This window comes from Muricoccus harenae, from assembly GCF_009848505.1.
GTDB classification, from domain to species: Bacteria; Pseudomonadota; Alphaproteobacteria; order Acetobacterales; family Acetobacteraceae; genus Roseomonas; species Roseomonas harenae.
In genome coordinates this window covers 1-57,671 of sequence record NZ_WWDL01000031.1, presented here as the reverse complement: position 1 = coordinate 57,671, position 57,671 = coordinate 1, and the positions used below count along the sequence as shown (strand labels likewise).

The following is a 57,671-nucleotide window of genomic DNA, read 5'->3' as shown; positions in this document are numbered from 1 at the left end:
TGGCGCCGAAGCTGCCCAGCAGGATCGGCCCTCGTAGCGCCGCGGGCAGGATGCCCTCGCCAATCGCCAGCTCCATCAGCACGAAGGAGAACTCGCCGATCTGGGCCAGGGCAGCCGCCACGATGACCGCGGTGGCGGGCGCGACGCGCAGCGCGACCAGCACGCCGAAGGTTAGCCCGCCGGTACCGATCAGCACGACGGCCAGCGCCAGGACGGAGGTGACGGGCGCATCCAGTACCGTGAGCGGGTTCAGCAGCATGCCGACCGAGACGAAGAAGATCGCCGCGAAGATCCGTTGCAGCGGCAGGGTCTCGGCCGCGGCCTGATGGCCCAGGTCACTTTCCCCAAGCACGATCCCCGCGAAGAAGGCGCCGAGGGCGAAGGAGACGCCGAAGAGGCTGGAGGCCCCGAAGGCGACGCCCAGCGCCACCACCACGACAGCCAGGGTGAACAGCTCCCGCGAGCCGGAGCGGGCGACCTGCCGGAGCGCCCAGGGCAGCACCCGCCGCCCCACCACGAGCATCAGGGCCGCGAAGGCGCCGAGCTTGGCGATGGCCAGCAACACGGCACTGCCAACCTCCTCTCCGTGCCCGCCTGAGGCCGCCGGCAGGAGCACGAGGCCGAGCACCACGACGAGATCCTGCAGCACGAGCCAGCCCAGCGCGATCCGTGCCGCCTCACTGGAAAGCTGCCCGCGTTCCTCCAGCGCCCGTGTGGCAACGGCGGTGGAGGCGATGGCCAGCGCCAGGCCGAAGACGAGGGCGGAGCCGAAGGACAAGCCGGGCAGCGCCAGGCCTAGGGCCGCGCCGAGAAGCGTGCCGAAGGCCACCTGCGCCGTCGCCCCCGGCACCGCGACCCGCCAGACCGCCAGCAAGTCCTTCGGCCGGAAATGCAGGCCAACGCCGAACAGGAGGAGACCGACGCCGACCTCAGCCATGGTGCGGGTGAAGGCACCGTCGATGGTGATGCCGGGTGTGTTGGGGCCGATGGCGATGCCGGCGACCACATATCCGACCAGCGGCGGCATCCGCAGCACCCGCGCGATCAGTCCAAATGCGAATGCGAAGGCAAGTCCGAGGACGAGGCTAGCGAGGAAGGGCGGCGCATGATCCATCAGCGGATATTTGTTGCAGCCGCAGCCCTTGGGGGCCAGGGCGGAACGGTGTGCATCCGGAGGTAAATTTGCGGCGCGGCCCTCAGCTGAGGATCACGAGCACCACGCTCAGCACGATCAGCAGCGCGCCGATGACGTCCCGGGTCTTGAGCGGTTCCTTCAGGTACCAGCGGCCGAAGGCCAGGGTGAAGAGGATCTCCACCTGCCCGACGGACCGCACCAGCGCCACGGGTGCCAGGGCGAATCCCGTGAACCAGCAGGCCGAGCCCAGGGCCGAGAGCAGCCCGACCGGGGCCGCATTGCGCCAGTTGCGGAACACGGCGCCCAGCGAGGCGGGCTCCCGCAGCAGCAGCCAGCCGCCCTGCATCACCGTCTGCATGGCATTGGTGACGACGAGGGTGCAGAGAGCCCCCAGAACCGGGTCCGGTGCCGCCAGTTCCTGGTTCGCCGCCCGGATGGCGATGCTGGTCAGCCCGAAGCAGGAACCCGCCGCGATGCCGCAGAGCGCCGCCGGCTGCGAGGTGGCTCGCAGCACCTGCTGCAGGCTGCTGACCTGCCCCGCGAGCGAGAGCCACAGCACCGCGCAGACCCCCATGGCCACGCCCAGCCAGGCGAGGGGCGGAATGTGCTCGCCGAGCAGGACGATGGCGAAGATCGCGCCCTGCAGCGCCTCGGTCTTGGAATAGGCGGTGCCGACGGCGAAGCCGCGAGGGGCGAAGGAGGCGATGAGGAGCACCGTGCCGAATATCTGCAGCACACCGCCGATCGCGCAGAGGATGAGGGCGCGGCTGCCGAAGGCGGGCAGGATGCCATCCGTCAACCACCACCAGCTTCCGAGCAGCATGAGCCCGGGCGGCACGCCGTAGAGATAGCGCACCACGGCGGCGGCATTGAGGGAGAGGGTTCCACGCAGCTTCTGCTGGAGAGCGGTGCGCCAGGTCTGGAACAGGGCGGCGGAGAGGGTTGCGGCGAGCCAGAGGGGCATGGAGGTGTCAGCGGGTCCGGACGGGCGATGAGGGGAGCGCGCGGCCGGGGCGGCGCATGGTGGTGGCGAAACCCCAGGGCTGGCCGGGGGCGGCAGGGTCGGTCCGGCTCCGGCCCGCGTCAATCCGGGGGCAACGCCCCGCAACCTACCCGAAGGGGGTCCGTTCCTGGGGAGCCGCCCGCGGCGCCAGGGCGTGGCGCGACATGCCGGCCAGGACAGCGCCGGTCACTTCCTCCAATCGGCTGCGAGGTTTCATGGCGAAGAAGGTCGGCGATTTCTTCTGGGAACGGCTGCACCAATGGGGCGTGCGCCGCGTCTTCGGCTATCCGGGGGACGGGGTGAACGGGCTGCTTGCCGGCCTTCAGCGCTTCGGCACGGACAAGATCGAGTTCGTCCAGGTGCGGCATGAGGAAATGGCCGCCTTCATGGCCTGCGCCCATGCCAAGTTCACTGGGGAGGTGGGGGTCTGCATCGCCACCAGCGGGCCGGGGGCGACCCATCTGATCACCGGCATGTATGACGCGGCGGCCGACCACATGCCGATGCTGGCCATCGCCGGGCAGTCTGGCCGGATGGCTGTGGGCGGGCATTACCAGCAGGAGGTGGATCTGGTTTCCGCCTTCAAGGATGTCGCGGGCGCCTTCGTGCAACAGGCCATGGTGCCGGCCCAGATGCGGCACCTTGTGGATCGTGCGATGCGAACCGCCATGGGGGAGCGGCGCGTCACGGCGCTGGTGGTGACGAACGACCTTCCGGACGAGCCCTATGAGGATCCGCCGCACGCCCACGGCACCATCCATTCCGGCATCGGCTGGACGCCGCCGCGGGTGATTCCGCGGGACGAGGATCTGCGCCGCGCGGCGGAGGTGCTGAATGCGGGGAAGAAGGTCGCGATCCTCGTCGGCGCCGGCGCGGCGGGGGCGGCGGATGAAGTGACGGCGGTGGCCGACAAGCTTGGCGCGGGCGCCGCCAAGGCGCTGCTCGGCAAGGCCGTGCTGCCGGACGATCTTCCCTGGGTGACGGGCTGCATTGGATTGCTGGGCACGCGGCCGAGTTGGGACCTGATGCAGGAATGCGACACGCTGCTGATGGTCGGCTCAAGCTTCCCCTGGTCGGAGTTCCTGCCGAAGGAAGGCCAGGCGCGTGGCGTGCAGATCGACCTGCGGCCCGCCATGCTCAGCCTTCGCTATCCGATGGAGGTGCCGCTCTGCGGCGATTCCGGCGAAACGCTGCGCGCGTTGCTTCCGCTACTGGAGCAGAAGGAGGACCCCTCCTGGCGTGACGGCATCGCGGCATGGAACAAGGACTGGCACGAATTGCTGGAAAGCCGCGCGAAGGCTTCGGCCAATCCGGTGAACCCGCAGCTTCCCTTCCAGGAATTGTCGAAGCGTCTGCCAGAGCGGGTGATCCTGACCAGCGATTCCGGCTCCTGCGTAAACTGGTATGCGCGCAACCTGCAGATGCGGCGCGGAATGATGGCGTCGCTCTCCGGCGGGCTCGCCAGCATGGGGGCGGCCGTGCCCTATGCGATCGCGGCGAAGATGGCGCATCCGGATCGGCCGGTGATCGCAATGGTGGGTGATGGCGCCATGCAGATGAACAACATGGCGGAGCTGATTACCGTCGGGAAGCACTGGAAGGATTGGGCGAATCCCGTCTGGATCTGCATCGTGCTCAATAACCAGGATCTCAACGAGGTGACCTGGGAGCAGCGCGTGATGGAGGGGATGCCGAAGTTCGAGGAGACGCAGCGGATTCCGGATTTCCCCTACCACCGGTTTGCGGAGCTTGCGGGACTGCGCGGAATCTTCGTGGATGATCCGGCAAGGATCGGCGAGGCGCTGGATCAGGCGCTGGCTTCGAACCGCCCCGTGGTGCTGGAGGTGCGGACCGATCCGAATGTCGCGCCGCTGCCGCCCCACACCACCGTGGAGCAGGCGCGGAATTTCGCCGCTGCCCTTGCCCGCGATCCGGAAAAGGGCAGCGTCATTCTCGATACCGCGAAGCAGGTGATGAGCGCGGTGCTGCCGGGGCGGAAGGCGGACTAGGCTTCGCCCTGGAGCGGTTCAGCTCACATCGAGCTGCAATCCCTCCCGCCGGATGACTTCGCCCCATTTCCGGATCTCAGCCTGAACGAAGGCCTCGAAGGTCGCCACATCCGAGGCGGCGGGCACGCCTCCCATCGTGGTGAAGCGCGCCTGGCTTGCCGGATCATCGACCAGCGCGCGGATCTCGGCATTGTAGGCCTGCACGATCGGCGCAGGCGTCTTGGCCGGCAGGAACATGCCGAACCAGGTGGAAACGTCGTATTCGGACAGGTTCGGCATTGTCTCCCGCAGCGGCGGCAGGTCGGGAAGCTGCGAGTTCCTGTCCGCGCTGGTGACGCCAAGGGCCCGGACGCGACCGCTGCGAATCTGTTCGATAGCGGTGGTGAGATTATCGAACATGAAGTGGATGTTGCCCGCCACCAGCTCCATCATCGCCGGACCGGCGCCGCGGAAGGGCACGTGGATCGCCTCTATCCCTGCCATCTGGCAGAACCAGACGGCGGAGAGATGCGGGCTCTGCCCCACACCTGGTGAGCCGTAGGAGAACTTGCCGGGATTAGCCTTCAGATGCGCCACAAGCTCCGCCACGTTCTTTGCCGGAACCGAGGGATGCACCACGAGCACATTCGGCCCGCGGATCATGTTGCTGACGGGCTGCAGGTTTTCCGGCTTGTAGGGCAGGTTGCGGAAGAGCGAATAGGCGATCGCCTGCGGCCCGATATTGCCGGAGAGGAGGGTGTGCCCATCGGGTGCCGCGCGTACCGCCTCCTGCGTGCCGATGATGCCGCCGGCGCCGGAGCGGTTCTCCACCACCACCTGGGTTCCCCAGCGCGCTTGCAAATGGGCGGCCAACAGGCGTCCCATGATGTCGGTGGTACCACCCGGCGCCGCGGGAACGATAATCCGCACCGGCGCCGAGGGACGCCACCCGCGGTCCTGCGCCACGGCGGCGCGCGTGAGGAGCGGCAATGGCAGCGCGGACAGCAACGCGCGGCGGGCCAGGGGCATGGACGCATCCTCCTTGTCTTGCTTGGTTGGCCGCAGCGTGACACTGGCATCCATTAGGTGGAAAGCCATTTCCACCTCTGAAACTGAATATTCGAGAAGAGGATGTTTCATGCGACGCACTTCCTTGGCCGCCACGCTCGCCCTGTCGCTGCTTGCGTCCTCGATCCTCCCTGGGAGCGCCGTCGCCCAGGTGCCCGCGATTTACCCCGGACCGGGGACCTTGCTGCGCCTATCCGAAACGGCAGACGTGACCCGCGCACCGGATGAGGTGCGTGCCGTGCTGCGTTTCGAGGCGCGTGAAGCCACTGCCGCCGGCGTGCAGGGAAGCGTGAATCGCGCCATGACCGCAGCGTTGGAGGCGGCGCGCGGCGTTTCCGGCATCACGGCCTCCACCGGCGGCTACCGCACCTATCGGCAGGAGGATCCGGCGCGCTGGGTTGCCAGCCAGACCCTGAACCTGCGGGGCGCGGAGCCGGCGAAGCTGCTGGAACTGGTCGGCACGCTTCAATCGCGTGGCCTGGTGGTGGACGGCATCAACTATATCCTGACCCGCCCGGCCACCCGTGCCGCCCGGCAGGAGGCGGCCTCCCTGGCGCTCGACGCGCTGCGCCAGCGGGCCGAGGCGGTGGCGGCGCAGATGGAGATGAAGGTGGAGCGGATCGCCGAGGTCCAGCTCGAGACCAGCGAGATCGCGGTGCCCCGCCCGATGATGATGCAGGCCGCATCCGCCCGCGCCGCGACCCCACCGGTGGCGCAGGCCGAGGACCTGGTGGTGCCGGCGACGGTGCAGGCCGTGGTGGTGCTGGCGCCGCGCTGAAGCCTTCCCGTGCCGGTTTTCCGGCAGGGCTTCGGCCGCACCCACCCGTTGACGGGGGTGCCGCCAGGCGGAACCCTCCGGGCAAACCGGAGGAAATGCCCATGCTGCGAATCGCAGTGGCGGCGCTGGCCCTGCTGGCCGCACCGCAGGCCATCGCCCAGACCCAGCCCCCCATCCGCCTGATCGTCGGCTTCCCGCCCGGCGGTGGGATCGACCTGCTCTCCCGGGTGATGGGGGAGGGGCTGGCCGCCCGCCTCGGGCGCACCGTGGTGGTGGAGAACCGCACGGGCGCGGGCGGCAACATCGCAACGGATGCGGTGGCCAAGGCGGCGCCGGACGGCAACACGCTAGGCGCCGTGCCGGCGGGGCCGTTGGTGATCAACCGCTATATCTATCGCAGCATGCCCTTCGACCCGCTGGCGGATTTCACCCCGATCAGCCGCTTCGCCGCCATTCCCGTGGTGTTCCTGGCCTCGCCGCGCTCGGGCATCACGGATATCGCCTCGCTGCGCTCCGCGCTGGAGAAGGGGCCGCTGCCCTGCGGCACGCCGGGCGCCGGCACCACGCAGCACCTGGCCGTGTCGCTGCTGATGCGGGAGCTCGGGCGTGAATGCACGATCGTGCATTACCGCGGCACCGGCCCGGCCCTGCCGGACCTGCTGGCCGGCACCATCGCCCTCTATACCGATACCGTCGTCACCGGCCTGCCACCGACGCGGGACGGGCGGGCGCGGGCCGTGGCCATTGCTTCCCCCGCCCGCTCCGCCCTGGCGCCCGAGGTGCCGGTGGTGGCCGAGAGCGTGCCGGGCTTCGTGGCCGAGACCTGGCTGGCGCTGGTTGGCCCGCGTGGCCTGCCCGAGGCTCAGGCGGCGCGGCTGGAGGAGGCGATGATCGCCCTAGCGCGCGACCCCGCCGTGGCGGCGCGGCTGCGGGAGCTGGGGGCCGAGGCGGTCGGCTCTAGCCGGGCCGAGCTGGCGGCGACGATCCGCGCGCAGGACGCCGCCTGGGGCCCGGTGGCACGGGCGGCTGGGGTGACCGCTGACTGAGATGGTGGGGCCGGGGAGCCTTGGGCTCTCCGGCGCAGGTTATCGGGCCCCTGGTTGACCGCGCACTCGCCGCGCCACAGCCTGCGGCCCTTCAAGGGAGGGCGAGATGGCCGATTACGGGATGATCAAGGCGGAGACGCGCGGCAAGGTGGGGCTGATCACGCTCGACCGGCCCTCGGCCCTCAACGCGCTCTGCGATCAGCTCATGACCGAGGTGGGTCAGGCCCTGCGGGGCTTCGATTCCGATCCTGCGGTAGGTGCCATCGTGCTGACGGGCAGCGAGAAGGCCTTCGCCGCCGGCGCAGACATCAAGGAGATGAAGGACCGCACCTATCCGGCGGTGCATTTCGAGGACTTCATCGGCAACAAATGGGAGACGGTGCTCACCATCAAGAAGCCGGTGATCGCCGCGGTTGCCGGCTTTGCGCTGGGCGGTGGCTGCGAGCTGGCGATGATGTGCGACATCATTATCGCCGCCGAGAACGCGAAGTTCGGTCAGCCTGAGATCAAGCTGGGCATTATTCCCGGCGCCGGCGGCTCGCAGCGGCTGATCCGGGCGGTCGGCAAGTCCAAGGCGATGGACATGATCCTGACCGGCCGGATGATGGATGCCGCCGAGGCCGAGCGGGCCAACCTCGTCACCCGCGTGGTGCCGGTGGAGAGCCTGGTGGAGGAGGCGGTGAAGATGGGCGAGGTGATCGCCGCCTATTCCCAGCCCTCGGTCGCCATGGCGAAGGAGGCGGTGAATGCCGCCTATGAACTGCCGCAGCGCGAGGGCATTCGGCTGGAGCGGCGGCTGTTCCACAGCCTCTTCGCGACGGCGGACCAGAAGGAAGGAATGGCGGCCTTCGCCGAGAAGCGGAAACCGGCCTTCCGCAACGCCTGAGGAAGGGGCGACTCCTTTCCTTGACTCCTGGGGGGGCTGTGGATAGAACGCCCCCCTTCCTGCGGCCGCCCACGGCGGATCGCATCCCGCGAACATTTCGACTGGTATCCTCAAGGCCCATGGCGAACACCGCTTCCGCGCGTAAGCGCATCCGGCAGAACGAGAAGCGCGTCGAGCGCAACCGCGCCCGCCGCTCGCGCGTCCGCACCTTCCTGCGCGCCGTCGAAGACGCGATCACGGGTGGTGACAAGGGGAAGGCCCAGGAGGCGTTCCGCCTTGCCCAGCCCGAGCTGCAGCGCGCCGCCGACAAGGGCGTAACGCACGACAACACCGTGGCGCGCAAGCTGTCGCGGCTGTCGTCGCGGATCAAGGCGCTCGGCGCAGCCGCCTGATCAGTCAGGAGCGCCTTTGGGCGCTCTTCGACAAGTCATCTCCAAGTAAAGTCGTGATGCAAACGCGTCACGGTGCTTGTGCGCCGTGGCGCGTTTCTGTGTGCTTGTGGTGTGTCTACCGGGAACGTGTTTGGCGTTTACGGTAGCTGGCACCGCAAGTTACGCTTTGTGTTGCAGGGACCGTCCGGGGGTGACGCCGGGCGGAACAGGGGCTCAGGGGTGGATCGCATGCCGGAACAGCACGCCAACGCCGCGTCCGCAGCTCCGACGGCGGGTCTCGCCGAGGACGCGCGGCTGGACGCGGCCTGGGTGCGCATTCGTGGCCGTCTTCGCGAGGAAGTGGGCGAGGCCGAATACCGGACCTGGTTGCGCCAGCTGACATTGGCGGGCGTGGAAGGCGAGGAGGCGGTAGTGCATGTTCCCACTCGCTTCCTGCGTGACTGGCTGCGCGGCCAGTATGGCGACCGCCTGCGGGCGCTTTGGCAGGCCGAGGGACTTGGTATTCGCCGGGTGGATATCCGCGTGGCGCCCTCCGGTGGGGCGCGCGAGGCGGCGGCGGAGGCGGAGGTGGCCAGCGCGCCGGACGGCGCCGGGCTGGCAGAGTCGCTCGCCGTGGCGCGTCCAGTCAGCGAAATGCGCGCCGAGGCGCCCAAGCCCGATCCGCGCGGCGAATGGGCTGCGCCGCTGGATCCGCGCTTCACCTTCGACAGCTTCATCGTCGGCAAGCCCAACGAATTCGCCCATGCCTGCGCACGGCGCGTGGCGGAGAAGCCGAATTCCCCGGGCTTCAACCCGCTCTTCCTCTATGGCGGCGTCGGGTTGGGCAAGACGCATCTGATGCATTCGATCGCCTGGGCGATCCGGGAGCCGCAGCTGGGCGGGGCAGGGCGCTCGGTCGCCTATATGAGCGCCGAGAAGTTCATGTACCGCTTCATTGCGGCGCTGCGTTCGCAATCCACGATGGAGTTCAAGGAGAGCCTCCGTTCCGTCGACGTGCTGATGATCGACGACCTGCAGTTCCTGATCGGCAAGGACAACACGCAGGAGGAGTTCTTCCACACCTTCAATGCGCTGGTGGACCAGGGCAAGCAGATCGTCGTCTCCTCCGACAAACCGCCGAGCGACCTGGCAGGGCTGGAGGATCGGCTGCGGACGCGGCTGGGCTGCGGCATGGTGGCTGATATCCACGCCACCACCTACGAACTGCGCATCTCGATCCTGGAGTCCAAGGCTTCGGCCGCCGGCGTGGACGTGCCCGCGCGGGTGCTGGAATTCCTGGCCCATAAGATCACCTCCAATGTGCGCGAGCTGGAGGGGGCGCTGAACCGGCTGATCGCCCATGCGAACCTGTTCGGGCGGCCGGTGACGCTGGAATCCTGCCAGGAGGTGCTGCACGACATCCTGCGCGCCCATGACCGCCGGGTAACGATCGAGGAGATCCAGAAGCGGGTCGCCGAGCATTACAATATCCGCCTGACGGATATGTCTTCGGCTCGCCGGGCGCGGAATGTGGCCCGGCCGCGACAGGTGGCGATGTATCTTTCCAAACAGCTCACCTCCCGCTCCCTGCCCGAGATCGGACGGCGCTTCGGCAACCGCGACCACACCACGGTGATGCATGCCGTCTCTCGTGTGGCGGAGCTGATGCAGGGGGATGCCGGCTTCGCCGAGGACGTGGAACTGCTCCGCCGCATGCTGGAGACCTGAGGGCCTGATCCGGCCCAGGCTTCACGCCGCGTTTTCATAATGATACGAGGTTCTTCCGGGGGGTTTTCGCCCCCCACAGCGTTGCGGGGATGGCGGCGATGAAGTTCACGGTGGACCGGGCGGTGCTCCTGAAGGCCCTCGCCCATGTCCAAAGCGTGGTGGAGCGGCGGAATACGATCCCCATCCTGGCCAATGTGCTTCTGGATGCCGGCCAGGCCGGGCTGCGCCTGACTGCGACCGACATGGAAATCGCGATCATCGAGGAGGTCTCCGGCGTCGAGGTGGCGCGCGAGGGTCGCTGCACCGCACCGGCCGCGACCCTGTTCGAGATCGTGCGCAAGCTGCCCGAGGGCGCGAAGGTCGAGCTGGACCACAAGGGCGGCGATGCCCCGCTGGCGCTGCGCGCCGGGCGCTACAGCACCAGCCTGATGGTGTTGCCCGTGGAGGACTTCCCCTCCATGACCGAGGGCAAGCTGCCGCATAAGTTCTCCGTTGGCGCCGGGATGCTGCGGGACCTGGTGGACCGCACTCGCTTCGCGATCTCCACCGAGGAGACGCGCTACTACCTCAACGGCATTTATCTCCACGCGACCGAGGTGGATGGCGTGAAGGTGCTGCGCGCCGTGGCGACCGACGGCCACCGGCTGGCCCGCGTGGAGGAGGCCCTGCCCGATGGGGCGGCCGGCATGCCGGGTGTGATTGTTCCCCGCAAGACCGTCACCGAGCTGCGCAAGCTGGCCGAGGAGACGATGGACGAGATCGAGATGCGGCTTTCGGACACGAAGTTGCAGGTGAAGCTCGGCACCGTCACCCTCACCAGCAAGCTGATCGACGGCACCTTCCCGGACTATGAGCGGGTGATCCCTAAGGGGAACGACCGCATCCTCTCGGTGGACAAGACCGCCTTCGCCGCCGCCGTGGACCGTGTGGCGGCCATCAGCAGCGAGCGCTCGCGTCCGGTGAAGCTCTCGCTGGAGAAGAACCGCCTGCTCCTCACCGCCGCCTCGCCCGAGCAGGGGCAGGCGCAGGAGGAGCTGGACGGCGATACGGTGGTCTATGACGCCGCGCCGCTCGAGATCGGCTTCCAGGCGCGCTACCTGAAGGACATCACCGATCAGGTGGACGGGCAGTTGGAGTTCCGCTTCTCGGACGGCTCCGCGCCGACCATCGTGCAGGACGCCTCTAAGCCCGAGGCGCTCTACGTCCTGATGCCGATGCGGGTCTGACCCGGCGCCGCTTGATGGGGCGCCCCGCGGCGCCATCTGGGTTGGGATGCCGTTGGCCGGGGAAGGTGATCCTGCCCCCATGTGACGGCTCCCCCGCTGGCGGCGTGGCTGGCGAGATCCTTTTTGCTGGCCCTGTCCTTCCGTGACTCCCTCTCTCCGCCTGACGCGCCTGCAGTTGCAGGATTTCCGCAACCATGCGCGAGCCACACTGCGGTTCTCGGCCGGCATTGTCGTGATTGCGGGCGAGAACGGCTCGGGTAAGACAAACCTGCTGGAGGCGATCAGCCTCCTGGGGCCAGGTCGGGGGCTGCGGGGGGCGAAGATTGCCGAGCTTGGCCGCCATGTCGGCGAGGATGCACTGCCCTGGGCCGTCTCCGGGCGCTTCGAGGGGCCCGAGGGCAGCTTCGACCTGGGCACCGGGACCGCCCATGACGGTCCCCCTGACAAGCGCGCCTTCCGGCTGGACGGCGCCCCCGTGAGGTCCCAGGCGGAGTTGGGGCGGATGGTGGCGGCGGTCTGGCTGACGCCGCAGATGGACCGGCTGTTCCAGGAGGCCGCCTCTGGCCGCCGCCGCTTCCTGGACCGTCTGGTCTGGGGGCTGGACCCGAACCACGCGCGGGAGGTCTCGGCCTACGAGAACGCCATGTCCCAGCGCAACCGGCTTCTGGCCGAGGGGCGCGAGGGCGGGCGCGCCGAGCCGCGCTGGCTGGATGGGCTGGAGGATGCCATGGCCCGCCATGGCGTGGCGCTGACGGCCGCCAGGCGGTCCCTGATCGCCCGGCTGAACAGTGCCCTGGCGAAGGGGTTGGCAGGCGCCTTCCCGGCCGCCCTCTGTGCTCTGGAATGCGAGACGGCGGCCGCGCTGGAGAGCCGTTCCGCCCTGCAGGTGGAGGATGGGTTGCGGGAGGCCCTGAAGGCCCGCCGGGGGCGCGATGCGGCGGCCGGGATGACGCTGGGCGGGCCGCATCGCTGCGACCTGCGGCTCTCCCACCTGCCCAAGGGCGTGCCGGCCGAGCTGTGCTCCACAGGGGAGCAGAAGGCGCTGCTCATCTCGACCGTGTTGGCGCATTCGGCGCTGATCGCAGCGGCCCGCGGCTTCGCCCCGTTGCTGCTGCTGGACGAGATTGCCGCCCATCTGGACGTGGTGCGGCGGGAGGCCCTCTTTGCCGCCCTGGCGGCCCTGCCGGCGCAGAGCTTCCTGACGGGGACGGAGCCGGGCGTCTTCGCCTCCCTGCGGGGTGTGGCGGAGGGGTTCTCCATCGGGGCTGAGGGCGTCGTGGGAGATTCGGACTTCCCGGCGCCGGTGGCAGGATAAACTGGGGCTGCCGGCAGGCGAAATCCTTGATTTCCGGGCCGCAACCGTCCGCTCACCCATGGCTTCGCGCGCGCGGAATCCTTATATTGGCAGGGATAGATTCTGATGGCCGGGCGCCCCCTTCGGGTGGCCTCGCCCTGGCCCGAGAGGTTCCCTGCCCGAATGACCGAGTCCACACGCGCCGCCCATAAGGCTGAAGTCGCCGCTGCCGGCGCCGACGGTGCCTATGACAGCGCTTCCATCACCGTGTTGCGTGGCCTGGAGGCCGTCCGCAAGCGTCCCGGCATGTATATCGGCGACACGGATGACGGCTCGGGCCTGCATCACATGGCCTTCGAGATCATCGACAATGCCGTGGACGAGGCGCAGGCCGGCTATGCCACCACCTGCACCGCGGTGCTGAACGGCGATGGCAGCGTGACCGTGACGGACGACGGTCGCGGCATCCCCACTGACATCCATGCCGAGGAAGGCGTTTCCGCCGCCGAGGTGGTGCTGACGCGGCTGCATGCGGGCGGCAAGTTCAACCAGAACTCCTACAAGGTCTCCGGCGGCCTGCATGGCGTGGGCGCGGCGGTGGTGAACGCCCTGTCCGAATGGATGGAAGTTCGCATCTGGCGGGACGGCAAGGAGCACTTCATCCGCTTCGAGTATGGTGAGACGGTGCAGCCGCTGAAGGTGGTGGGCCCGAGCGACCATCCGACAGGCACGCAGGTCACCTTCAAGCCCTCATCCGAGACCTTCACCAAGGTGGAGTTCGAATTCGCCATCCTGGAGAAGCGCCTGCGCGAGCTGGCCTTCCTTAATTCCGGGCTGAAGATCCACCTGCGGGACGAGCGCCACACGCCCGTGCAGCAGGTGGACTTCCACTTCGAGGGCGGCCTCGTCGCCTTCGTCGAGTGGATGGATGCGGCCGAGGACCCGCTGTTCAAGCCGCCCGTCTCCTTCGCGAGCAAGGAGAGCGAGGGCATCCGCGTCGAGATGGCGATGTGGTGGAACCGTTCGCCGCGCGAGCGCACGCTCTGCTTCACCAACAACATCCCGCAGCGCGACGGCGGCACCCACCAGGCCGGCTTCCGCCAGGCGCTAACGCGCGTGGTGACGAAATACGCCGCCGATCTGGCGAAGAAGGAGAAAGTGGAACTTTCTGGCGAGGACATGCGGGAGGGGCTTTCCTGCATCCTCTCGGTGAAGGTGCCGGATCCGAAGTTCTCCTCCCAGACCAAGGACAAGCTGGTTTCGTCCGAGGTGCAGCCGGTGGTGCAGATGGCGGTGGCTGATGCACTGTCCCACTGGTTCGAGACGCATCCAAAGGAGGCGAGGCTCGTCCTCGATCAGGTCGTGCTGTCCGCCGTCGCGCGGCGAGCGGCGCAGATCGCGCGGGAGAAGGTGGGGCGGAAGAACGCGCTCGACATCTCCACGTTGCCGGGCAAGCTGGCAGATTGCCAGGAGAAGGACCCGGCGAAGTCCGAACTCTTCCTCGTCGAGGGTGACTCCGCAGGTGGCTCCGCCAAGCAGGGGCGCAACCGCGCGAACCAGGCGATCCTGCCGCTGAAGGGCAAGATCCTGAATGTCGAGCGCGCGCGGATGGACAAGATGCTCTCCTCCGCCGAAGTGGGCACGCTGATCACGGCGCTGGGTGCCGGCATCGGCGCGCGCGATCCGGACCGGCCGAACATGCCGTTCTTCGATCCGGACAAGCTGCGCTACCACCGCATCGTCATCATGACGGACGCGGATGTGGACGGTTCCCACATCCGCACGCTGCTGCTGACCTTCTTCTTCCGGCAGATGCCGGAGCTGATCGAGCGCGGCTATCTCTACATCGCGCAGCCGCCGCTCTACCGCGCCAAGCGCGGGAATGAGGAGCGGTACCTGAAGGATGACCGCGCGCTGGAGGAGTATCTCCTCGAGAAGGCGCTGCATGGCGCGCGCCTAACCTATACCGATGGGCGCGAGATCAGCGGCGAGGAGTTGCGGACGGCAGTGGATGATCTGCGCAACGCGTCCCGCCGTATCCGGCACCTGACGAACAACGTGCCGGCGGAAATCGTTGAGCAGGCTGCCGTCGCCGGTGCTCTGGGTGCCGAGTTGCATTCGGAGGCCGCGCCGCGGCTCGCCGCGCGGCTGAACGAACTGGCGGCGCCGACGGAGCGGAGCTGGAAGGCGACACTTGACGATGAGGGGCTGCGCGTCTTCCGCCAAGTGCGGGGCGTGACCGAGAGCCACCATCTTGACCCCGTCGCGCTCCGCTCGGCCGATGCGCGCTGGCTGGAGGAGCGGCGCGATCGCCTTTCGGCTGATTTCGATGGACCGGTGACGCTGCATTTCGACAGCCAGCGGCAGGAGGCCCGCGGGCCAATGGCGGCGCTGGACCGCATCCTGGCGCAGGGCCGCAAGGGCCTGAGCGTGCAGCGCTTCAAGGGTCTGGGCGAGATGAACCCCGATCAGCTCTGGAAGACGACGCTGGACCCGGAGGCGCGCACACTGCTGCGCGTCGAGGTCGAGGATGCCGACGATGCGGGCCGCGTCTTCTCCACGCTGATGGGGGATGTGGTGGAGCCACGCCGCGACTTTATCGTGGGGAACGCGCTGAAGGTGGCGAATCTCGACGTGTGAGGATTTGTTGTAAGGTGCCAGTGAACTTGTCCCTGGTGCTCGCTGACGCGGATTGCTGATTTCGCAACCTTTTCGCGGCGGTCGGTCCCATAGCGGGCCGACCGCCGCACTGACGTCGTCCGAGGCCTGGGCGGTGACAACGTTGATGACACGGCGTTCCGCAACTCCCGGCGAGACCGCTCCGGGGCTATGAACCGGGCCTATGAAGGCCCGCTGGGCCATTGCGAAATTGGCAGTCTCTGTCCGGAACGAGGTGGCTGGGCCAAGCTGGCGGTATGCAGCCCGACCTCGCCACCTACCCTGGCTACCGCTTTCCGGCCGAGATCATCGGCCAGGCCGTATGGCTTTATCATGTCTTCAGCCTCAGCCTGCGGGACGTTGAGCTGATCCTGGCCGAGGCGCGGGATCGCGGTTACCCACGAGAGCATCCGGCAGGGGGCCTGAGGTTCGGGGCCAACTTCGCTCGGAAGCTGCGCCGGCGCCGGCCGAGGACAGGCGGCACCTGGCACCTCGACGAGGTCTTCCTGCATGTGGCGCGGGGTGGATCAGCACGGGGTTGTGCTCGACATCCTGGTGCAGGGCCGGCGGAACGCGACCGCGGCCGAGCGCTTCTTCAAGCGCCTGCTGGGCGGCCTGAACTACAAGCCGAAGCGCATCGTCACCGATGGGCTTCGCAGGCACGGCGCGGCGAAGCGCGAGATCCTGCCTGATGTGCGGCACCGGAACAGCCGCTACCTCAACAATCGTGCCGAGAACTCGCATCGGCTAACCCGACGCCGGGAGCGGCTGATGCAGCGCTTCAAGTCACCCAGGCAGGCACAGCGGTTCCTATCGGCGCACAGCATGATCTACGGTCACTTCCCACCGCGTCCGCACCTCATGACCGCCCCCCAGTATCGGCATGCCCGCGCCGAGGCTTTCGAGGTCTGGCAGCAGGAGACCTGCGCCCGAACGGCGGCGTGACGATGCATGCGGTCACACGATGCGGCCCAGCGCGGCTATTGAGCAAACGAGTTGAGAATGCCGCATGTGGAATTAGACGCAGACGTGATGTTGCGGCCAGAGAACCAGCTGCCATGCGTTCTGCTGCTCCGCAGCGTTCCCCCACGCGACGCCGTCACCGGTTCGCCGTAATCCTCCAGACTGTGTTCGAGAGGTCGTCGGCTACGATCAGGGCCCCGCGCGGGTCCACTGTCACCCCAACCGGCCGGCCGCGCGCATTGTTCTCGCCGTCCAGGAAGCCGGAGACGAAGTCGATCGGATCTCCGGCGGGCCGGCCGTCACGGAACGGCACGAAGACGACCCTGTAACCAACTGGGGGGCTCCGGTTCCAGCTGCCATGCTCACCGACGAAGGCCCCGTCCGCGAAGGCCGCGCCCATAGCGGGGGTCGAGAAGGCGACGCCGAGTGCTGCCACATGCGCTCCAAGGGCGTAGTCGGGGCGGATGGCCGCGGCCACGCGTTCCGGATTTTGCGGCTGCGCGCGGGTGTCGACATTCTGGCCCCAGTAGCTGTAAGGCCAGCCGTAGAAGCCGCCCTCCCGCACCGATGTCAGGTAATCCGGAACGAGGTTGGGACCGATCTCGTCGCGCTCGTTCACCACCGCCCAGAGTTGGCCCGTTCCCGGCTGGATCGTGAGAGCCGTTGGATTGCGAAGACCGGTCGCGTAAGGCTTGTGCGCGCCCGTTTGCGGGTCGATCTGCCACACCATGGCCCGATCGACCTCGGCCTCCATACCGCGCTCGGTGATGTTGCTGTTAGAGCCGATGCCGACATAGAGAAACCGGCCATCAGGGCTGGCGGCCATCGCCTTCGTCCAGTGGTGATTGATCGCCGAGGGCAGGTTCGTCACCAGCGCCGGCGGCCCGCTCGCCTCGGTCTGCCCGTCGCGATAATCGAAGCGCACCAGCGCATCCTGGTTGGCGACGTAGAGGACGCCGTTGGCCAGGGCGAGGCCGTAGGGCCCGTTCAGGTTCTCCGCGAAGACCCGCCGGACCTCGTAGGTGCCATCGCCGTCTGCATCGCGCAGCAGCGTGAGCCGGTTGCCGCCCGGCACCGACGTCCTGCCCCAGCTCTTGATGACGTTCGCGATGAAGGCCTTGGGGTTAAGCCGGGGTGCGCCCTGGCCGCCCGTTCCCTCTGTGACCAGGATGTCGCCATTGGGCAGGACGAGGGTCTGGCGCGGAATCCTGAGATCCGTGGCGATCGCCTGGATCATGTAGCCCTGCGGCACCGTCGGGCGCTCATTGCCCCAGGCTGCCGGGCGGGGGATCCTCATGTCGGGCAGCAGGCCGCGATGCGGTTCCGGGAGGTTCGGGTTAGCACCGTGCTGTTGCGGGGTGGGCTCGCTGTCGCAGGCGGACAGGGCGAACACCGCGGCACCCGCCAGCAAAATCGCGCGCATCATTCCACCTCCCCGGACTGAAAACCGGAATAGCCCATCCACGCCGCGACGAGCGCGAGGACCGTCGCGATCGCCGATAGGACGAGCGCCTCCGGCATGATTGCGAAGGCGTCCTTCGAGTGAACGAGTGCGTTGACGAAGCCGACCACCCAGGCTCCGAGCAGCACGAGGAAGTAGATCGCCGCGCGCCTCCTCCGTGCCGGTCCGCTCCGGAATAGGCCGATCAGGGCCCAGAGCAGGGCAAAGCCGCCGACGAACAATCCGCCGGCGATGAGCCAGGACGAGAAATTGGCCCACTGCATCTGGAAGCTCGACCAGTAAGCGTAGTCGCTGAGCAGTGCGCCGAGGAAGAGCGGGAACGGGAAAGCCAGCAGAATCGCGTGCAAGGGGTGAAGCGGCCTGGCTGACCCTGGCGCGGAGATGGCAGCCACAGTGGATCCTCTCGCTTCTGGGTCCGACCTCGCTGATGCGCGAGGCATGACCTGCGTCCGTCGGAAACTCTGATAGCGCAACGGGACCGCGGGCAGCGAGTTGCGGCGCCACGGGTCTGCATCCTGAGCCAGGCTTCCGCCGCCCTTGGCCGACAGGAGCACTTCCGCTTCCGAACCACTGCGGCGCTGAAGCGGGGATTCGGTTCAGCCCAGCGATGTTCGCTGGGCCGCCAAGCTTCATCTTCAATGGTGCTCTTCTGTGCGTCCTCGGTGATCTGGGCGGCCATAAGGTAGCTCGCTACGACCGCAGAGATGCAGAGGGTGCATGTTATTGCGCTGCCACTACGACGAGAGACTATGTGTTGGTCGCCTCGTCACGCACTCCGATGAGCATCGACCATCACCGCCCGCCAGATCTGGGCAGGCAGGCCGCCTCCTGAAACGCCGTGCATCGACCTACTATCACTGTTTCCAAGCCAGACGCCTGCGACATACCGCTCGGTAAAGCCGATGAACCATGCATCACGGTTGGCCGTGGTGGTGCCCGTCTTGCCGGCAGCCCAGAATCCTGGATCAGCAGCCTTTCCGGTGCCCCTTTGCACCACGCCGGCGAGCATCTGCCGCATGGCCTCGGCATGCTCAGGTTCAATGACCTGCCTGATCTCTGATCGTGCCGGGAGTACGCGGGTCAGGAGCTCGGCACCCGCGGGGTCCTGAACCCGTTGCACCGAGTAGGGGACAACCATCCTTCCACGATTCGCAACACTGGCGAAGGCTGCCGTCAAGTCCACGAGCCTCGCCTCGTAGCTCCCGAGTGCGAGGTCGCCGGCCTCGCCCTCAGTACCCTCTGCGATGTTCAAAGCCTTGATCAGCTCTTTTGTCTCGCGGGTGTTCTGCAGCGCCAAGCGGACCGCCGCGGTGTTGGACGATTTCTCCAGCGCCGCGGCCAGCGTGATCTCGCCAAGATAGCGATCGTCGAAGTTCCTGATGGCCCGTCCACCGAGCATGAGGGCGGCGTCGCTTACCCTCGTTGCCGGTGTGCCCCCCTCCCTCAGTGCGGCAAGGTATACAAAGAGCTTTGCGATCGACCCCGGCTGGCGCCTGGCCTGAGTAACGTGATCCCACTCCCGCCGCCGGTAGTCGCGGCCGCCAACGAGCGCCAGCACGGCGCCGTCGTGGCGCATGACGACGACCGCTCCCTCCTCGATCTGCTTCGCCGCCGCGTGCTGGCGCAGGGCCGCCTCCAGGTGCCGTTCCGCCGCTGCTTGGATCCTTAGGTCCAAGGTGGTCGTGATGATTCGCGTGCCGCTCCGCTGGGCTGGCGCTGAGTTGGCGCTGGCCTCATTCTCCGCCCAGCGCGCGAACCACCCGATCCCGACGCTGCGGGGGTAGAAACCGCCCCACGCCGATCTGGACGGAACTACGGTGACCTTCTGCTCCTTCGCGCGGTCTGCCGCGCTCCGGCTGAGAGTGCCCGCCTCGACCATCTGCTCAATGACGCGGATACCCCGATCACGCGACCGCTGAAGGTTACGGTGCGGGTTGAACCGGTTGGGCGCCGGGAGCAACCCCACCATCATGGCGGATTCGAGAATGGTGAGGCTGCGGGCGTACTTGTTGAAGTAGACGCGGGCAGCGGCCTCAATCCCGTATGCGCTGCCGCCGAAGAACACCCTGTTGAGGTAGACGTAGAGAATTTCCTCTTTGCTCAGGTTGAGTTCCAGGATCGGTGCCAGCACGGGCTCCTCAAGCAGCTTCCGAATGATCGGGCTGTGCTCCCGGAGGTAAATCTCCTTGATGGTCTGCTGGGTCAGCGTGCTGCCACCCTGAGTGCGACCCGTGATGGTGGACCAGACCGCGCGCGCCATCGCTCTCGGATCGAGACCCCAGTGCTCGTAGAACCGCCGGTCCTCGCTTGCCACGAGCGCGTTGACGAGGTGAGCCGGAAGCTGGGCGAACGGCACGGGCGGCCCGTAATAGGCCCCGCGCGCGCCCACGAACTCGCCCCCTGGGCTAAGGATGCGCACGCCATCGTGGCGGTTCTCGGTAATCAGCCCGTTGACGTCGGCGAGTTCCAGCGCTTCTGCGGGCCGGGGAGCCACGCTGGCCAGACTCAGGAGTGCGAGGAACCGTCTCCGGTCGATGGTCCCTTGGTCTGGCATCGGCACTCCTGTACTGGCCTCCTGAAGACGGAGCGGCGAAAGCTATAGAACTGCGGTCATCTAGCTGGTTGTACAAGACTGAAGTGCTCTAGCAGAGCATCCCCGGCGGGATGAACAAAGGCTCCGGGAGGTCTGCTGTCCACCCATCTCGGTCGACAGCTGGAGGTCTATCGAAGGACGACACTGGTGCACCGCCAACCGGGTTTAGGGGCGATGGTCCGGAGCCTGCCTTGGCTTCGCTCTCGCGGTCCTGTCGGAGTCGATATTAATCTGGCGCTGGAGCAGTTGCCGGAGGACGCGCCGGTGACGGTCCGCCCTGCGTCTGGAGAGGAAGCGCCGATGTTGGATCATTTTCCTGTGGTAACTGGCTTCTATCACGAGGACACGTGCAGTATCGCCTATGTGGTCACGGACCCTGCCACGAAGCGCTGCGCGATCCTGGACCCGGTGCTCGATTTCGACCGTGCCTGCCGCGGCACCCATACCAGCTTTGCGGACCGGATGATCGGCTTCGTGCGGGGGCAGGGGCTGAGGGTGGAATGGGTTCTCGACACGCATCCACATGCCGACCACTTTTCCGCCGCGCCTTATCTCAAGGAGATCTTCGGCGCACCGACGGCCATCGGCGAGCATATCGTGACCGTCCAGAACATCTGGAAGACGATCTACAACCTCCCCGACTTCCCGGCCGACGGTTCGCAATGGGACCGGCGCTTCCGGGATGGCGAGCGGTTCCGCATCGGAGAATTGGAGGGGAAGATCATCTTCTCGCCCGGCCACACCGCGGCATCCATCACCTATTGTGTCGGCGATGCCGCCTTCATTCACGACACGCTGTTCGTTCCCGATGGCGGCACGGCCCGCGCCGACTTCCCGGGCGGCGATGCGCGCAGCCTCTACCGCAGCATCCGCCGCATCCTGGATCTTCCGCCGGAGACGCGCCTCTTCAGCGGCCATGACTACCAGCCAGGCGGCCGTCCGCCGAAATGGGAGTCCACTGTCGCCGAGCAGCGTGCGCACAACACGCATCTTCGGGGCGATGTGAGTGAGGAAGCTTATGTGCGGATGCGCGAGGAGCGCGACCGCAGCCTGCCCCTTCCGGGCCTGCTTCTGGATGCGCTTCAGGTCAACATCCGCGGCGGCCGGCTGCCCGAGCCGGAGGCGAACGGCGTCTCTTACCTGAAAATTCCGCTGAACCACTTCCGTAGGGTCGGCTAGCGAGCGGCAAGCGCCCAAGGCCTGAGCCTTCCGCGCGGCGATGTTGTTCGCTGGAGTGGGTCCCTGGGGCTGGACATGACGACGAGGCTGAATTGAGCGGGGAGCCCGGCTTCCGAAGGATGGATGTCCCTGGCGAGACGCTGCTCCCGCAGCATGGAGGTCAAGCGCCGGGCGGGTATGCCAGCTGATGGGGATCGCGCGCTCTACCTGTTACGGCAGCCTCCCGACCGAACTCGACGACCCCGCGCCCGTGGACGCTGCCGGAGCAGGACGGCGCCCGCTAACCGGGCGGGAGCATCGTGGCTAAGCGCGCGGCCGGCTCCTTCAACGCATCCGCAATCGGTCCGCCCAGCTTCTCCACCGTCGCGACGGAGACCGCGCCGCTGCTGTTGAGCGCCAGGACGGTGCGTCGCCTGGGAGCAACAACCGGGACGCCGATCGCTGACGTCCGGGTGGTGATGGCGGAGGTTCGGCACATGATCTTGGCGCTCAAAGCTGTGCCGCGAGGCTTCGATGTGCCGCTCGGACTCTGGCCACGCTGCCCCCAGCGAGTTACGCAACGTGCCGAAAGTACGGCGCCGCTCATCCGGGCCGATACCCGCCAGATAGGCCCAGCCGAGGGCGGAACTGCCCATGGACAGTGCTGAGCCAACATGAAGCGCGAGGCGCAGGATGGTGGGTGCCTTCGTCCTTTGCACAAGCGCCGTGGCGGCGCCCGATGGTGCGGCGAGGGAAACGGCGACGCCGAACTGCTGGGCGATCTCCTTCATCGGGCGATAGGCGGACTCCGCAATACTCGCGCTGACCACGGAGGAATGGCCGAGCGTGAGCACGCCGGGACCGGCGCGCAGGGCGGAGATGCCCTGGGCTCTGCCTCAGGAGGAAGCCGGAGCATCCGAGCGCCCTTCGTGATGCAGAACGCGATCCTGGATCATTGAGATCCGGAGAGGCCGGATACGGTCATGCGCGTAAGCCATGACGGTCATGGACCGCTGTCGTCGCGGGAGGCGCACAGAGGTCAAGCAACGGATCAAGGCGAGGCAGCGTCTCCAGCTCCTCCACAAATGCCATGAGGCGGACCGCCCGGTCGGCGCCTACGACCGGCTCGGCCAGGGAGAGGAACTTGGCCTGAACGGCGTCGTCGTCCATCGGCCGATCGCGGTCCCCTAGGGGTATCTCCTCCGCGGCCTCCAGCCGTTCGCCGTTCCGCAACACCACCTCCACCGCACCAGGACGGCCGGCAGGGAAGCGCCGCTCGAACGCCACGTCGCCAACCGGCTCCACCAGAGCGGTGAGCCGCATCACATCGGGATCACGGAAGCGCGCCGCCTCGAACTGGTGCTCCGTCAGCGCCCCGTCGCACAGTGCCATGGCAACACAGGAGGGCAGGCTGTGATCGGCGGTCTCGCGGTCCCTGGGCCGGAACTTTTCGGGATCCGCCGTCCTGGCCAGGGTTTCCGGCCGGACCCGGGCCCGGATCTCCGTCACCTCGTCCAGCCGGCCGCGGAGCGCGCCGTGGAGCCGGATCGCGGCGGCCACCGGCGCCTGTAGCGCGTATTGCACGGGGAACTGTTTCAGGCTCACCCCTTCCAGTCGCCAGGTGTCGAGGTCCAGCGCGAGCGCACCCGGATCCTCCTCGCGCCCTGCCGTCTTGCCGAAGAGCCACTCATAGGCAGCCAGTGGGCCAGTGAAGCCGGCGCCGGCCAGCCGCGCGGACGTGATCGCCTCCGCCGCATTGGCGGGGTAGCCGATCGCCTTCGCCATGCTCAGCTTGCCGTGGGACAGGACGCCAAGGGTCAGGTGCCGCATCCCGCCCAGTGCACTTCCATGCGCCATCGCGCCGGCCGCCTGCCCCCAGGCCTTGCCGGCAACGAAGGGCACAACGAAGCCCGCGGCGCTGACGTGATGGAAGCCGCGATCCTGGAAGGAGAAGGCGTCGCAAAGCCGGATCTGAACCTCATAGCCGGCGACGATCGCCTCGATCAGCGCGCGGCCGCCGCCGCCCGCCTCCTCCACGCATGCAAGAGCGACGGGGATGTTCTCCGAGGGGTGGCATATATCCCGGGACCAGTACACGTCCATGAAGTCGAGGTAGCGCACCAGGGCGCCGTTCACGCCGGCCGCCCCCTCCGCGGTTGTGCGCCGTCCGCTGCCGATGCAGCGTGCGCCGCGCGTGCCGGGCGGGGGCAGGATCGTCTCCAGCATCCGCACCGGCTCCGCCCCGACTGCCCCGAGCGCGCAGCCCAACGTGTCGAGGACGAGGCGCTTGACGGCACGCACCGTGCTTTCCGGCAGCCGGTCGAGGGAGATCGCCGCGACGAAGTCGGCGATCTGGACGGAGAGATGCGCCGGCGTCATCAGAAGGTGATCCCTGTGCTCTCGATGATGTTCCGGACCACGGCGCGCTCCCGCGCGAGCCGCTCGCCGAAGGCGGCGCGGCTCTCCGTGCCCGGCTCGCCGCCCATGCGGCGGAAGGCGTCCTGCACCTCCCGGTCTTCCACGGCGGCACGGAAGGCGCGTTCCAGGGCCTCGAGGATCGGCTCCGGCGTGCTGCTGCGGGCGAAGGCCGCGTTCCAGCTCGTCAGGTCGAAGCCGGGGAAGCCGGCCGCGGCAATGGTCGGGATGCCTGGCAGCAGGGGGCTCGGGCGCTCGCTTGTCTGCCCCAGGGCGCGGGCCCGACCGGACTGCACGATGGCATCGAGCGAGTTGGGCGTGATAATCGCCGCCTCCAGGTTTCCGGCCGCGAGGTCGCGCGCGGCGTCCGCGCCACCGCGGTAGGCAACGTGCTCCATCGAAATTCCAGCGCGGCTGCCGAGCATGGCGCCGGCCAGATGCCCGATGCTGCCGACGCCTGGCGTGCCGAAGCCGATAGGCTTGCCGGTCCGCCCGTGCACGACGAGGCCCGCGACGTCCTGTGCCGGAAAGGACGCTGTGACGCCGAGGACGTAGGGCTGCGACACCGCCATTCCGAGCGGGGTGAAGTCCCTCTCGTAGTCGAAGGGCAGGTTCCTCACCGCGAAGGGAACAATGAGGAAGGAGGGGGCGTCGAACAGCAGGGTGTGACCGTCTGCCGGGGCGCCAGCGACGATCCCGGCGCCGATGGAGCCGCCCGCGCCGGTCCGGTTCTCCACCACCACCGACTGACCGAGCGCCGCTCCCATGCGAGGCGCAATCAGACGGGCGACGGTGTCCGACTGGCCGCCGGGCCCGTAGGGCAAGACGATGCGGATCGGGCGGTTGGGGAAGGGCGCAGTGCCCTGGGCGCGCGCGATTGATGGCGCGGCAAGCGCCGTGAGCAGCAGGTTGCGGCGTGTCGTCACCTCGGTCGTTCCCTCTCCTGGTTCTTGTTGACGCTCAGTTCTTGTTGAAGCTCAGGGCAGGTCGAGGATCGGCTTGCCCACCACCCGGCGTTCTTCCAGTGCTGCGTGTGCCGCCTCCACGTCATCCATCGTGTGGCGGCTGGCGATCTCGATGATCAGCGTCCCGTCCAGCAGCGCCCCGAAGATATCGGCCGTCCGGCGACGGATGGTGGGGCCGTCCGGCAGGTGGTCCGCCAATCGCGGGCGTGTCAGAAAGAGCGACCCGGCTTCCCCCAGCTCGATGGGATCAAGATCGCGAACCGCACCGCCAACGGCGCCGAAGTTGACCACCAGCCCTTGCCGACGCGCAGCGCGGAGGCTCTCCCGCAGGGTGGGCCGACCGACCGCATCGAACACCACATCCACGCCGCGGCCACTCGTCATTCCACGCACGGCCTCGGCGAAACCCTCGTAGGGAACGGCGGCCGCGGCGCCGCGGGTGCGCGCGACGGCCGCCTTCGCCTCGGTGGAGGTGGTGGCGTAGACCGTGACCCCCAGCCGCGCGCCCATCTGCACGAGGATCTGTCCGATCCCGCCCGAGGCCGCGTGGACCAGCCAAGTCACGCCCGGCCCGGCGCGGCCGAGGTCATGAGCGAGATCGTGGGCTGTCAGCCCGTGGAACATCGCCGCCGCAGCGCGGTCCAGGGGCAGCGCGTCCGGCACCGGGGCGAGCCGCCAGGCCGGGACGGCGGCATACTCCGCGTAGCTGCCCCAGTGGAGACAGTATGCCACGCGGTCCCCCACCCGCAGATCACGCACGTCACGGCCGAGCGCCACCACCTCCCCCGCGCCCTCGATGCCGAGGGTGGTGGGCAGGCGGACGGGGTAGGTGCGGGAGCCCTCGTACTTCCCCTGCCGGGTGTGGATGTCCATGAAATTGATGCCGGAATGGCGAAGGCGCACCAGCGCCTCGTCCGGCGCCGGCTCCGGCACGGGAATGTCCTCGCGCAGCAGGATCTCCGGGCCGCCGTAGCGCGCAATGCGGATCGCCCTCATGCGGCGGCACGGCCGGGAACCAGGACGCGCCCTTCGAACAGCCGCCGCGCCGTGCGGTAGAAGGAGCCGGCCCGGGCAACCCATTCCCCGCCCTCCCGCACGACCTCCGCACCGACGGTCAGTACGCCGGAGGGCATCCCCAACCGCAGCACGCCGCTGCCAGCCGCGGGAGAGAGCGCCTCCGCGACCACCGTGCCCGCGATCCGCGCCGCGACGGCGGTGCAGAGGGAGATTGTCAGCGGCAGGGCCCGGTGCGGCTGCCCATTGGAGATGACGCGAGCGACAAGGTCCACCTCGGCGGCGTGGACTGTCTCGCCGGAGAGGCTGGGCCCGTCGGCGGGCGGGGCCACCACGGCGATGAAGGGCACGCTCGTCACCTTGCGGGCCGCCTCCTCGTCCGGGGCGATCCCCATGCGGACCGAGGCGGCGCGGCGGATGGCGTCAAGCCGCGCCAGCACCTCCGGGCGCGATTCCAGCGCTTCGGGCAGCTCCGTCCCGTTCAGCCCCACATCGCGCGCCCGGACGAACACGGCAGCGTTGGCGGCGTCGACCAGCGACACCTCGATGGTGCCGAGCCCCGGTACCTCCAGCCGGTCCAGCGCCGCGCCGCTGGGCAGCAGCCGGCCGGTCGTAGCGCCGCCGGGTGCCAGGAAGTCCAGGCGGATCGGCGCGCCGGTGCCGCCGACACCAGGAATCAACAGGTCCCCGTCGTATCGCGTCCGCCCGTCCTCCACGGGAAAGGTGCCGTGGATGATCTTCTGCGTGTTCGTGTTGAAGATGCGGACGGTGGCGGTCTCGCCCGAAGCCGTCACCAGCCCCTCGTCCAGCGCGAAGGGTCCAACGGCGGAGCTCATGTTGCCGCAGTTCTGCCGGTAGTCCACGCGTGCCTCGCGGATCATCACCTGCGCGAAGGTATAGTCCACGTCCGCGTCGTCCCGCGCGGAGGGGGCGAGCACGCAGACCTTGGATAGCGAGGAGACGCCGCCCCCCATGCCGTCCAGCTGCCGTCCGTAGGGGTCCGGTGCGCCCATGGCGGCGGTGAAGATCGGCGGCCAGGCCTCCCGGTCCGCGGGCAGGTCGCGGGCGTGGAACATGATCGCCTTGCTGGTGCCGCCCCGCATGAAAACGGCCGGTATCGGGTGCTGGACCAACCTCGTTCCTCCCTTAAGATGCTCGGCTCGCCCCTCAGCCAGGCCGGGCGTATCATCTTGGAGCAGGTTCGGGCCCCGTTCAAAGGCCTGTCACCCGGTCGTCCCCAGCCTCCGCGCTCGGGTCCAGCAACGTGCGGAGAACCAAGTGAGCGAAACGCGACGCAGGCTGCGCCACCCCGTGCGGGTCGCCTTCGTCATCGGCGACTACCCGGAGGAGGAGTTCCGCCGGAGGGAGCAGGCAGCTCTGGCCTACGCCTCCCCGGAGGTCGAGATCGGCATCATTCGCACGCCCGCGTCCCCTTTCGTCCACGGCCTCACGCCGGCCGAGGTTCAACTCGCCGCGCCTGCCTTCATCGCCGCCTTCCGGCAGGCGGAATTGGATGGCTATGACGCCGTCGTGCCGCTCGGCACACTCGACCTTGGCGTGGATGGCGGACGATCCGTGGTGGACATCCCCGTCATCGCTCCGACGGAAGCCATGCTCCACGTCGCCAGCTTCCTCGGTGATCGGTTCGGAGCGCTCGTCTATCACGACGACCTCATCCCGCTCCTCCAGGCCATCGTCCGTCGCTACGGGATGGAGAGGAAGGTCGTGGGTTGGCACGCCTCGGGCTTTGACCTGCCGGACCTCAGTGCCAACCTTACCGCGATGACGGAGAACTTCGTCGAGGGGGCGCGGCGCCTGGTCCGGGATTCAGGCTGCGATGTGATCCTTGCCATGGGTGTTACGCAATGTCCCGTGCTCCTGGACCCGGCGTGGGTGGAGCGGGAGGTCGGCGTACCCGTCGTGGAGGGGATCGGCGCACCCCTGAGGCTGGCGGCTATGCTCGCGGGGCTCCATCTGCGGCACAGCCGCGTGCGCTGGCGGCGTTCCCGCGCCTTCGAGCGCTCCACGTCATAAGGGGGCGCCTCGAGGGGGCCCCCGGCACATCTTGGTGGGATAGGGTGCCGGTGTGACGAACCCGACCGCATCCGGGTCCGGGAAAACGGCAGGAAGCACGGCCATGATAGGCAGGACGAGGCGCGGCCTGTTGGCGCTGGGCATCGCGGGCGCCGCGACGCGCGCCGTCGCCCAGGAGGTCCGCTACCCCGAGCGCTCCGTGACCATCGTGGTGCCGGCCGCACCCGGCGGGGGCGGCGACTTCACGGCCCGCCTCCTCGGCGACGCGCTGACCCGCTCGCTCGGCCAGCCCTTCGTGGTCGAGAACCGGGTGGGCGGCGGCGGAAACGTCGCGGCCATAGCGGTCGCCCGTGCCGTGCCGGATGGGTACACGCTGCTGCTCGCCTATTCCGGCACCCATGTTGGCAACCCCGCGCTCTTCCCGAATCTGTCATGGGATCCGGTGCGCAGCTTCACGCCCGTCGCCCTGGTGCTGCGGGCGCCGCACGTCATCGTCGTAAGGAAGGACCTGCCCGTCCGGACCCTGGCGGACCTGGCCGATTACGCGCGCCGCAACCCCGGCCGGCTGAACTACGCCTCCTCCGGCGCGGGCACGATCCAGCACATCGGCGGTGAGCAGTTCGCCCGGATGGTCGGCGCGCCCATGGTCCACGTGCCCTATCGTGGGGCGGGCCCGGCGATGAATGACCTCGTGGCCGGCAACATGGACCTGATGATCACCACGCCACCTGCCGTGGTCGGGCTCGTGCGGGACGGAGCCATCCGCGCGCTGGCGATCGCGAGCCGCAGCCGTCACCCGATGCTGCCGGACGTGCCAACGACCGCGGAGGCAGGCTTCCCCGCCTTTGAGCTGGAAGCCTGGTTTGGCATCTACGCGCCGGCCGGCACGCCGCAGCCTGTGGTGGATAAGCTCTCGGCCGAAATCCGGCGCATGACCGAGATGCCAGAGTTCCGCCGCCGTTGCGAAGAGAGCGGGACCTATGCGGCCTACATGAACCCCATGGAGCTGGCCGCCTTCACCGTCTCCGAGCTGACCTACTGGTCCGACCTGATCCATCGCCTCGGCGTCCGGCCGGAATAGGGGTGATGAAGGTGCCCGCTGCGAGGGGGCTTCCTGGCTGAACCTACCGCCTACCCATGGCGGTCGTCCCTGAGCTGCAAAGCAGTGCCTGCTGCTGTGAACCTACCGGCAGAGGGGCCTGATGGTTCGCATTGACTGACCGATGATTCCTTCGACGTTCAGCAGCTTCCAACCTTGTGCCGAAGAGATTGAGGAGGGCTGCCAGGGATCAGTTCGGCCTCGAGGGCGTCACGACCCAGTTTGGAAGTGGTGATGCCGATGGCTGAAGGGGCAAGAGCCTGTCGCAACCAAGTGCCGGCGGTCAGACGGCCCCAAGCAGTTGCTTTTGCTCATCCCATGCATCTGGAGGTCCGGGCAGCGTGGAACTCGAGCCCATGGCGCACCGGCGCCAGAGAGGTATTCTGGTGGCCGCCGAGGATCTCGCGTCGCTGAAGGCCCTCGCGGCCGGTCGGCGGCCGGATCACGAAGAAGAATCTTGGAACTGGGAGGGCATTGTTCATGCAAAGACGGGCAATCGGACGAGCGGCCTTGGCTTTGGGTTTCGGGGCGATGGTGGGCCGTCCGGCGCGGGCCGAGGAATGGCCGTCGCGCACCGTGACGATGGTGGTGCCTTATGCACCGGGCGGTTCCAATGATGTCGTGGCCCGACTGCTCGCGCCCGGGCTTCAGAAGGCGTTCGGGAAGTCCTTTGTCGTGGAGAATCGGACGGGCGGCGGGGGCAGCGTCGGCATGAGCCAGGTTGCGCGTGCTCGCCCCGATGGCCAAACCTTGCTGGTCTCCTCCGCATCGAATCACGTATTCAACCACCTCGTCGTGCCCGACCAAGGCTACGATCCGCGCGAGGCCTTGTCGGCCATCGCCATGATGGTGGACGTGCCGAATGCACTTGCGGTGCATCCCTCCCTCGGCGTGGCGGACCTGCAAGCACTTCTGGCGAAGATTCGTGCCACCTCCGGCGGGCTGAGCTTTGCCTCAACCGGGGTGGGCAGCAGCAATCACCTGGCGGGAGAACTGCTGCGGTTGCGCGCGGGGGTGGAGCTGAACCATGTTCCATATCGCGGCGGCGGGCCGGCGCTGGCGGATCTCATCGCCGGGACGGTGCCGATCGCCTTCCTCAACCTGCCCACCGTGCTGCCGGCAGCCGAAGCCGGGCAGGTGCGGATCCTCGGAATCGGCGGCAAGTCACGCCTGTCCAGCCGTCCCAACATTCCGACGATCGGCGAGCAGGGTGTGGCGAATTATGAAGTACAATCCTGGACTGGCCTCTTCACGCCTCGCGGGACACCCCAGCCGGTGATCCAGCGTCTATCAGCGGAAGTGAGGACGCTGCTCGACCAGGCATCGATGCGAGAGCGACTGGTGGATCTGGGTTCAGAAAATATTTGGGCTGGGCCGGAGGCGACAGACAACTTTGTCCGCGCGGAGTTCGAGCGTTGGGGGCCCATCGTCCGCCAAGCGGGCGTGACGAACAACTGAGCTAAAGGGGAGGCAAGGCGACGTTGCGCACTGCCTTCCCCTCAACAATTCACCACATGCTCTCGGCACCCTGCCGAGGTTCACCGCCAGCCGTAGCGGCGCCCTCCGCCATAGCCATATGACCGACCGCCGCCGCGATCGCGCCAGCTCGGGGCCTCACGGCTGTAGGAGTGATAGCCATCTCCCCTGTTGTAGCCATTGTACCGGCCGTGATGGCCGACGCAGCCGGCCATCGAAACACTGGCGACCACAAGGGTAAGCGCGCGGACAGTCCAGGAGGTACGGTTCATGGGAACCTCTTCAGGATGGCGGCGATTTGCCGATTGAGCTTTCCCCCAGCAGGAATGGACGCTGTTGCGCTGTCGGAAGTGCGGCCGGATCAAGCCATCACTATGGCGGCTTGCGAGCGTCCGGCATTCTCGCGCTGGCTCCGCTGGAGCGATAAGGCCTGCTGCATCCGGGTAAGTACTTGGCCCAGCCGCATCGTGAGCTTGTCGCGGCTGAGCCCTTTACGAGCCAGGCCCGGGTTCGCGGATGCGCGTCCGGCCGGGGATCACACATGTGGTCGCTGGCGCTGATCTGGCGGCGCTCCGAGCATTCGCCAGCAGAGGTGACCTAAGCTGCTGCGGTTGCCCGGATTGGCCCGCGCGTGGCCCAGTTGGCCGCGACTGCGCCCAGCCCGACCAGTATCATCACCGGCCAGAAGGCGGCGTAGTTGCCTGTCGCGTCCACCAGGACCGCCGCGGCGCCGGCGCCCAGGAAGCCGCCGATCTGGTGGCTGAAGAAGCAGACGCCGTACAGCGCGCCCAGATCCGCCACGCCAAAGCGGCGGGCGATCGCGGCGGCCGTCAGCGGCACCGAACCCAGCCAGATCGATCCAAGGACCGCCGCGAAGAGCAGCGTGCCCCATTCTGTCACCGGCAGGATGGCAAACAATGCGATCGCCAGGCTGCGGAGCAGATACACGCCACCGAGCGCCACTTCCGGCCGGATGACATTGCCCAGTTTGCCGCAGAGCCAGGAACCCGGAATGTTGAACAGCCCGACCAGCATCAGCGAGGTCGCGCCGAGCCAGGGGGGCATGCCGCACAGGGCAAGATGCGACGGCAGATGGGTGGTGAGGAAGGCGAGCTGGAATCCACAGGCGAAGAAGCCCAGCGCCAGTAGCGCGAAGTCCCGCTCCCGCAAGGCGTTCTGGGCCAGGCTGGGCAACTCTGAAAGGGCACGGCGCGGCGCCGAGGGGTTGCGGGGCGACCATTCCATGACACGTGCCGCCGGAAGGATCAGCAGCGCCGCGATCGCCATTCCACCGAGCGCCGCGGCGGCGCCGAACCAGCCGATGCCGATCTGCGCGTAGGGCACCAGCAGGGCCTGCCCGACCGATCCGCCCGCGGCGGCGATGCCCAGCATGCTGCCCCGGCGCTCGGGAGGCGCCGCGCGACCCACGGCGGCGATGACGCTGCCGGTCCCGGTGCAGGCCACGCCCAGCCCTGTCATGATCCCGATGCCCACCAGGGCGGTGATGGCCGATGGGTGGATCGCCACGAGGCCGAGGCCGGCGACATAGAGCAGCCCCCCCGCGGCGGCGACGCGCCCGGCACCGTAGCGGTCGCCGAGCGCGCCGGTCACCGGCTGGGCGATGCCCCAGGCCAGGTTGTGCAGCGCAATCGACAGGCCGAGGGTGACGGTGGAGATGCCCTCCTCAGCGCCAAGGGGCAGGAGGAACAGGCCGAAGGTCTGGCGAATGCCCATGGCCATGGAGGCCGTGACGGCCGCAGCAATGACCACGGCCCAGACGCTGGGGTTCCTCATTGCACGGGCCTTCTCTTCCTTGGTCCGTCTTGTCTACCGCGGCACTCGCACTTGTCACATCCCTGGCTCCGGCATGGCACGCGGTGCATCCGAACCAGGGCATGCCGCAATCCCGTGCTGGAGTGCGCATGCGGGACGGTGCCGAGAAGCCATTCATTGCTAACGAAAAGGACTTTCGCCTCCATGCAGGCAGCAGCGTGGCAGGACTTGGAGGAGGCACTGGAATTCGCCGATGCGGGCTTGGCCGGCACGCGCCACCTGGCGGTTCACCCTGTTACGAAGGCTGGCTTGGCCGAGCGATCATACTGGATCCCTGCGTTCTCGAGCGACTGGAGCAACTCGTCCTCCGGCAGGCGCAGGTAGCGCAGGATCAGCTGTAGATAGAGGCCCATGAAGGCTGGCCCGTGCCCGTCCGTCCCGTCCTCGGCCGTGCTGGTGAGGGCATGGGCGATTTCATGGAGCAGCAGATAGGAGGGCAGGGCGTTGGGCATGCGGATGACCAAGCGGGAGGCATCCGCGCGGAGGGTTCTGGCCTGCCTCGGCAGCCGCTCGACCTTGGGTGGCCAACATAGGCCCAGATCCGTCCAGATCGCGTCGACCATGGCCTGGGCGGCGGAGAAGGGGATCAGGTCGCGGCCGTGCGGCGCGACCGCCTGCTCCTCCCAGGCGTAGACGCGCGCGCGCTGGCGGTCGCGGCCCTTCATGGCTCCAGCAGGTCCCGCACGGTGCTGCCCACGGGCCGGTTGAGGTTCACCCGCCCGCCTGCCGCATAGCCCTCGTGGTAGGCGCTGTCCTGGCGGACCTCCGCTCCGCGCGAACTCACCAGGCGAACCTTGCTGGCGCGGAACGCCTCCTCGACCACGCTGTGCTTGACCACGGTCAGCGCGGTGCCGGTCGGGCGCAGGGCTGCGATAGCGGCTTCGCGGGCCGCGTGCATGGCCTCGATCCGCTCGGCGAGCCGCCCGGCCATTCCGTGGGCGAAGCGCGCTGCGGCACCTCTCAACTCGGTGCCGCGCAGGGCGGGATTCCTCGTCCGGAATACCTGGCCCTCCTGATGCATGGCGCGCTCGATCACGGCGAAGAGGTAGGTGGCGAGCGCCGTGTCCGGCTCGAAGCCGAAGAAGACGTAGCGGCATCCCTCGTCGTCACGCGCAAGCCAGACCTTGCAGTCGCAGAAACGGGCGATCGCCGGAACGCAGCCGTCGACGGGCCGGCGCCGGCGGCTGGGGAGGGGAATCTCCCGCTGCACGCAGGGCTCGGCGCGGAGGTCCACCTCCTCCATGCTCAGGGCGTAGCGCTCGAGAAGGCGGCCGACCATCTCGGCCGCGGCAAGTGCCTCAGCCTCGGTGCAGCCGTTCGAGACGGTGCGGTCGGCGAGTGCCCGGATGCGCGCCTTGACGCGCTCGAGTTCGGCGGCCTGGCTCAGAAGGCCTCCTCCAGCGCATCAAGGTCCACCGGCTGGATGGAGAACCAGATGGGCTCCTGGCTGCGTGCCGCGTTGCGCAGGAGGGGCTTGGCCGCCGAGAGAAGCTCGTCGAGCGAGCGGAAGGGGTTCACCGCCTCCTCGCCGTCGCTGGTGCGCATCATGAGGGCGTAACCGCTCCGGCCGGCACGCGGAGCGGGGGAGGCAATGGAGGGCCTCGACCGGACTGGCACAGCGACAGGGCCGGGCTCCCGGCGCGGCGGGACGACGATGGCCGGGCTGGGGAGGGGCGGTGCTGCCGGGACGGTCTGGGCCGAAGGAGCTGGCGGCGCGGCGTGCTCGGCCGGTTCCGAGAGGGAAGCCGGAACCTGGAGCGGGGTAGCATCCACAGTCACCGCGGCCACGGGAAGTTCCGGCGTGCCGGAGGCGTCCGCGGCCTCGATGGGGAGGACGGCAGGCGCGGGCGTGCTGCCCTCCTGGTCGTCATGGCGGCGCAGCTTGGCCAGGATGGCGTAGATATTGGCCGGCGTGCAGCCATAGCTCGCGGCCACCTCGGCAACCTTCTCGCCACCAACATCCACCCGCTGACGAATCGTCGCATGGTGCTCGCGTGGGATCCTCGCCATTCTGCCTCCCTCCAACTCCGATACTGAACAGAACAAAGAATGAACCTAGATGCCATGCCGCGAGGCGACGAGCTAGGTTCAAATTTGAATCAGGACCATCTGCCAGTGCCTGCGGATTGAGCCTGCAGCTTGACCGGCCATCACCACCGAAGCGTGCCTGCGGCGAGACATTCAGGGACAAGAGGCCGGGTCAGACCATCCATGGCCGGCTGAGACATGACCAGGACGGGACATTTCCGGTCGGAAATGATGCCGGCACGGTGAGTTCGGGATGTGAGGGGCCGGGCAACCTGCGCGCCATCCCCGCCGTGAGGAGGTCCGGCCGAGCAATGCCGTCGGAATGATAGACCGGGAAGGTGAATCCGGGCAGGCAGAAGACCTGCTGAGATCGGACGTCCCTGCGGGCTCGAACGGCCGCGCTTCGGCGCGTGGCAGATGCTTCAACCTGGGCCGCCGCCCGACGACGAGCGCCGGCTTGGGCATGCGTGCCGGGCGAGGCGCGGTGTGCATGAGCGGCGTAGGCCTTGCCGGACATATCCCGGGCTGCGGCGCTTTCCGCGCCCAGTGCGATCAGAAGGCCGGCAAGAAGAGCTTCGAGGCGCATCGCGCAACTTCCTCCACGGTAATGCCAGGCAGCCGGACAATGCGCCGACGTCTTGCGCCTGCGTCATTATGAGAGGGCCTGACCACCGGCTGTCACGCGATGCGGCCATCGACGGGCGGAGCCAGGGTTGCCGGCCGCGTCGCGACCGACATCATCCAGCGCCGTGAAATCTGCCTCCAAAGGTCCCGGTCCGCCCCCGGATCACCCCAGGACGCAGCCGCGGATCCGAAGGTGGGCGCCAGCGCGTGGAACGATCCCGCGCGGCCGGTCAGGGGTGCGGAAAACGTGAAGGGAGGTTGCGCGGGCGGTGTCGATCCACCCGCTGGTCCTGGGTTGCTCATCATCGTGCCGGTCTTCTTTGCGGGGCTGATCCGTGCCGGCGGCCGCCAGGCGGGGCATCAATCTTCCTGGCGCGATCCGCTGGGTGCATCACCGGCGGGGTCCTTGCCCCAGGCTTTGGACACGACCGGCCGGGCGACGAACTCGACCTCAGCGCCGGCGGGATGGGTCGGCCCTGCGATCAGAGCCGAAGCGAGAGCGCCGAGGGTGAAGATTTCAAACATATTTCTTCTCCTGAAGCAGCATGGGGTGGTGCCGTACGGTTAGGCGTCCTGGCGGCCCATATCGGCACTGGTGACACCGTTCTGGCTGTTGCTGGCCAGCAGTGTGCGGCTTCCAGTCTGGGGCCAGGTAGGCGACGGGCTGGAGCCGCCGGCATCGTCCTCGCTCTCGGCAAAGGAGGGCGTGGCAGCGCCGGCGATCAGGGTGATGGCCAAGGCGGCGAAGAGCTTGCGCATGACGGGTTCTCCGCTCCGCGGGCCCTGCGGCGATGTGCCGCGGCTCGTGCGGGGAAGTTGGGCTAGGGCGGTTGGGCGCTCCAATGCCGTGCGGTTATGATGTGTATGCCCGAAGCGAGGCACGACGCGGACGTAGCCCGCTCCAGGACGGGCCTGCTCTTCCGAGGCCTCGCTTGCTGTGCATCGGGCGCCCGCTTGCGATATGCCGCGAAGGTGAAAGGCCACGAGGCGCGCGATCCCAGTGCCGGCGATGTCACGGAAGGAGCGGCTGGACGGTATGGAGGTGTCGTCTCGCCCTGTTCCGTGGGCAGTCGGCAAGCCCTCATCCGTGCCCGCCGCCTGGCGAGCGCTCGCTCAGCCCGGCGGTTGGGGGAGCCGGAAGACAGGGATCATCAGGTCCTGAAACCCGTTGCTCAGAATCTGCACGCCGACACAGAGCAGCAGGAATGCCGCCAGCCGTGCCATGACCCTGGCACCATTCTCCCCAGCAGCGCGATCAGGCGGTTCGCCGAGTTGTGGGCGTTCCAGACACTGAGCGAGATCGGCACCGCCGCTGCCGTCATCCGGTTTGCTGAAGACACCGGGATCCAGCACGCATCTGCACCCGGCCTGCTCCGCCCAGTGCTGCGTCTCCCTTGCGCGCATCCGGCACGTTGCTGTCGCTGATCACCAGGTCCGCATCCGCGCCGCATAGGTCATGGCGTACCCGATGCCGCTCTCTCCATCTGTGATCACTGCGACCTTGCCAACAAGCACTCCGCAGCCATGGCCGCTCCCCTCGGAATGGTCGGGCTTGGGCGCGTTTCGGCCTCGGCGCCGGATGAGGAGCGAAACTCTCCAGGCGACGCTTTCTTTTCCGCATTCGCGCGTTCCTCGGTTACGGCCGGGGACGCAAGGAGGCAGGCGCGCATGGTGGCGATCACTGAGTCCCTGGTTCGATTGGGGCTGCATGCCCGGGACAAGGAGGACGCCATCCGGCAGACCGCCGCAATCCTCGCGGGTGAGGGCAGCGTCGAACCCTCCTATGCCGAGAGCATGCTGGCGCGCGAACGCCAGGTGCCGACCTATCTCGGCAGCGGCATCGCCATTCCCCATGGACTGCGTGGCGATGCGGGCATGGTGCGGCGCACTGCGGTGGCGGTGGCGCAGTTTCCGGGCGGCGTCACCTGGGATGAGGGGCAGGTGGTTCACCTTGCCATCGGCATCGCGGCGCAATCGGACGAGCATGTGCAGGTCCTGGCGGCACTGACCGGCGTGCTGCAGGAGCCCGAGGTGGCCGAGGCCTTGGGGCGCACCCGCGACAAGGGCGAGATCCTGCGGGCACTGGGCGGCGCGGCCCCGCCGCCGCCGGCTGCCGCCGCGCAGATGCCGGAGGGCTATGACCACCGCGCCTCGGCCGAGATCGTGGGCCATGCCGGCTTCCATGCACGGCCGGCAACCGCCTTCGCGACCTTGGCCAAGAGCTTTGCGGCCGAGGTGCTCGTCGGGCATGGCGGAAAGCTCGCCAATGGCAAATCCATGGCGGCCCTGCTGACGCTCGGCGCCGAGCGCGGGGCGCTGCTGGAGATCGCGGCGCGCGGTGCGGATGGTGCCGCGGCCGTGCGGGCCCTGGCTGAGGCCGTGGCCGCCGGGCTGGGCGACGCGGATGAAGCAGAGGAACCGGACCCTGTCGCACGGACCACGGCGATCGTTCCTTATCGAGGCGCGGTACGACGGGGCGTCGCGGCCTCGCCCGGGCTGGCGATCGCGCGCACGCACCGTCTGCGCCACGCGGCGCCAGCAGTCGCCGATATGGCGCCCATCGGCGACCCGGCGGCAGAAGCGCAGCGGCTCGATGTGGCGCTGACGCGCGCGCATGAGGAGTTGCGGGCCCTCCAGGCCGAGGTCTCAGCCCGCTCGGGATCGAAGCAGGCGGCGATCTTCCTGGCGCATCAGGAACTGGTGGATGACCCGGAGCTTGTGGGCGCCGCCCGAGCGCGCGTGGCGCAGGGCATCTCCGCCGCTGCAGCCTGGCGGGCGGTAACCGAGGCGCGGGCCCAGGAGATGGAATCCCTTCGCGATGCCCTGCTGGCGGAGCGCGGGCGGGACGTGCGCGATGTCGGGGCGCGGGTGGTGCGGATCCTCTCGGGCGCGGCCGAGGCGCCAAGCCTCGTGCTGCCGGATCATCCCGTGATCCTGGTGGCGGAAGACCTGGCGCCTTCCGATACGGCGGGGCTGGATACCAGGCGCGTCCTGGGGCTGGCGACCGCAGTGGGCGGACCGAATTCGCACACGGCCATCCTGGCACGCGCGCTGGGCCTGCCGGCTGTCGCGGGTTTGGGGGAGGGGATCCTCCGGATTCCCGATGGCACGGAGGCGGTGCTGGATGGCGATGGCGGCGTGCTCCTCCCGGAGCCGGATGAGCAGGACCGCGCCCTGGCCGAGGCCGCGCGCACTGAACGGCAGGCGGCCGATGCGGAGGCAAGGGAGGCGGCCTACCGCCCTGCCTTCACGCGAGACGGCCGGCGGCTCGAGACTGTGGCGAATATCGGCACTCCCGCCGAGGCCGCGGCTGCCGTGGCGGCGGGTGCGGAAGGTGTTGGCCTCCTGCGCACCGAGTTCCTCTTCCTCGACCGGGAGGCGGCGCCGGATGAGGAGGAGCAGTTCCAGGCGCTGCACGCGATGACGGAGGCGCTGCGCGGCCTGCCGCTTATCGTGCGCACGCTGGATATCGGCGGCGACAAGGAGGTTCCCTATCTGCGGCTCCCGCGGGAGGACAACCCGTTCCTGGGAATCCGCGGGCTGCGCCTCTGCCTGCAGCGGCCGGACCTGTTCCGTCCGCAGCTCCGCGCCATCTCGCGCGCCGCGCGTGCGGCGCCGGCCGGGGCGGTGAAGGTGATGTTCCCAATGGTCGCGAGCGTCGAGGAATACCGCGAGGGCCGTGCGGCGCTGGAGGCCGTGCGTTCCGAGCTGGGCGCACCGCCGATGGAGGTGGGCATCATGGTGGAGGTGCCCTCGGCCGCGGCCATGGCGGATGTGCTGGCGCGCGAGGTGGACTTCTTCTCCATCGGCACGAATGACCTGACGCAATACGTACTGGCCATGGACCGCATGCATCCGGCCCTGGCGACCAAAGCGGATGGGCTGCACCCCGCCGTGCTGCGGCTGATCGGACAGGTGGTGCAGGCGGCGCATGCGGCGGGCAAATGGGTGGGTGTCTGCGGCAACCTCGCCGCCGAGCGCGAAGCCTGCGCGATCCTCGTCGGGCTGGGGGTGGATGAGCTCTCCGTCAGCCCGCCCGCGGTTCCCGAGCTGAAGGCGCGCATCCGGGGGTTGTGGATGGCCGATGCGAAGCGGCTGGCCGAAAGGGCGCTAGCTTGCGGCACGGCGGCCGAGGTGAGGGCGCTTTCGTGAGAGGCATTGCCACCGTTACGCCGAACCCGGCGCTGGATCTGACGACGCGGCTGGGCGTGCTCACGCCCGGCCTGGTGAACCGGGTGCGCGAGGCGCAGGAGGATCCGGGCGGCAAGGGGATCAATGTGGCCGCCTTCCTGGCTTCACAAGGCGCAGGGGTGCCGGTTTTGGCCACGGGGTGGTTGGGTGAGATGAATGCGGCAGGCTTCCGCAGCTTCCTCGCCATGGGTGGGATCGTAGACCGCTTTCTCTCCGTCCCTGGCGCCACGCGGACGAATGTGAAGATCATCGAGGATGACGAGCGCGTCACCGACCTGAACTTTCCCGGCTTCGCCGTGGATGGGGCGCGTGAGAACGCGCTGGCCGACGCCGTGCGTTCGATCGCGGCCGAAGTGGGATGGGTGGCGCTCTGCGGATCGCTGCCGAAGGGTGCCTCGCCGGACCTGCATGCGCGCCTGCTGCGGGAGGTGCGGCAGGCGGGTGCGCGGGTGCTCCTAGATGCCTCAGGCGCGCCCTTCGCGGCGGCGCTCGCGGAAGGGCCGGACTGCATCAAGCCGAATGGCGAGGAACTGGGCGAGCTGTTGGGCGAGCGCATCGCCGGGGTGGCCGATGCGGCGGGTGCGGCAGGGCGGATGCAGGCGCGCGGTGTGGGAACGGTGATCGTCTCGCTCGGTGCTGATGGCGCTGTATTCGCGGATGGCGGCAGGCGCGTTCATGCAGTCGGGCGACCACAGGTGCTTCGCTCCACGGTTGGCGCCGGGGATGCGATGGTCGCCGGTTGGCTGATGGGCGTGTTGCGCGGTCTGGACCTGGTGGCGCGCGCGCGGCTGGCGACGGCCTTCTCGCTCGGCGCACTTTCGACGTTGGGACCGCGCTTGCCCGATGCAGCGGAGATCGCGGCGTTGGCCGGGAAGGTGCAGGTGGAGGTGCTGCCGGATGCGACCTGAGATGCATGCCGTGACGCGTGGGAGGCTGTGAGATGAGCAGGATCCTGGCCCTGACGGCCTGCACGTCGGGCACCGCGCATTCGGTGATGGCGGCCGAGGCGCTGAAGAAGCAGGCGGCATTGCTGGGGCACGAGATCGATGCGCGGGTGGTCGATCCTGGCGCCGGCACCGCGGCCTGGGTGGATGACGCGGTGATGATGGCGGCGGATGGCGTGGTGCTGGCGACCGACACGCCGCTTGATCTCGGCTCACTGGGCGCGCGGCGGATGCATGTGACGAGCACGGCGTCGGCCATCCGTGATCCGGCGGGTGCAATTCAGGCAGCGCTGGCGCTGGGCAGAACGGCATCGATTGCTTCCAAGACGGCCGAGCCGGCGCCTACTATTTCTGATGCCCCGGCTCCGGCCCCAGCGGTAAGTCCTACGGCTCACTCTCCGGCGGTGGCCCCGCCGGGCAGCGCTGATAGGCCCGTCACAACGCCGGCTTCCGGCAAGCGGCTGGTGGCAATCACGGCCTGCCCGACGGGCATCGCACACACTTTCATGGCCGCAGAGGCCCTGAAGCGGCAGGCCTCCGCGATGGGACATGACATTGCGGTCGAGACCCAGGGCTCAGTCGGCGCGAAGAATGTCCTGACCGATGAGCAGATCGCCCAGGCGGATGCAGTGATCATCGCGGCTGACACGGCGGTGGATCTGTCGCGCTTCGCGGGCAAGGCGCTGTACCAGACGGATACGGGATCGGCGCTCAAGAAGGCGCTGGCGGTGATCGAGGCGGCGTTGGCCACGGAAGCACCGGCCGGGGACGCCTCATCAACTTCCCGGGCCGTGAAACCGGCGCGTGCGGGCGGCAAGGCCCAGTCCGGCCCGTACAAGCACCTGCTGACCGGCGTGTCCTACATGTTGCCGGTTGTGGTGGCGGGCGGGCTGCTCATCGCAATCTCCTTCGTCTTCGGCATCGAGGCCTTCAAGGAGCCGGGGACCCTGCCTGCGGCGATGATGCAGATCGGCGGCGGGGCGGCCTTCCTTCTGATGGTGCCGGTGCTCTCAGGCTTCATCGCCTATTCCATCGCGGACCGTCCAGGACTGGCGCCGGGGCTGATTGGCGGGTTGCTTGCCTCCCAACTTGGGGCAGGGTTCCTAGGCGGCATCGTGTCCGGCTTCATCGCGGGTTACTCGGCGCGGCTGATAGCGGACAAGGTGAAGCTGCCCGAAGGCATCCAGGGCCTCATGCCAGTGCTGGTGATCCCGCTGCTGGCGACTGCGACCACGGGGCTGCTCATGGTCTATGTTGTCGGCGCACCGATGAAGGGGATCATGGATGGGCTAACCGCCTGGTTAGGCGGGATGTCGTCCACCAATGCTGTGCTGCTGGGCGCCCTGTTAGGCGCGATGATGTGCTTCGACATGGGCGGTCCAGTGAACAAGGCAGCCTATGCTTTCACGGTGGGGCTGCTTTCCTCCTCCTCCTTCGGGCCGATGGCGGCGACCATGGCGGCAGGGATGGTGCCTCCGCTTGCGCTGGCATTGGCGACCTTCATTGCCCCGCGCAAGTTCGTCAGATCCGAGATCGAGGCGCGGCAGGCGACGGGTGTGCTTGGCCTTTGCTTCATCTCGGAGGGGGCGATCCCCTATGTGGCGCGCGATCCGTTACGGGTCATCCCGACAATGATGGTGGGCGGCGCGGTGAGCGGGGCGCTCTCCATGCTCTTTGGCTGCACGCTCCGGGCACCTCATGGCGGCATGTTCGTGCTGCTGATCCCGGGCGCGGTCGGGAATGTTGTCATGTACCTGGCCTCCATAGCGGCCGGAACCGTTGTCGCGGCGGCGCTGGTGGCCCTGGTGAAGCTTCCGTCCGAGGAGGTTGAGGGAAGTTGAGGCACTCGGGGGTGTCTGCTGTCACGTAGTGAGCGGGGTGCGCTGATTCTCCGGTGACGGAGTCTGAGAACCAGGAGAACGCGCCGCTTCATGCCCGACCACGAATATGATCCTGTCCGGTCAAGTTCCATCGCAGTCAGTGAATCGGATGCACGGGTGCCGCTGAGTCATGGCCTAGCCAGTCGCATGCTTCCGCTCTCGCCAAACCCACGGCGGTAATCGCCGGTTGGCACAGCCGCGGTCCCGCGAGTGACGCTCGTCCTGGCGGCGCTGGCTCCCGGTGGCGGCTCATCGGACGAGACATTGCGGAAGGATTCGGGCGAGCTGTCGCGCATCCATCTGAATGCGCGACAGCATCGCTTGATTTGCCGGGAGTTGAGTCGTGCCTGAGGGGCCGGTCCGGTACGATCGGACCGGCCCCAATAGACGCGGTGCTCGGCGGGCCTAGATGAACCAGACGTGGTCCGCGTGGAACTCGGCCTTGACCGTATCCACGATGGTCAGCTGGTCGGACCCGATGGAGATCACCGTGTTCTGACCAACCGTCTTGGCATGGGCCATGACATCCGCGAAGTCCTTGAAGAGATCATGACTGAAGACGAGGACGTCGTGGTTGGTCCCCGTTCCCTCGGCGTAGAACTCCTGGATCCTGTCGCTGCCAAAGCCCTTGCTGAAGATGAACTGGTCGTTCCCGGCACCACCGGTCAAGGTGTCGCTTCCGGCACCTCCGGTGATCTTGTCGTTGCCGGTCCCACCGTTGATCTTGTCGTTCCCGGTCCCGCCATCGATGGTGTCGTTGCCGGCCTTGCCGTCGATGGTGTCATTGCCGCCGAGGCCCGAGATCTTCTCGCCCTTGGACGTGCCGTTCAGGGTGTTGTTGCTCTTGGTACCCAGGATATCGGCGCTGTTGCCGGTGGTCGGCGTCGGCGTCGGTGCCGGAGCAGGCGTCGGTGCCGGGGTGGTGGGTGCTGGCGTCGGAGTGGGCGTCGGCGCTGGCGTCGTATCCTCGACAGGGGTTGGCGCGGGCGTCGCCGTGCTCGAGCCTGGCATCCAGCGGCTCAGATTCGGGGCCGCGGGGGCCGAGCTGGCCGAGCCGAAGGAGTTCGTCCCGGTCGTGGCCGCTTCGAACTGGGTGTAGGTGTTCGACGCGTCACCCCAGTTGAAATGCCCATCGGTGGTGTAGAACTTGTTGTTGTTCCAGGTGCTGCCGCCGTCGATGTAGGCGGAATTGTTGACGTTGCTCTCGCCGCCGTTGCCGCCATTACCCGAGGCATTCACGATGATGTTGTCGTGGATGTTCTCGTTCCGGATGAGATAGGCGCCGCGATCACCAGAGCCGCGATCCTCCTCGATCAGGCTGATCCCATTGCCGGCATTCGTCGAGTTGACGTAGTTCCCGAAGACTTCCACGTTCGGCGAGTTGTGAACCTGGATCTGCCCGCCCCAGAGCCAGACGGGGTTGCCGGCAGTGCCGTCGCCGATGCTGTTGAAGCCGTTGCCGATGACAGTGTTGTTCTTGATGACCGCGTCGTAGCTGATCTCGTGGCTGATGCCGCCGAGGGCGTTGTTGATCACCAGGTTGCCGTCATAGGTGGTCTTGTAGTTGTTGATGTCGGTCCAGAGGCCATTCCCCGCATTGTCGTGCGAGTAGTTGTCCTTGACCAGGAGGTTCGTCGTCTCGGTGAACTTGGTGCCACCGCCCTCCCAGCTCATGTCGATGCCCGACCAGTAGCCGTTGCGGGCGATTTCGTTCCCCTGGACGACGATGTTGGCGCCACCACCATCAAGGCCCATCTCGCCATTGTCGTGGATGTAGTTGCCGATGATCTTGCCGTTGTCGCCGATATTGGCGCCAACACCATAGATCAGGCGAATCTCGTTGTTCTGGATGACCCAGCCATCACCGCTGCCGCCATCGACGGCCGAGTGCTGGGCCGGGGCGTTGTACTTCTCGATCGTCAGGTTCTTGATGGTGACATTGTCGGCCGTGCCGTTGAAGGCGAAGGAGCTCTGGCCGGTCTCGACCTTATGGCCGGTCGGGTCGCTACCAAGATAGATCTTGTCGGCGCCATAGTCGAAGTAGAACGTTCCTGCCTTCAGCTTCGACAGGGCATCGACGGGCGTCAGCGGCTTGTCATCGAAGAAGACGGTCTCCGGAAATCCGCCGCGCTGGGCACCATCGGCGGTGTAACCGGTCAGGTTACGCGCACCCTCCTGCGTCTGGCCGCTGATCACCCAGGCGGAGCCGGACTTGGCGAAGGAGGTGACCAGCTCCGACCCGTTCAGCACAGCGCCCTGGGCGCCCAGGAACACATCGCCATCCTTGGGCTGGATCGACACTTCGCGATGCGTGCCCGAGGTAAACCAGAAGGTCGACCCGGTCGGGGCACTATTGACGATCTGCTGATAGTTGGAACCAACAGCGAGTTCGATCGCACCAGCGGGCTTAGAGCCGGAAACTACACCATACTGAGCCAAAGTAAGTATCCTTGTGAAATATAGATGAATCACAAGCGTGGATTGCCCCAGACAGAAGATTTCGGCCTTCTGCGCAGACCAATCGAGTAAAACGCCCGATGTTCGTCTATAATGTTGTGGATTTCATTAGACGCGTAGATGCAATCGCAGCGTGAAGAGCTGGTGTCACGCTGGATTAGACTATTGACGCGCAGCCATACCCGGCTTGTTCAAGCCGACCAATGCCTGTGCTGCATCCGGAACTGTCCCGAGATGCCTCAGTTCAAGAAAATCGCCCTATGCACGCGGAACGTGAACCGGGCACCCAGTATCGGATGGTCCCCGGCGTCCAGGCTGTGAAGCACTGGAGTCCACTAGACTGTGTTTTGCCCCGAGAGATTCAGTAATAGGCATAAATTCGTCAGTCAAAATCGTGCCGTCCATGATGTGGGCACAAAAGACCTAGCGAAGCTGCGTAGCGTGGGCAAGAGGCGATAAACAGTATTAAATCGTAATGTTAATCTGTTCTGATAAACGACATGTTTCGCTCCGTAAAAGATGATACCCGGCCCAGGTGGTGTCCCGGAGGCACATATTATACTGATCGCGTTTTCGTGAGTTCAGTTGATGGCACGTTCCGTCCACTCGCGCAATGGTAGAATTTCGCCGTCACCCTCGCTCTGGTTGGTGGCCTCGGACTCCTCATCCTGTCAGGCGTCGGCCAGCCGGGTGGTGGTGAGGGCGATCTGCGATGCAGTCCCAACTGCCGGTGCCGCGCTGCAGTGCTCGCGGTCTTTGAGGCGGCACATCGCGAAGGTTGCCGATGATTCTCGAAGAGCCCACGGCGACGTCCGCTAGCGGAGCAGCAGTTCTGAGTGTCGCGATGCGACCGATTGTGTTGGCGCCATCCCCTCCGCCGGGTTCAGGCTCGCCGACATGCGCGAGAGTCGCGGCTTAGGATCCTGCACGGCGAAGATGTGCATGTGCTGTGCAGCACTGGCGGAAACTGAACGCCACGTTCACCGCTGGCAGCTTACTTGGCCGGAAACCTCTGTGCGAAATGCGTCGGCATCGTTCCAGCATTCGTCTGCACGGTCAGCATGACACAAGCTGACCGTGCCGAAGGTGACGACTGGCAGCGCGAAGGTACGCTGCGTCGTCTTCGCCGAACGCGCCACCGACCTCAGCCGCGCGAGTGTTCGCGTGCAGGATGCTCTTAATTGGGCGGCGACAAATCGCTCTGCTTCAAGCCGCTCCTGGCGTCTCATGCTCTCCCGAACGCCGCCGGGATCGCGCCACGCGGAGAGGGGGTACCGAGCGACAGGTTGACGAAGCGGGAAGCTGCTCGTCGCTAGTGCAGCAGCGACGAGATCTCTTGCCCTGAAGGAGGGCCGCAAGCTACCGCCAGCGGCCCCAGAGCTGGAACGCGTTCGCAGTCGGCGATCAGTTGTGCTGGCCGCCGCCGCCGGTGGCGCCACTCTGCTGGGCCGTCGGGGTTGTGCGGTTGCGCGCTGTGGCGCTGTTCCGGCGTGCCGGGGCGCGGCGGCGCTGGGAACTGGCCTGGGCGCGGGTCTGTCCCCGTTCGGCCGAAGCGCCAGTTGTGGACGATGTTTGCGCGGCAGCGTCCTGCACGGTGACAGGACCGCCGAGGAGGGCTGCGAGGCCGAGGATGCCGAAGAACCTGACTGGTTTGGAGGACAACATCTCTGTGGATCCCGGGTGAGTGGCGGCCGCGGGTGCGGCCGTCATCGGTCAACGTGCCCCGCCTCCCTTCGCTGGCGCGCGGGGCCGGTGCTCACTCCTTCGTGCAGCGGGCAGACCATCCCTGGAGCAGGCGGTGGCAGGGGTCGCGCTCATGCGAAAAGGGCTGCCGGCATGACCGGCAGCCCCAATCCGCATCAGAGGTGCAGGGCTTTGCCGGCCCTGCCCGCTGCGCCTGATCAGCTGTGCTGGCCGCCACCGCCCGTAGCACCGGTCTGCTCAAGCGTCTGATAGCCATTGCCGGCGAGCAGCGTGCGGCCGCTGCTCTGGGTCGAGGAGCCAACCGCGGTCGGGCCTGCAACGTATTCGCCCTCGGCGAAGGCGCTGTCTGCGACCATGGGGCTCATCAGGGCCGCGGCCAGGCCGAGAGTCCGCAGGGTCTTGGAGAAGCTGAAGGAGGACATCGCTCAAATCCTTTGTGGATGGCGACGGCACCGTGTCGTCGTCTGTCGACGAGCCATATGAGCCGGAAGCCGCGCCCGATCCACTGCATGGGAGGAATGCTTTTCATTCCTGAAAGGAATGGTGGCTGGCCTTCCGTCTGAGTCGGCCGTCCCGGGCGGAGGCCGCGCCACCGCCCGGTGAACCCATGCGCTTCGGTGGCGTCAGGCCGGAACGGCCGTGCCCCGGATGCGGGAGATCGTGGCATCCGGCGTGATCTGCTCCGGATCGGTGCGAAGCTCGATCAGGGCTGGCAGGCCGGATGCGAGCGCCCTTTCGAAGGCCGGGGCGAAGTCGGCCGTCTCGGTCACCAGCTCCCCATGCGCGCCGAAGGTTATAGCCATGGCGGCGAAGTCCGGATTGCGCAGGTCCGTCGCGCTGGGACGTCCGGGATAGCGGCGCTCCTGATGCATCCGGATCGAACCGTACATGCCGTTGTTGACCACGATCACCACGACGGGCAGGCCGTACTGCACCGCCGTCGCGAAATCCGGCGCTGCCATCATGAAGCAACCGTCTCCTGCGAAGGCCACGACCTTGCGGTCGGGATAGCGGAGCTGGGCTGCGATGGCCGCCGGCAACCCATAGCCCATGCAGCCGGATTTCGGTGCGAGCTGGGAACCGAGCTGCCGGTACGAGTGGAAGCGATGGACCCAACCCGCATAATTGCCGGCACCGTTCGTGACGATACTGTCAGGCGGCAGCCGGTCGCGCAGGAAGATGCAGACCTGCGCGAGATCCACACCGGCGTTGGAGGCAGGCGGAGGCCTATGCCGCGCCTCATAGGATTCCCGCGCCTCCCGCCGCCAGTCCCGCCAGGCCGAGGCATCCACCGGCGGCAGTTGCCGGGCCGCCGCGGCGAAGGGCGCAGCCCCGGACTGGATCGGCAACTCCGCATGGAACACCCGCCCCAACTCGTCGCCATCCTGATGCACGTGGATGAGGCGCTGCTGCGGCTGTGGCGGCGTCACGATCCTGTAGCCACGGGTGACGACCTCCCCGAGGTGATCGCCGATGACCAGAAGTAGATCTGCCCCAGCGACGCGCGCCGCCACGTCGGGATGCATACCGAGGCTGAGATCGCCGATGTAGTTCTCGCTGCGGTTGTCGATTAGGTGCTGCGAGCGGAAGGCGGCGGCGACCGGCAGGTCGTTCGCAGTCACGAAGGCCTGCAGGTCATCAAAGGCCTGCGGCGTCCAGCCCGTTCCGCCGAGGACCACGAGCGGTCTCTTTGCTTCCTGCAGGAGGATGCGCATGCGGGCCAGCAGGTCCGGCTGTGGCGCCGGCGTCGAGGGGACGAAGCGCGGCAGGTCCGCGACGGCGCATTCCTCTTCCAGCATGTCCTCGGGCAGGGAGAGGATGACAGGGCCGGGCCGGCCACTGACCGCCATGTGGAAGGCGCGGCTGAGATATTCCGGGATCAGCGCAGGATCCTCGATCTCCGCAGCCCATTTCGACGTGGAGGCGAAGACGCGGGTGTAATCCATCTCCTGGAAGGCCCCGCGACCACGGAAGCGGCGTGGCACCTGGCCGATGAGAAGGATCATCGGCGTGGAATCCATGAAGGCGGTGTGGATGCCCACCGCCGCATGCATGGCGCCGGGCCCGCGGCTGACCAGGCAGACACCGGGCCGCCCGAGCATCTTTCCGTCGGCCTCGGCCATGTGGGAGGCGGCGGCTTCATGGCGGCAGACCACGAACTGTACCCCGGCCGCGGGATCGCGCAATGCATCAAAGATCGGCAGGGAGCTTTCACCGGGCACGCCGAAGACGCGATCGACCCCATGGATGCGCAAGGCATCGACGAGGATGCGGCCGCCTTCGCGAAACGCGGGCCCGGCCTGGCCTGTTGGGGTGGCAGCGATGTGATCCACTCGTCGTCTCCAGCCTGGCCCGCGGCAGCGGCCGGCGGGCGGAAATGCCATTTTGACAAAGCTATCTGATTAAGCAACGCTGACTTGGGACGGATCGCCGGCTCGACGGTCAAGGCATGGCTGCGGGAAGGGAATGAAGAATGCGGGGTGTGTTGCTGCTGGCCGCCTGGGCGGCGGGGCTGCTGTTAAATCCTGGCCAGGTCCTGGCGCAATCCGCCTGGCCGGACCGGCCCATCCGCTTCGTGGTTCCGTTCGCCCCCGGCGGCAACACGGATTCCGTCGCGCGGGCAACGGCCGAGTATCTGCGTAAGGCGCTGAACACCAACATCGTCATCGAGAATCGCGGCGGGGCCGGCGGCATCGTCGGTACTGAGGCAGTCGTGCGGGCGGCGCCGGATGGCTACACCTTCTGCGTCTGCAGCACCGGTTCCATCTCGATCTCGCCCGTCGTGGACAAGCTGTCCTACGATCCGCTGCGCGACCTCATTCCGATCAGCATCATCAACACCAATCCTGAGGTGGTGCTCGTCAAGCCTACGCTTCCGGTCCGGTCGATCCAGGAGCTGATCGCGCATGCGCGGCGGAACCCGAACAGCCTCACCTACAGCTCCAGCGGCGTCGGCGGGCTGATGCATTTCGCTGTCCGCGTCTTCGAGCAGAGGACCGGAACGCAGTTCCTCCATGTGCCCTATCGCGGCGGCGCGCCGGCCGCGCTGGCGGTGGTGGCGGGCGAGGTGGACATGGTCTTCGCCAACATGTCGGACGCCCTGCCGCAGATGCAGGCCGGCACGGTGCGCGCCTTGGCAGTGACGACGACGGCGCGCAGCCCCTATGCCGCGGATGTGCCGACGGTTTCCGAAAGCGGCGTGCCCGGCTTCAACGCCGAATCCTGGAACGGCCTCTTTGCCCCGGCCGGCACCCCGCAACCCATCGTCGATCGGCTGGCCGGGCTGCTGGCGGAGATGGCGCGCTCACCGGAGATCCAGCGCAGCATGGGCACCTATGGCTCGATCGCGGTCTCGAGCACGCCGGCCGAGTACCGGCAGATGCTGCGCGCGGAGATGGACCAGTGGGCGGGGGTGGTCAACGCCGCACCCGCCGCCACGCGATAGGGGCCTTTCCACAGGATGCCTCTCCATCTTCCCGTACAGGAGTCCACACCGATGCCTTCCGATCACCTTCGCCCATCCCGCGGCGGGGCTTCTGTCCGGGGCCGGCTCCGCTCCCCCTGCGCGCTGGCCGGGCTGCTGGCGCTTGGATTCGTCCTGGCGGGCCTTCCCCGGCCGGCCGCGAGCCAGGCCGTCTGGCCGGACCGCCCTATCCGCCTCCTGGTGCCCTTCGCGCCGGGCGGGGTGACGGACAGCATCGCCCGGCTCAGCGCGGAATGGCTTTCGGCACGGCTGGGGCAGTCCATCGTCGTCGAGAACCGCAGCGGCGGCAACGGGACCATCGCCCTGGAGGCTGTCCGGCGGAGCGCGCCGGACGGATACACGCTGCTGACCGCCAGCGCGTCCCAGATGGTGATGCTGCCGGCGCTGACGACGGTGCCCTTCGTCGCCGAGCGGGATTTCGCGCCGGTGTCGATCGTGGCCTCCAACCCGCTGGCCATCGGCGTGAGCGCCAGCCTCGGCGTGCGCACGCTGGGCGAGTTCGTGGCCCTGGCCAAGCGGCAGGGTGGGCAGCTCAATTACGGCTCGGCGAGCACCGGCTCCTCCACGCATCTGGTCATGGCGCTGCTGTTGCAGCGGGCGGGGATCGAGATGCAGCATGTCCCCTATCGCGGTGGATCGCCGGCGATGCAGGACCTGCTCGGCGGCCGCCTCGCCGCTTATTTCGGCAACACCTCGGACATGATCCCGCATGTGCAGGGGGACGCGATCCGCGTGCTTGCCGTCTCGGGTGCCGAGCGCTCGCCGGCCATGCCGCAGGTGCCGACGGTGGCCGAGCAGGGCTATCCCGGCTTCCGCGCAGAAACCTGGAACGGCATTGCCGCCCCGGCCGGCGTTCCCGTCGCCATCATCGATCGCATCGCGGGTGAGCTGAAGCCCGCCTGCGCCGATGCAGGCTTCCGCGAAAAGCTTGAGCGCCTCGGGACCACCGCGGTCTGCAGCACGCCCGCCGAATTCGCGGCGGCGATGCGCGCCGATGCGCCGATCTGGCAGGAAGCCGTGCGCGTCTCGGGCGCAAGCCTGGATTGAGGCTCGCCGGAAGGGCTTCCGCCCGGCGGCGTCCGGCGGGCGGAAGCGATGCTCCAGCCCGCCCTCGGCGGTAGGTCAGGAGGAGGAAGGCGAATTTACCTAAGTCCGCGGCGCCGGGCCGGCCCCGGGGCGGCGGGCCATGAGGGTAGTGCCGGGCTGGACCGGGGCGGCCAGCACCTTGTCGATGCGCCGCCCATCCAGATCGATGACCTCGAAGCGCCAGCCCTGCGCCTCAGCGGCCTCCCCCGCGCGCGGCAGGTGACCCATGGCCTGGAGGATGAAGCCGGCGGTCGTCTGGTAGCTGCGCTGGGCCGGGAGGGCGATCCGCAGGCGCTCAGCCATCTCATCGGCGGGCATCCAGCCCGCGAGCAGCCATGAGCCATCCTCGCGCTGCACTGCCGCCGGCTCGTCATCCGCTTCGGAGCGGAAGGCACCCACGATGACATGGCCCAGGTCGGCGGGGGTGACGATGCCCTCGAAGTCACCGTATTCGTCATGCACCAGCGCCATCGGAACTTCGGCCCGCTGCAGCGTCTCCAGCACGTCGAGCGCGTCGGCGGCTGCGGGCACGACCGGCGCGTTCCGCACCCGCTTTCGCAATTCGAGCGGCTCGCCCCGCACCAGCGCCGCCAGCAGTTCGCGCGAGGGGACGACGCCGATCATGGCATCCGGCGAGCCTTCGCCGACAGGGAGCCGCGAATGCGTCGTGCGGAGGAGGATCTCGCGAACCCTGTCCTCGCTCGCACCCGCATCGAGCCAAACCACTTCGCCGCGCGGAGTCATGACACCCACCACCGGCCGGTCGCCGAGGCGCAGCACGCCCGCGATCATGCGCCGCTCCGCCGTCTGGATGGTGCCCTGGCGCTCGGCTTCGGTGACCAGCGCACGCAGGTCCTCGTCCGTCACCCGCTCCTCCGGCTCGTCGCCGAGGCCGAGCAGGCGGAAGATCAGGTTGCTGGAGGTGTCGAGCAGCCAGACGACCGGGGCTGCGACGCGCGACACCACCGCCATGAGCGGTGCGACGCGGCAGGCTAGGCCCTCCGCGTCGCGCAGCGCCAGGCGCTTGGGGACGAGTTCGCCGATGACAATGGAGAGGTAGGTGACGAGGGCGATGATGGCCCCGAACCCGGCCGGCTCGGCCACCGCCTGGGGCACCCCGAGCCCCGCCAGCCAGGCCGCGACCCGCCCGCCGAGGGCGGAGCCGGAGAAGGCGCCCGCCAGCACGCCGACCAGGGTGATGCCGACCTGGACGGTTGAAAGAAAGCGGCCCGGGTTCTCTGCAACCGCCAGGGCAGTGCTGGCGCCGGGGCGGCCGGCCTCGGCCATAGCACGCAGCCGCGGACGCCGCGCCGAGACCAGGGCAAGCTCCGAAAGGGCGAAGACGCCGTTCAGCAGGACAAGCAAGAGGACGATGGCGAGTTCGAGCAGGGCATCCTCCATAAACCGCGGCATCCGGAGGGGTGCCGGGGATCCGATCGAGCTTAACGTCGCCGCGGTGCCTGCGGCGTAGCGGTGTCCTTCAAGTCCAGTCGGCTGGTGCTGCGCCGTCCGTAGCGCCGCACCCAGGCCTTTGGCGCGTCAGCCCGCCCGCCCCAGGCGCCGGACGATGAGGAGGCCGGCGAGCGTGACGACCGCAAGATGGCCGAAGGCGAGGCCCCAGCCGAGCACGCCATCGCCACCCGCCAAGTCGAGAACCCATCCGACGCCGAGCGGGCCGAGGAAGCCGCCAGCATAGCCCGCCATGCTGTGCAGCCCCATCGTTGCCCCCCGGAGGTTCTTGTCCGCCGCCTGCACCGTCCCGGCGGTGAGGGCTGCACTGTCCAGGTAGATGGCGGCATTCCACAGCAGCACGAGCAGAGCGGCCATGACGACGGACAGCCCCGTTGTCCAGCCCGCGAGCAGCGACAGCGCCGCCGCGCTGCCCATGGCCCAAAGCACCACCCGGCCGCGCCCGTGGCGCTGCGCCGTCTCATTGCCGGTGACGGACACGGCGATGCCCGCAAGCCCTGCCGCGGTGAACAACACGGCCGGCCCGGGCATCCAATCCGGCGCGCCGAGCCGGGACGCGGTGGCGGCGAGGAATGTGACGCCCCAGGCGCGCAGGGCGGTCAGTTCCCAGGTGTGAACGGTGTAGCCGACGATCCATGCCATCGCCCGGCGGTTACGGAACACCGGCCGGAAGTCGAGCAGCGCGCCCGTCGCCGTCCCCGTTTGCCGCGGTGGCATGCGGGGCATGACCGCCGCGGCAATGGCGAAGGCTGTGGCCGCGGCGACAGCGCCGAAAAGGAAGGCAGCGCCTGGTCCGGCCAGGAAGTCGAACAGGGTGGCGGCTGCGAAGGAGACGGCGCCCGCAATGCCGACGCCCGCGGCATGCCAGGAAACGGCGCGCGACTGTGCCGCTCCTTCCAGCGGATCGGCAATGGCCTTGAGGCCGGGCATATAGGCACCCGCCCACCCGATCCCGGCCAGCGCGCGCATCAGCAGGCCGGACCAGAAGCCCTCAGCCACCAGGGCGAAGCCAAGATGGGAAAGCGCCGTGAGCGCCGTGCCGACCAGATAGACGCGCCGGGCCGGCACCCGGTCCGTCAGGGACAGCAGCACCGGCACCGCGGGTACATAGGCGGCGAAGAAGATGCCGACGAGCCACCCGGCTTCGGTCTTGGTCAGGTCCCATCCTTCGATGTAGGCGGGCAGAAGGGCCGGCAGCGTGAAGGCGCCGATCTGGGTCAGGACCTGCGCGGCGACGATGGCGGCGACAAAGCCCCGGCTACCGGGAAGCGGCGCACGCCACTGGCTGGGGGATGCCCTCATTGGGCGGCTGGCCCACCCTGGTCACGCCCAGCAGGCAGGAAACTGTCGGCGGAGCGGATCACCGGCACATCGATCGGCATGGCGGCCAAGGTAGCCATGTCGGGTGGATTCGAAATGGCGGCGGGGCGGCTAGCCAGCCGCCGCCCGGCTCGCCCCGCGGTCGTACCAGGCGCGGCTGCGCATCACGATGTGAACCACCGAAAGCATGACCGGCACCTCTACCAGAACGCCAACCACGGTGGCCAGCGCGGCGCCGGATTCGAAGCCGAACAGGCTAATGGCGGCGGCGACGGCCAGTTCGAAGAAGTTGCTGGCGCCGATGAGGGCTGATGGCCCCGCCACGCTGTGCGCCGAGCCGCACTGCCGGTTCAGCACGTAGGCGAGGCCCGCATTCAGGTAGACCTGGATCAGGATGGGGACGGCGAGCAGCAAGATGACCAGCGGCTGCGCCAGGATCTGCTCGCCCTGGAAGCCGAACAGCAGCACCAGCGTGGTCAGCAAGGCGACCAGCGACACCGGGTTCAGCGCCTTTAGCGTGCGCTCCAGCCGCGCCGCGCCCCCGGATGCCAGCAGGCAGCGCCGCCAGATCTGCGCCGCGAAGACCGGCACGATGATGTAGAGCACCACCGACAGCAGCAGCGTGTCCCAGGGCACCGTGATGGCGGAGAGGCCGAGCAGCAGGCCGACCACGGGCGCGAAGGCCACGACCATGATGGCATCGTTGAGTGCCACCTGGCTCAGCGTAAAGTTCGGCTCGCCGTCCGTCAGGCGTGACCACACGAACACCATGGCCGTGCAGGGTGCCGCGGCCAGCAGGATGAGCCCGGCGATATAGCTGTCGATCTGATTCTCCGGTAGCCAGGGCCGGAACAGCCAGCCGATGAACAGCCAGCCCAGCAACGCCATGGAGAAGGGCTTCACCAGCCAGTTGATGCCGAGGGTGACGGCGATGCCGCGCCAGTGCTGGGCAACCTGGCCCATGGCGGCGAAGTCCACGCGCAGCAGCATGGGCACGATCATGGCCCAGATCAGCAGGGCGACGGGGATGTTGACTTGCGCGACCTCCATGCGGCCGAGCGTCTGGAACGGGCCGGGAAGCAGGGCGCCGAGCGCGATACCCACGACGATGCACAAGGCCACCCAGAGCGTCAGGTAGCGTTCGAAGCTGCCCATCGCCGCCCGGCGCCGCTGGATGGCAGCCTCGCCCTGCGCGGCCGCGCTCATGCCGCATTCCCCGGCGCCGCGCGCCGACCTTGGTCGTCAATGACCTTCTCGCCGTCCTCCTTGGCGAAGGCACCCTGCTGTTCGTCCGGGAGGATGTTCAGCACCGCCTCCGACGGCCTGCACAGCCGCACGCCGAGCGGCGTCACCACTATGGGCCGGTTGATGAGGATGGGATGCGCCATCATGGCGTCGAGCAGTTGGTCGTCGGTCAGCACCGGATCGCCGAGCCCGAGTTGGTCATAGGCCGTGCCCTTCTGCCGGAGCAGGTCACGGAGGCTGATGCCCATGCGCCGGACGAGGTCCGCCAGCTGCTCCCGAGACGGCGGCGTCTTAAGGTATTCGATGACCTCCGGCTCCTCGCCGGAGTTGCGGATGAGGGCGAGGACGTTGCGCGAGGTTCCGCAGGCCGGATTGTGATAGATCGTAACGGTCATCGGCATTCCTCGTTGATGTTGGCGGGGCGGGCATCAGGGGCCGTGGGGTCGCAGGCGGGGCCGCAGATCGCCTGACTGCCGCAGCAATGCTCGGTGAGATAGGCGACAAGGCCGTTTATCGCGTCCGGAACCATCGCGTAGAAGAGTTGGCGGCTGACCCGGCGTTGGGTGACCAGGCCGCCACGCAAAAGCTGCTGCAGGTGGAAGGTCAACGAGGAGGGCGGCAGGCCCAGGCGCTCCGCGATCACACCTGCGGGCAGGCCGTCCGGCCCCTGCTCCACCAGCATGCGGAAAACCTGGAGGCGGGTCTCCTGGGCGAGGGCGCCGAGCGCCACGACAGCCTGACTGGCATCCATTCTGCAATTTTACGATATTTCGAGTTGAATCGTATTATGGCGGCGGGGCGGGCCATTTGCAAGACTTCGATGGTTCTTGCTCTCCCCCAAGGGTAGGAACCACATCATGCGTGCAGGGGCATGGAGGCCGAACCCACCGGGCGGGCTTCAATCATGCACCAGGCCCGGGAACCTCCGTCACGCGGTCGACCTGGGAGAAATGTGTTTCGGGTGACATTTGGGCGGTTAAACCCCGCCATCATCCCATGGCTCATGGTAAGGAGCCGGCATCCTAAGGGATTTACGGGAGACTGAAATTGCGGAAGCCGAACTACGACTTTGAACGTGCGCAGCGAAACAACGCCAAGGAAGCGAAGGCCAGGGCGAAGGCGCAGAAGAAGCTAGAACAGAGAGATGAGCAATCTGGAACGCCTCCGAATTCGCAGGATGGCGCACCGGAAAGTGAGTTCCGCGACGACGCGGAAGGGAGGAATTGATCTCCCCCCTGACGTGACCGCAGCCACTGCGGTTGCGCGGGGGCGGGGCTGAGGAACAACGGACGCCCGGCACGAAAACCGGAGGGTTCGCTGATGTCTCGTGCTTTGTGTCTGGCCTTCGCCGTGTTGGCCGCTGCCCCTGCCGCCGCACAGGACCAGACTACGCCGCCGCGCCAGGACGGCGTGGTCTGGGACGACGCAAAGCCGACGCTGCACCTCGGAGGCGGGGCCTTCACGGCTTCGCCGGTCCTCCGCCTGGATGCCGATGCCGGATCATATTTCGGTCAGGACGTGCCGGGCGGCTATCGCAGCGGCGTCAACTTGCGGCGCGGGCGGCTGGGGGTCCGCGGGACGGTGCTGCAGGATTTCTCCTACAATTTCACCTGGGATTTCGGTGGAGCCAGCCCGAACGACTACAGCAACCTGTTCGAGGCGCAGATCGCCTATACCGGCCTCAAATGGGCGACGATCCGAGCCGGCGCGTTCACGCCGCAACATCTGCCCGAGTATGCCGCCAGCTCGCTCGACCTGCTGTTCATGGAACGGACATCCATCACCAGCATCGCCAGCAGCCTAGCTTCGGGCGACACGCGTTTGGCCGTCGGCATCGAGGGGAATGGCGCGATCGGGAGTGGCGGCGCCCGCTGGAACGCTAGCGGCTATGTCACCGGCGGAGTGGCCTCGACGCCGAATGATGATCGCCAGCGTGGCGTGGCCGGCCGCGCGGTCGTGCTCGCACTTTCTCATCCGAACCTGCAACTGCAACTCGGCGCTGATTTCGCGGCGCAGCTCCACCCAGGCACCAACCCTGGCCCGGCAGCCGTCAGGCTGCGCGACTTTCCCGAGCTTCGCGTGGATAGCCGGCGCCTGCTCGACAGCGGCTCGATCCCTGCGGACCACGCCATCGCCGTGGGGCCGGAACTCGCCGGCCGGCTAGGCCCACTCTATTTCGAGGCGCTGTGGCAACGCGTCGAAATCGATGCCACCGACGGTGGCGACCGCAGTTTCGAGGGCTGGTACATCCAGGGCGCCTATCCGCTGATCGGGCCGGCGCGCGAGCGCAACAAGGAAGATGGAACCTGGGTGCGTCCGGCCACCAAAGGTTGGATCAACCCTTCCGCGAACAACTGGGGCGTACTGGAGCTCGCCGCGCGCTACAGCACCGTTGATCTGCGGGATGGATCGCGAGGCAGCAAGCAGAGCATCTGGACCGTGGGAATGAACTGGTACCTGTCACGCCAGCTTCGACTTGCCGCGCAGTATCAGAATGGCACAACCGATCTGTTCACGGGCAAGCGCGATTTCGAGGCTGTCGGGCTGCGCGCGATTTTCAGCCTTTAGCAGGGTGCTGAAATCGGCCTCTGGTGTCTGACCTGCCGGCGTGATTCGCTGTTTGGGTTGGATGGCGGGGCAAGGACGAGGTCAGGGGTTCGCTGTTCAGCTAGTGCACTGACCCAGACGGAGGATTCACAAGGGGGCGCTGCGCTGGAATTCTCTGGGCATGGCCCAGACCGTCAGTGTCATCGTTGGATCTGAGGATCGCGCCCACCTGGCTGCGATCATTGGCGACCGGAACCGCCCGCTCAAGCATGTACAGCGGGCCAACATCATTCTGCTCTCCGCTGAGCGGCTGCCGGTTCTGGAGGTGGCGCGCCGCGCGGGCGTCAGCCGCCCCGGGGTCTGGCGGTGGTAGGTGCGCTATGCCGAACAGGGTGTCGACGGGCTGCTGCGCGACAAGACGCGCAAGCCTGGCCGGGCGCCGCTGGCCACCGCGACGGTGGCCAAGGTGCTGGCCCTGACCTGTTCCGAGCCGCCCGG

47 protein-coding genes and 2 pseudogenes (1 of these 49 running past the window's edge) are annotated in these 57,671 nt (G+C 67.8%); 22 read left to right on the top strand and 27 right to left on the bottom strand.

All coding sequences use genetic code 11. From position 1 onward, the window contains the following. Both GSE44_RS19905 and GSE44_RS19900 read right to left on the bottom strand, forming a co-directional pair. Positions 1–1,114, bottom strand: partial view of a cation:proton antiporter domain-containing protein gene (locus GSE44_RS19905; protein WP_159350581.1) — the 5' portion only. It extends 611 nt beyond the left edge of the window; 1,114 of the gene's 1,725 nt are visible here — the first part of the coding sequence; it begins with the start codon at positions 1,112–1,114; its stop codon lies beyond the left edge, outside the window. Positions 1,115–1,196: 82 nt separating this feature from the next. Next, complete coding sequence (locus GSE44_RS19900) at positions 1,197–2,099, bottom strand: DMT family transporter (protein ID WP_159350580.1); 903 nt, start codon at positions 2,097–2,099, stop codon at positions 1,197–1,199. 254 nt (positions 2,100–2,353) lie between these two features. On the opposite strand from GSE44_RS19900, the gene GSE44_RS19895 reads away from it, so the two are divergent. Continuing rightward, a complete protein-coding gene (locus GSE44_RS19895) occupies positions 2,354–4,147 on the top strand; it encodes a thiamine pyrophosphate-requiring protein (RefSeq protein ID WP_159350579.1) in 1,794 nt (597 codons plus the stop codon). Positions 4,148–4,165: 18 nt separating this feature from the next. Here GSE44_RS19895 and GSE44_RS19890 read toward each other — a convergent pair whose 3' ends face one another. Then, complete coding sequence (locus GSE44_RS19890) at positions 4,166–5,266, bottom strand: Bug family tripartite tricarboxylate transporter substrate binding protein (protein ID WP_235924974.1); 1,101 nt, start codon at positions 5,264–5,266, stop codon at positions 4,166–4,168. On the opposite strand from GSE44_RS19890, the gene GSE44_RS19885 reads away from it, so the two are divergent. The 9 genes and pseudogenes from GSE44_RS19885 to GSE44_RS19845 all read left to right on the top strand — a co-directional run bounded on the left by GSE44_RS19885 (position 5,265) and on the right by GSE44_RS19845 (position 16,126). Beyond that, a complete protein-coding gene (locus GSE44_RS19885) occupies positions 5,265–5,972 on the top strand; it encodes an SIMPL domain-containing protein (protein ID WP_159350578.1) in 708 nt (235 codons plus the stop codon). The genes GSE44_RS19890 and GSE44_RS19885 overlap by 2 nt on opposite strands. Before the next feature lie 101 nt (positions 5,973–6,073). Continuing rightward, positions 6,074–7,018 carry a Bug family tripartite tricarboxylate transporter substrate binding protein gene (locus tag GSE44_RS19880; RefSeq protein WP_159350577.1) on the top strand — a complete coding sequence of 315 codons (945 nt, stop codon included), beginning with the start codon at positions 6,074–6,076 and terminating at the stop codon, positions 7,016–7,018. Between the two features lie 106 nt (positions 7,019–7,124). Then, complete coding sequence (locus GSE44_RS19875; RefSeq protein WP_159350576.1) at positions 7,125–7,904, top strand: enoyl-CoA hydratase; 780 nt, start codon at positions 7,125–7,127, stop codon at positions 7,902–7,904. 119 nt (positions 7,905–8,023) lie between these two features. Continuing rightward, entirely contained in the window at positions 8,024–8,296 is a 273-nt protein-coding gene (rpsT, locus tag GSE44_RS19870) for a 30S ribosomal protein S20 (protein ID WP_159350575.1), read from the top strand. A 228-nt stretch (positions 8,297–8,524) separates the two neighbouring features. Beyond that, positions 8,525–10,003, top strand: a complete 1,479-nt coding sequence (dnaA, locus tag GSE44_RS19865; protein WP_159350574.1) for a chromosomal replication initiator protein DnaA — start codon at positions 8,525–8,527, stop codon at positions 10,001–10,003. Positions 10,004–10,101: 98 nt separating this feature from the next. Further along, positions 10,102–11,229: a DNA polymerase III subunit beta gene (gene dnaN / locus GSE44_RS19860; RefSeq protein WP_159350573.1), complete on the top strand. Its 1,128-nt coding sequence runs from the start codon at positions 10,102–10,104 to the stop codon at positions 11,227–11,229. 142 nt (positions 11,230–11,371) lie between these two features. Then, complete coding sequence (gene recF / locus GSE44_RS19855) at positions 11,372–12,544, top strand: DNA replication/repair protein RecF (RefSeq protein WP_159350572.1); 1,173 nt, start codon at positions 11,372–11,374, stop codon at positions 12,542–12,544. A gap of 162 nt (positions 12,545–12,706) precedes the next feature. Beyond that, the gene (gene gyrB, locus GSE44_RS19850) at positions 12,707–15,163 is read left to right on the top strand and encodes a DNA topoisomerase (ATP-hydrolyzing) subunit B (RefSeq protein WP_159350571.1); all 2,457 of its coding nucleotides are present in this window, start codon (positions 12,707–12,709) and stop codon (positions 15,161–15,163) included. 275 nt (positions 15,164–15,438) lie between these two features. Further along, positions 15,439–16,126, top strand: a pseudogene (locus GSE44_RS19845) (IS6 family transposase). Between the two features lie 154 nt (positions 16,127–16,280). On the opposite strand, the gene GSE44_RS19840 reads toward GSE44_RS19845, so the two are convergent. From GSE44_RS19840 to GSE44_RS19830, 3 genes are all read right to left on the bottom strand, one after another. Beyond that, a complete protein-coding gene (locus GSE44_RS19840) occupies positions 16,281–17,570 on the bottom strand; it encodes a PQQ-dependent sugar dehydrogenase (RefSeq protein ID WP_159350570.1) in 1,290 nt (429 codons plus the stop codon). Further along, the gene (locus GSE44_RS19835) at positions 17,567–17,953 is read right to left on the bottom strand and encodes a DUF2231 domain-containing protein (RefSeq protein ID WP_235924973.1); all 387 of its coding nucleotides are present in this window, start codon (positions 17,951–17,953) and stop codon (positions 17,567–17,569) included. Before GSE44_RS19835 ends, GSE44_RS19840 begins: the two co-directional genes overlap by 4 nt. 419 nt (positions 17,954–18,372) lie before the next feature. Further along, on the bottom strand, positions 18,373–20,160 hold the full coding sequence (locus GSE44_RS19830; RefSeq protein ID WP_159350568.1) for a transglycosylase domain-containing protein: 1,788 nt from the start codon (positions 20,158–20,160) through the stop codon (positions 18,373–18,375). Between the two features lie 339 nt (positions 20,161–20,499). Between GSE44_RS19830 and GSE44_RS19825 the strand changes: the two genes are divergently transcribed. Further along, the gene (locus GSE44_RS19825; RefSeq protein ID WP_159350567.1) at positions 20,500–21,378 is read left to right on the top strand and encodes an MBL fold metallo-hydrolase; all 879 of its coding nucleotides are present in this window, start codon (positions 20,500–20,502) and stop codon (positions 21,376–21,378) included. 203 nt (positions 21,379–21,581) lie between these two features. Here the strand turns inward: GSE44_RS19825 and GSE44_RS26805 are convergent, their stop codons facing one another. The 5 genes from GSE44_RS26805 to GSE44_RS19800 form a co-directional block, all read right to left on the bottom strand. Next, the gene (locus tag GSE44_RS26805) at positions 21,582–22,187 is read right to left on the bottom strand and encodes an IclR family transcriptional regulator domain-containing protein (RefSeq protein ID WP_457852176.1); all 606 of its coding nucleotides are present in this window, start codon (positions 22,185–22,187) and stop codon (positions 21,582–21,584) included. A gap of 151 nt (positions 22,188–22,338) precedes the next feature. Next, the gene (locus GSE44_RS19815) at positions 22,339–23,736 is read right to left on the bottom strand and encodes an MmgE/PrpD family protein (RefSeq protein WP_159350565.1); all 1,398 of its coding nucleotides are present in this window, start codon (positions 23,734–23,736) and stop codon (positions 22,339–22,341) included. Further along, positions 23,736–24,698, bottom strand: coding sequence for a Bug family tripartite tricarboxylate transporter substrate binding protein (locus GSE44_RS19810; protein WP_159350564.1), 963 nt, complete (start codon positions 24,696–24,698; stop codon positions 23,736–23,738). Before GSE44_RS19810 ends, GSE44_RS19815 begins: the two co-directional genes overlap by 1 nt. Before the next feature lie 51 nt (positions 24,699–24,749). Next, complete coding sequence (locus GSE44_RS19805) at positions 24,750–25,733, bottom strand: quinone oxidoreductase family protein (protein WP_159350563.1); 984 nt, start codon at positions 25,731–25,733, stop codon at positions 24,750–24,752. Continuing rightward, positions 25,730–26,884, bottom strand: coding sequence for a 2-methylaconitate cis-trans isomerase PrpF family protein (locus tag GSE44_RS19800; RefSeq protein WP_159350562.1), 1,155 nt, complete (start codon positions 26,882–26,884; stop codon positions 25,730–25,732). Before GSE44_RS19800 ends, GSE44_RS19805 begins: the two co-directional genes overlap by 4 nt. 145 nt (positions 26,885–27,029) lie before the next feature. Here GSE44_RS19800 and GSE44_RS19795 point away from each other — a divergent pair, with 145 nt between their 5' ends. The 3 genes from GSE44_RS19795 (at position 27,030) to GSE44_RS19785 (ending at position 30,342) form a co-directional block, all read left to right on the top strand. Continuing rightward, entirely contained in the window at positions 27,030–27,785 is a 756-nt protein-coding gene (locus GSE44_RS19795; protein WP_159350561.1) for an aspartate/glutamate racemase family protein, read from the top strand. A gap of 103 nt (positions 27,786–27,888) precedes the next feature. Continuing rightward, positions 27,889–28,866, top strand: a complete 978-nt coding sequence (locus tag GSE44_RS19790; protein WP_159350560.1) for a Bug family tripartite tricarboxylate transporter substrate binding protein — start codon at positions 27,889–27,891, stop codon at positions 28,864–28,866. Positions 28,867–29,394: 528 nt separating this feature from the next. Further along, a complete protein-coding gene (locus tag GSE44_RS19785; RefSeq protein WP_159350559.1) occupies positions 29,395–30,342 on the top strand; it encodes a Bug family tripartite tricarboxylate transporter substrate binding protein in 948 nt (315 codons plus the stop codon). Positions 30,343–30,422: 80 nt separating this feature from the next. On the opposite strand, the gene GSE44_RS19780 is transcribed toward GSE44_RS19785, so the two are convergent. The 8 genes from GSE44_RS19780 to GSE44_RS19745 all read right to left on the bottom strand — a co-directional run bounded on the left by GSE44_RS19780 (position 30,423) and on the right by GSE44_RS19745 (position 36,198). Further along, positions 30,423–30,632, bottom strand: coding sequence for a hypothetical protein (locus tag GSE44_RS19780; RefSeq protein ID WP_159350558.1), 210 nt, complete (start codon positions 30,630–30,632; stop codon positions 30,423–30,425). A 325-nt stretch (positions 30,633–30,957) separates the two neighbouring features. Continuing rightward, entirely contained in the window at positions 30,958–32,154 is a 1,197-nt protein-coding gene (locus GSE44_RS19775) for an MFS transporter (protein ID WP_159350557.1), read from the bottom strand. Between the two features lie 266 nt (positions 32,155–32,420). Next, positions 32,421–32,858 (bottom strand): hypothetical protein, encoded by a 438-nt coding sequence (locus tag GSE44_RS19770; protein WP_159350556.1) that lies wholly within the window; start codon positions 32,856–32,858, stop codon positions 32,421–32,423. Further along, complete coding sequence (locus GSE44_RS19765; RefSeq protein ID WP_159350599.1) at positions 32,855–33,580, bottom strand: DUF7168 domain-containing protein; 726 nt, start codon at positions 33,578–33,580, stop codon at positions 32,855–32,857. Before GSE44_RS19765 ends, GSE44_RS19770 begins: the two co-directional genes overlap by 4 nt. Further along, a complete protein-coding gene (locus tag GSE44_RS19760; protein WP_159350555.1) occupies positions 33,577–34,203 on the bottom strand; it encodes a hypothetical protein in 627 nt (208 codons plus the stop codon). Before GSE44_RS19760 ends, GSE44_RS19765 begins: the two co-directional genes overlap by 4 nt. A gap of 1,002 nt (positions 34,204–35,205) precedes the next feature. Further along, positions 35,206–35,370 carry a hypothetical protein gene (locus GSE44_RS19755; protein WP_159350554.1) on the bottom strand — a complete coding sequence of 55 codons (165 nt, stop codon included), beginning with the start codon at positions 35,368–35,370 and terminating at the stop codon, positions 35,206–35,208. A gap of 39 nt (positions 35,371–35,409) precedes the next feature. Then, positions 35,410–35,604, bottom strand: coding sequence for a hypothetical protein (locus tag GSE44_RS19750; protein ID WP_159350553.1), 195 nt, complete (start codon positions 35,602–35,604; stop codon positions 35,410–35,412). Between the two features lie 354 nt (positions 35,605–35,958). Continuing rightward, the gene (locus GSE44_RS19745) at positions 35,959–36,198 is read right to left on the bottom strand and encodes a hypothetical protein (RefSeq protein ID WP_159350552.1); all 240 of its coding nucleotides are present in this window, start codon (positions 36,196–36,198) and stop codon (positions 35,959–35,961) included. A 315-nt stretch (positions 36,199–36,513) separates the two neighbouring features. Between GSE44_RS19745 and ptsP the strand changes: the two genes are divergently transcribed. Genes ptsP through GSE44_RS19730 form a run of 3 tightly spaced genes read left to right on the top strand, consistent with a single transcriptional unit; the run spans position 36,514 to position 41,821 of the window. After that, positions 36,514–38,997, top strand: a complete 2,484-nt coding sequence (gene ptsP / locus GSE44_RS19740; protein WP_159350551.1) for a phosphoenolpyruvate--protein phosphotransferase — start codon at positions 36,514–36,516, stop codon at positions 38,995–38,997. After that, positions 38,994–39,944: a 1-phosphofructokinase family hexose kinase gene (locus tag GSE44_RS19735; RefSeq protein ID WP_159350550.1), complete on the top strand. Its 951-nt coding sequence runs from the start codon at positions 38,994–38,996 to the stop codon at positions 39,942–39,944. The genes ptsP and GSE44_RS19735 overlap by 4 nt, the downstream gene beginning before the upstream one ends. Before the next feature lie 32 nt (positions 39,945–39,976). Beyond that, a complete protein-coding gene (locus GSE44_RS19730) occupies positions 39,977–41,821 on the top strand; it encodes a PTS fructose transporter subunit EIIBC (RefSeq protein ID WP_159350549.1) in 1,845 nt (614 codons plus the stop codon). Between the two features lie 444 nt (positions 41,822–42,265). Here the strand turns inward: GSE44_RS19730 and GSE44_RS19725 are convergent, their stop codons facing one another. The 3 genes from GSE44_RS19725 to GSE44_RS19715 all read right to left on the bottom strand — a co-directional run bounded on the left by GSE44_RS19725 (position 42,266) and on the right by GSE44_RS19715 (position 48,354). Further along, positions 42,266–44,299 (bottom strand): right-handed parallel beta-helix repeat-containing protein, encoded by a 2,034-nt coding sequence (locus tag GSE44_RS19725; RefSeq protein ID WP_235924972.1) that lies wholly within the window; start codon positions 44,297–44,299, stop codon positions 42,266–42,268. Positions 44,300–46,218: 1,919 nt separating this feature from the next. After that, a complete protein-coding gene (locus GSE44_RS19720; protein WP_159350547.1) occupies positions 46,219–46,443 on the bottom strand; it encodes a hypothetical protein in 225 nt (74 codons plus the stop codon). A 201-nt stretch (positions 46,444–46,644) separates the two neighbouring features. Continuing rightward, positions 46,645–48,354 (bottom strand): thiamine pyrophosphate-binding protein, encoded by a 1,710-nt coding sequence (locus GSE44_RS19715; protein ID WP_235924971.1) that lies wholly within the window; start codon positions 48,352–48,354, stop codon positions 46,645–46,647. 140 nt (positions 48,355–48,494) lie between these two features. Here GSE44_RS19715 and GSE44_RS19710 point away from each other — a divergent pair, with 140 nt between their 5' ends. Then, positions 48,495–49,466 carry a Bug family tripartite tricarboxylate transporter substrate binding protein gene (locus GSE44_RS19710; RefSeq protein ID WP_159350545.1) on the top strand — a complete coding sequence of 324 codons (972 nt, stop codon included), beginning with the start codon at positions 48,495–48,497 and terminating at the stop codon, positions 49,464–49,466. 51 nt (positions 49,467–49,517) lie between these two features. Beyond that, on the top strand, positions 49,518–50,552 hold the full coding sequence (locus tag GSE44_RS19705; protein ID WP_159350544.1) for a Bug family tripartite tricarboxylate transporter substrate binding protein: 1,035 nt from the start codon (positions 49,518–49,520) through the stop codon (positions 50,550–50,552). A gap of 99 nt (positions 50,553–50,651) precedes the next feature. Here the strand turns inward: GSE44_RS19705 and GSE44_RS19700 are convergent, their stop codons facing one another. From GSE44_RS19700 to GSE44_RS19680, 5 genes are all read right to left on the bottom strand, one after another. After that, positions 50,652–51,992, bottom strand: coding sequence for a hemolysin family protein (locus GSE44_RS19700; protein WP_201306151.1), 1,341 nt, complete (start codon positions 51,990–51,992; stop codon positions 50,652–50,654). 138 nt (positions 51,993–52,130) lie between these two features. Then, positions 52,131–53,363 carry an MFS transporter gene (locus tag GSE44_RS19695; protein WP_159350543.1) on the bottom strand — a complete coding sequence of 411 codons (1,233 nt, stop codon included), beginning with the start codon at positions 53,361–53,363 and terminating at the stop codon, positions 52,131–52,133. A gap of 129 nt (positions 53,364–53,492) precedes the next feature. Continuing rightward, complete coding sequence (gene arsB, locus GSE44_RS19690; RefSeq protein ID WP_201306150.1) at positions 53,493–54,587, bottom strand: ACR3 family arsenite efflux transporter; 1,095 nt, start codon at positions 54,585–54,587, stop codon at positions 53,493–53,495. Continuing rightward, positions 54,584–55,021 carry an arsenate reductase (glutaredoxin) gene (gene arsC, locus GSE44_RS19685; protein WP_159350542.1) on the bottom strand — a complete coding sequence of 146 codons (438 nt, stop codon included), beginning with the start codon at positions 55,019–55,021 and terminating at the stop codon, positions 54,584–54,586. Before arsC ends, arsB begins: the two co-directional genes overlap by 4 nt. Beyond that, positions 55,018–55,377 carry an ArsR/SmtB family transcription factor gene (locus GSE44_RS19680; RefSeq protein WP_159350541.1) on the bottom strand — a complete coding sequence of 120 codons (360 nt, stop codon included), beginning with the start codon at positions 55,375–55,377 and terminating at the stop codon, positions 55,018–55,020. The genes arsC and GSE44_RS19680 overlap by 4 nt, the downstream gene beginning before the upstream one ends. A 296-nt stretch (positions 55,378–55,673) precedes the next feature. Here GSE44_RS19680 and GSE44_RS25830 point away from each other — a divergent pair, with 296 nt between their 5' ends. The 3 genes and pseudogenes from GSE44_RS25830 to GSE44_RS19670 form a co-directional block, all read left to right on the top strand. Further along, the gene (locus GSE44_RS25830; RefSeq protein WP_235924970.1) at positions 55,674–55,853 is read left to right on the top strand and encodes a hypothetical protein; all 180 of its coding nucleotides are present in this window, start codon (positions 55,674–55,676) and stop codon (positions 55,851–55,853) included. 105 nt (positions 55,854–55,958) lie between these two features. Then, positions 55,959–57,194, top strand: a complete 1,236-nt coding sequence (locus GSE44_RS19675; RefSeq protein WP_235924968.1) for an OprO/OprP family phosphate-selective porin — start codon at positions 55,959–55,961, stop codon at positions 57,192–57,194. A gap of 160 nt (positions 57,195–57,354) precedes the next feature. Further along, positions 57,355–57,671, top strand: a pseudogene (locus GSE44_RS19670) (helix-turn-helix domain-containing protein); the annotation flags it as partial.

Excerpts from the sequence above, each read along its gene's own strand:
- GSE44_RS19900 (WP_159350580.1), bottom strand. The coding sequence starts at position 2,099 with ATGCCCCTCTGGCTCGCCGCAACCCTCTCCGCCGCCCTGTTCCAGACC.
- GSE44_RS19895 (WP_159350579.1), top strand. The coding sequence starts at position 2,354 with ATGGCGAAGAAGGTCGGCGATTTCTTCTGGGAACGGCTGCACCAATGG.
- GSE44_RS19885 (WP_159350578.1), top strand. The coding sequence starts at position 5,265 with ATGCGACGCACTTCCTTGGCCGCCACGCTCGCCCTGTCGCTGCTTGCG.
- GSE44_RS19890 (WP_235924974.1), bottom strand. The coding sequence starts at position 5,266 with ATGAAACATCCTCTTCTCGAATATTCAGTTTCAGAGGTGGAAATGGCT.
- GSE44_RS19880 (WP_159350577.1), top strand. The coding sequence starts at position 6,074 with ATGCTGCGAATCGCAGTGGCGGCGCTGGCCCTGCTGGCCGCACCGCAG.
- GSE44_RS19875 (WP_159350576.1), top strand. The coding sequence starts at position 7,125 with ATGGCCGATTACGGGATGATCAAGGCGGAGACGCGCGGCAAGGTGGGG.
- rpsT (WP_159350575.1), top strand. The coding sequence starts at position 8,024 with ATGGCGAACACCGCTTCCGCGCGTAAGCGCATCCGGCAGAACGAGAAG.
- dnaA (WP_159350574.1), top strand. The coding sequence starts at position 8,525 with ATGCCGGAACAGCACGCCAACGCCGCGTCCGCAGCTCCGACGGCGGGT.
- dnaN (WP_159350573.1), top strand. The coding sequence starts at position 10,102 with ATGAAGTTCACGGTGGACCGGGCGGTGCTCCTGAAGGCCCTCGCCCAT.
- gyrB (WP_159350571.1), top strand. The coding sequence starts at position 12,707 with ATGACCGAGTCCACACGCGCCGCCCATAAGGCTGAAGTCGCCGCTGCC.
- GSE44_RS19840 (WP_159350570.1), bottom strand. The coding sequence starts at position 17,570 with ATGATGCGCGCGATTTTGCTGGCGGGTGCCGCGGTGTTCGCCCTGTCC.
- GSE44_RS19830 (WP_159350568.1), bottom strand. The coding sequence starts at position 20,160 with ATGCCAGACCAAGGGACCATCGACCGGAGACGGTTCCTCGCACTCCTG.
- GSE44_RS19825 (WP_159350567.1), top strand. The coding sequence starts at position 20,500 with ATGTTGGATCATTTTCCTGTGGTAACTGGCTTCTATCACGAGGACACG.
- GSE44_RS19815 (WP_159350565.1), bottom strand. The coding sequence starts at position 23,736 with ATGACGCCGGCGCATCTCTCCGTCCAGATCGCCGACTTCGTCGCGGCG.
- GSE44_RS19805 (WP_159350563.1), bottom strand. The coding sequence starts at position 25,733 with ATGAGGGCGATCCGCATTGCGCGCTACGGCGGCCCGGAGATCCTGCTG.
- GSE44_RS19790 (WP_159350560.1), top strand. The coding sequence starts at position 27,889 with ATGATAGGCAGGACGAGGCGCGGCCTGTTGGCGCTGGGCATCGCGGGC.
- GSE44_RS19780 (WP_159350558.1), bottom strand. The coding sequence starts at position 30,632 with ATGAACCGTACCTCCTGGACTGTCCGCGCGCTTACCCTTGTGGTCGCC.
- GSE44_RS19775 (WP_159350557.1), bottom strand. The coding sequence starts at position 32,154 with ATGAGGAACCCCAGCGTCTGGGCCGTGGTCATTGCTGCGGCCGTCACG.
- GSE44_RS19770 (WP_159350556.1), bottom strand. The coding sequence starts at position 32,858 with ATGAAGGGCCGCGACCGCCAGCGCGCGCGCGTCTACGCCTGGGAGGAG.
- GSE44_RS19760 (WP_159350555.1), bottom strand. The coding sequence starts at position 34,203 with ATGGCGAGGATCCCACGCGAGCACCATGCGACGATTCGTCAGCGGGTG.
- GSE44_RS19755 (WP_159350554.1), bottom strand. The coding sequence starts at position 35,370 with ATGTTTGAAATCTTCACCCTCGGCGCTCTCGCTTCGGCTCTGATCGCA.
- GSE44_RS19750 (WP_159350553.1), bottom strand. The coding sequence starts at position 35,604 with ATGCGCAAGCTCTTCGCCGCCTTGGCCATCACCCTGATCGCCGGCGCT.
- ptsP (WP_159350551.1), top strand. The coding sequence starts at position 36,514 with ATGGTGGCGATCACTGAGTCCCTGGTTCGATTGGGGCTGCATGCCCGG.
- GSE44_RS19730 (WP_159350549.1), top strand. The coding sequence starts at position 39,977 with ATGAGCAGGATCCTGGCCCTGACGGCCTGCACGTCGGGCACCGCGCAT.
- GSE44_RS19720 (WP_159350547.1), bottom strand. The coding sequence starts at position 46,443 with ATGTCCTCCTTCAGCTTCTCCAAGACCCTGCGGACTCTCGGCCTGGCC.
- GSE44_RS19710 (WP_159350545.1), top strand. The coding sequence starts at position 48,495 with ATGCGGGGTGTGTTGCTGCTGGCCGCCTGGGCGGCGGGGCTGCTGTTA.
- GSE44_RS19705 (WP_159350544.1), top strand. The coding sequence starts at position 49,518 with ATGCCTTCCGATCACCTTCGCCCATCCCGCGGCGGGGCTTCTGTCCGG.
- GSE44_RS19700 (WP_201306151.1), bottom strand. The coding sequence starts at position 51,992 with ATGGAGGATGCCCTGCTCGAACTCGCCATCGTCCTCTTGCTTGTCCTG.
- GSE44_RS19695 (WP_159350543.1), bottom strand. The coding sequence starts at position 53,363 with ATGAGGGCATCCCCCAGCCAGTGGCGTGCGCCGCTTCCCGGTAGCCGG.
- arsB (WP_201306150.1), bottom strand. The coding sequence starts at position 54,587 with ATGAGCGCGGCCGCGCAGGGCGAGGCTGCCATCCAGCGGCGCCGGGCG.
- arsC (WP_159350542.1), bottom strand. The coding sequence starts at position 55,021 with ATGACCGTTACGATCTATCACAATCCGGCCTGCGGAACCTCGCGCAAC.
- GSE44_RS19680 (WP_159350541.1), bottom strand. The coding sequence starts at position 55,377 with ATGGATGCCAGTCAGGCTGTCGTGGCGCTCGGCGCCCTCGCCCAGGAG.